Source organism: Acinetobacter sp. YH12156 (assembly GCF_013418235.1).
GTDB classification, from domain to species: Bacteria; Pseudomonadota; Gammaproteobacteria; order Pseudomonadales; family Moraxellaceae; genus Acinetobacter; species Acinetobacter pseudolwoffii.
The window spans coordinates 115344-173014 of record NZ_VPCL01000011.1 but is presented as its reverse complement, the minus strand read 5'-3'; the positions used below and the strand labels follow the sequence as shown (position 1 = coordinate 173014).

The window sequence follows — 57671 nt, the reverse complement described above, 5'->3', positions numbered from 1 at the left end:
GATCCGCTGCAACAGCTGCTGCTGAACCACCTGAAGAACCGCCAGGAACATGGTTTAAATTCCAAGGGTTAGCCGTTGCGCCGTAATATGAGTTTTCAGAGGTCGAACCCATGGCGAATTCGTCCATGTTCACTTTACCCAAAGTCACCAGGCCCGCAGCTTTGCCTTTCGCGACAACGGTGGCGTCATAAGGGGAGATAAAATTGTCCAGTATTTTAGAACCGGCAGTGGTTTTGATGCCTTGAGTACAGAAAATGTCTTTATGCGCGATTGGTACGCCTGTTAACACATTTGCACCACCTGCCTTACGCAGTGTGTCAGCCGCATCAGCTTCTGCCAATGCCAATTCAGGCGTAACGGTTACATATGATTTTACTTGAGCATCAATTTTTGCAATACGCTTTAAGTAATGTTCAGTCAATTCGCGAGATGAAAACTGGGCATTTGCCAGACCTTCACTGAGTTCACGAATGGATAAGCGATGTAAATCTGTCATGAGAAATAATTCTTTACGTTTAATTTAATAAAAAGAATGAACTGGGTAGTAATTACTCAATCACGCGCGGTACGAGGTATAAACCATCCTGAACAGCAGGTGCAACTGCTTGGTATTGCTCGCGATGATTGCTTTCTGAGACCACATCTTCACGTAGTGGCTGAGGATGGTCGAAAGGGCTCTTCAGCGGTTCAATTCCGTCGGTATTGATGCCTTTCAATGTGTCCATCATGCCTAAAATCTTATTTAAACTTTGAGCATATTCAGCAGATTGCGTATCATTGAGAGATAACCTTGCAAGGTGGGCAATGGCTGAAACTGTTTCTGCACTTAAATCTGCAGAATGCTGTGCATCCGATGTAGACATAATATTACCTAATCAGTATTAAAAAAATTCAAATTATCATGCGTTATGATAAGCGATTGACTTGTCCAAATCATCACATTTAGTTAAAGTTGCCACCTTGCGTCCATATAAAGTTTAATTGAGAACGTCCCCGTGATTCTAAAACGACTAATAGGCTTGTTTTCGCCAGATCTTGCCATTGATTTAGGTACTGCAAATACACTTATTTATGCGCCAGGACGAGGCATTATATTAAATGAACCCACGGTTGTAGCTATCCGTCATAGTGGTTCACATAAAATTGTTGCCGCTGTAGGTCTTGAAGCGAAACAAATGCTAGGTCGTACCCCAGCCAATATCTCAGCAATCCGCCCCATGAAAGATGGGGTGATTGCGGATTTTGAAGTCACTGAAACCATGCTGAATCAGTTCATTCGCAAAGTACATGAAAACCGTCTGTTTACTCCGGCACCGCGTGTGGTGGTGTGTGTACCATGTAAATCGACGCTGGTTGAACGTCGTGCTATTCGTGAAGCGGTATTTAATGCTGGTGCACGTGATGTCCGTTTAATCGAAGAACCGATGGCAGCGGCCATTGGTGCAGGTATGCCAGTTGAGCAGGCCTGTGGTTCAATGGTGGTCGATGTCGGTGGTGGTACCACTGAAATTGCGATCATTTCCCTGCAGGGTTGTGTCTATGCAGATTCTTTACGGATTGGCGGTGATGTCTTTGATGAGCAGATCATTAACTATGTGCGTAAGGCGCATGGCTGTGTGATTGGTGAAACCACGGCAGAAGTGATCAAAAAAGAAGTGGGCATGGCCTTGCCAGATGAAGGTGCTAAACCGCTTGAAATTGAAGTTCGTGGCCGTAATCTTGCAGAAGGTGTACCACGTGCGATTGTGGTTAACTCAGACGAAGTGACTCAAGCCATTTCAGATCCTTTGCAAAACATTGTGTCTGCGGTGAAATCAGCACTAGAACACACACCTCCTGAGCTTTCTTCGGATATTGCTGAACGCGGTATCGTGTTAACCGGTGGTGGTGCATTGCTGCGTAATCTAGACAAGCTGCTGGCCAAAGAAACCGGCCTGCCGGTTGTGGTGGCAGAAGATCCACTCTCATGTGTAACCCGTGGTGGTGGCAAGGTACTCGAATTTTTCGACAATCCAAATCATGACATGTTATTCGTAGGCTAAGAAAAGGATTCGGCGGGTGCAAGCACATCTGTTTTCTCGACAACCGCCATCTTTTCGCTCTTTTATCATTGCATTGGTAACATGCTTGGTGGTGCTTTTCTTTGATTGGCGCATGCCACATGTTGTACAACCTGCAAGGGATGTCCTGTACGCGGCCTATAATCCTATTTATGCTGTGGCCAGTTATCCGGTATTGTCGCGAGAGTGGTTGAATCAACAAACCAAGTCTGAAGTTCAGTTGCGTCGGGAAAATACCGCGATGCAGGCTGAGTTGTTGCAGGCGCAAGTTCGCTTACAAAAAATCTCTGAACTTTCTGCTGAAAATACCCGTTTGCGCGGTCTGCTCGATACACCACTGATCATTGACGGGCGTATTGAAATTGCGGAAGTGATTGGCACCGATGCCGATCCTTTAAGACATATCATTGTGATCAACCGGGGTTCAAATAACGAGCTGAAAGTCGGGCAAACGGTACTGGATGACAAGGGGATTATGGGACAGATTATTAATGTCTATCCGCATAGTAGCCGGGTCATGCTGTTGTCTGATAAAGAACATTCATTGTCAGTGCGTCTGGAACATACCGGAATGCGTGCCATTGTCTCGGGGACGGGTGATCTGGGACGTTTGAAAATGGAATATGTACCGACCAGTGCCAATATCAAGGTCGGGGAAAAAGTCTATAGTTCCGGCTTGGGCCAACATTTTCCGGCAGGTTATCTGGTGGGGCAGGTGTCCAAAGTACAACGACATAATTCAGGTGAATTTGCCCAGATTGATGTAACGCCAGCCGCGCAGCTGGCCGGTGGTCATCATGTGGTGGTGTTATTTTCCGATTCATTGGCGATGGAGCAACCGCATGTCAATCGCTAAGATGAAATCCAGAAAGCATCGTGATCCCTTATTTGCCATCGTTATTTCGGTGATCGTGGCTTCGATTTTGATGGTCTATCCACTTTCTTATACCCTCTCGGGCTGGCGTCCGCTGTTCATGCTGATGGTGATGCTGTTCTGGGTGTTGTGTCAGCCGACCTGGTGCGGGATCTGGTTTGCCTTTGGTACCGGTATTTTTATTGATTTGCTGCTGGACGCACCTTTAGGTCTGAATGCCCTCAGCTTTATTATTATTGCCTTTTTAGCCCGTTTTCTGACGCGTGAACGCCGTATCCTGACCTTTAATAATCTCTGGGTGATTACGGGGCTGGCAATTGTTGCACATTTGCTGATGATCTTTTTTGCCCAGATTGTGGCAGGCGTGCAATTTTCTTTTGCCAGGCACTGGATTCCAATGCTGACCAGTATTCTGGTTTGGCCTGTCCTCTATTATATGTTGAAAAAATGGCGCATATAATTCTCGCTTCCAGCTCACCTCGGCGTCGTGAGTTATTACAGCAGCTCGGACTGAGCTTTGATATCTACAGTCCGGATATCGATGAATCTGTGCGTGAAGGTGAATCCGTCGCGGCTTATGTTGAACGTCTGGCACGAGCCAAGGCTGATGCAGTGGCCGAGCGTTATCCAGATGCAATCATCATTGCTGCGGATACCAGTCTGGGGGTCGATAGTGAGATTTTGGGTAAACCAGAATCCAAGCAACATGCCATTGAAATGTGGACAAAAATCTCCGGTCGGTGGCATGATGTCTATAGCGGTGTCTGTGTTCGTACAAAAGATGAAAAATACAGTATAGTGGTACGTACGCAGGTCGAATTTCAAATCCTGAGTGCCGCAGACATGGAAAGTTACTGGGACACAGGTGAGCCGCTGGGGAAAGCCGGGGCTTATGCGATTCAAGGAATTGCAGCACGTTATATTCCAAAAATACAAGGCAGCTATTCCAATGTGGTCGGCTTGCCGCTCTATGAAACCGTACAGTTATTACAGACAGTTAAGGCACTAAATTAACTGCTGATAAAAAGAATTTTTATAATGTTTTGAGTGTAATTATGTCTGACGAGTTATTGATTAACGTCACGCCGATGGAATGTCGGGTCGCGTTGATTGAAAACGGCACGGTCAATGAACTGTTTGTCGAGCGTACGGCCAAGCGTGGCTTGGTCGGTAATGTCTATAAAGGCAAAGTGGTACGGGTCTTGCCGGGTATGCAGGCTGCGTTTGTGGATATTGGTCTGTCCAGAACGGCATTTTTGCATATCAATGATATGGTCTGGCCGCGCCAGCAGCCCACCCCAAATGTCTTTGAACTGCTTCAGCCCGGTCAAATCCTCACGGTTCAGGTGATGAAAGATATGCTGGGTACCAAAGGTGCCCGTCTTTCCACGGATTTGTCTATTCCTTCGCGTTATCTGGTGCTGATGCCTTATGGCAATCATATTGGGGTGTCGCAGCGAATTGAATCTGAGGAAGAGCGCAATCGTTTGCGTTCGATTATTGAGCGGATTCAGGCCGAGCATAAGCTGCCAGGCTCAGTGATTGTACGTACCGCTGCTGAAGGTATTGAAGAAGCAGCCATTGCCCAAGATATGGCTTATCTGGCCAAGCTTTGGGAATATATCCAGCGTAAGCAGAAGATTATTGCAGTTCCCTCGCTGATCTTTGAAGAATTGCCTTTACCACAACGGATCATTCGTGATCTGGCCAATGAAGAAACTGCAAAAATCTACGTCGATTCACGTGAAATTCATGCCAAGCTGCAAGAGTTTGTCGAAGAATTCGTGCCGAATATGCGAGACCGCTTACTGCACTACCCGGGCGAGCGTCCAATTTTTGACTTATATAATGTTGAAGAAGATCTGCAAAAGGCGCTGCAAACTCGTGTTGCGTTGAAGTCGGGCGGTTATCTGATGATTGATCAGACCGAAGCGATGGCCACCATTGACGTCAATACCGGCTCTTATGTGGGTGGTCGCTCACTGGAAGACACTGTTTTTAAAACCAATATGGAAGCGACTCAGGTCATTGCACGTCAGTTGCGTCTGCGTAATCTGGGTGGAATTATCATCATTGATTTCATTGATATGCAGGAAGCGCAGCATCGTGAAGAAGTGATGAAACAGTTTGAGCGCATGTTGGAACGTGACCATGCTAAAACCAAGATTACTCAGGTATCTGAACTGGGTCTGGTGGAAATGACCCGGAAACGCACCCGTGAGTCACTGGAACATTTACTCTGTGAATCCTGTCCGACTTGTCAGGGACGTGGTTATGTCAAAACAGCCGAGTCAGTATGTTACGAAATATTCAGAGAAATTCTGCGTTATGCACGTGCTTATGAGTCGCAGAGTGGCTTTACTGTTGTCGCGCATCCCGCTGTAATTGATCGTTTACTAACAGTAGAGGCCCCAGCAGTCGCTGATCTAGAGCATTTCATTAATCGCGTGATTAAGTTCCAAGTAGAAAATCTGTATACGCAAGAGCAATACGATATCATTCTCAGCTGAAATTGTAACAGAATATCGTTAAACACTTGTTACATCTGAAATTTTACATTGGTGCTGTTATTTACAATACTAGATGCATGAATTAGCCAAAGCCGTTTCTCCCAGTTTCAGGCTTAGCAAAAGGAGTGTGTTATGAATATGAGTAAAGCAGTAATTAATAAAGGCCTAAAACACGTATTAGAACCAAAGACTGTACATGCAGGATATATCGTCGATGAGCGCGGTAATGAAGTCCAGATTACCGCCAGCATGATTCGTAATGCCTGCCATCAATTATTACAACAGTGTCGTACCATCAAAAGCTAATGCTACCGATACAGAATCTTGTGCAGATTGAAATAAATTCTAGGCAATCAAAAATGGATGCATCATCCCAAAAATATAAAATAAATTTAAAACGATGTTAAAAAATAAAACCAAGGGGCTCTATGAGCCCCTTAATTATGTGCGCTAGGACTGGCAAAAATGATCAACACTTTTTTCAGTTTATATATTCTATTTATTGATCCGCGGCTAGCTCACCGCCTGTAACTTTGGGACAGGTTCACCATCTACAATTCGTTCAAAACGCTGGATTTCTTCTTCAAGATGCGTCAGCAAGTTCTGCATTTTCGGCAGGGCATTACGGCATGCGGTTAAGCCGACTTCCAGTTTGTCCAGATAGCTGGTCATGGTAATGTTCAAAGCCTGCCCATCTAGTACAATTGAGGCTGGATAAAGCGCTTCGAGACGTGCACCATTCCAATATAGCGGTTCCTGAGGGCCGGGTACATTGGAAATAATCACATTAAATGCCTGGCGCGTTGGCATTAAACCGGATGCAATGTTCAGACCGGCTGCACCATAGACAAAGGCACTATAATTTAAAATCTGATTGGCATTCATGCGTTTAAAACGTTCCTTGGCACTCAGTACACTGCCACGTACAATTTTGAGACGTTCCAGAGGATCTTCTTTATGGGTGCCCAGATTGGCCAGAATCATGGTAATGCGATTGGAAACATCCGAATCATCACTTCGAACCGAGGCCGGAACCATAGCAATTAATGGTTTTTTCGGTAAAGCGTTTTGTGATAGTAAATATTCACGTAGTGCACCTGAACAGATGGCCAGTACCATGTCATTAATCGTGACGCCCAATGCTTTAGAAATATGCCGTAAACGTGAAAATTCAAAGGATTGTGCCGCAAAACGACGCGAAGCACTGACACGTTGGTTCAGAATACAACTTGGTGCCTGAAAACTGGACACATAATCCGGATTGCGCCCCATATCCTTCATGACGGTCTGAGACAGCTCATAAGCGACGCGTGGTGCGCATTCCAGTTGGCCTTTAATGGTTTGCAGGACATTTTTAAAAGCATTGACCTTAGGTGCTTTAAGGCGTTTGGCGCGTGGCCCTTCAACACACCACGGTGGCACAATACTTTTGGCATTCGGATCATGCGACAGCGATTTTTCGACCAGACGCATGCCGGCGATTCCGTCCACCATCGCATGATGGATCTTGAAATACATGGCAAAACGATTACCTTCAATTCCTTCAATAATATGACAGGTCCATAAAGGCTTGGCACGATCAATCAGCGCACTATGTTCTTGTGAAATATAAGTGAGCAATTCACGGATACGACCCGGTTTCGGCAGGGCAATATGACGAAAATGATGATCTAAATCAAATTCTTGGTCTTCATCCCAAAACAGGCCATTTAAATAATTATTAAAAGGTGGAATCGGCGATGATTTGGAGTTTTGAATATCAGTGACGAGATCCTGAATAAAGGAAGCGGGTGCATTTTCGGGAATTTGGAATAAAAATAGTCCACCTACATGCATAGGCTGCTGCCGTTTCTCTAAAGTTAAGAAAATAAAATCAATTGGATGTAATGGACGCATAGCGTGGATTGCCTCACTGCATTCTCTATGGCTTTTTTGCTAAAAAGCCTTGTTAGAATTATTACTTTAGTTTTTAAAGTATATCTTTTTTAGCATATAAATGAACTGCTTTATCTTGCCTCAACTGTGAAAAAGTGGCTATTGACAAGAACAAAATATCTTCCTAAGTTTATGAAATGTGAAAATTTTAGTTTTAAAATAGTTTGCTAAAAATAGTATTTACTAGGCGAAGTGGAATGTAACTTAATAATTATGTGTTATTAAAAGAATAGCATTGTGTTCAATTTCACATTTTATGCTAATAAATCAATGAGCTAGAATTTTATAAACTCTTTAATTAAAATAATATTATCCCGATAAAAGGTCATTTATATCTTGTCACTAAATGTAAAATTATCAATTAAAAAGACTATCTTTATTAAAAAATAGTCTTTCAATCAATAGGAACGATAAAACTTAACTTTATTTTTTTAGATTGCCAGCATGTAAGCCACATTCTTTATGGGTAGCTTCTTCCCACCACCAGCGGCCTTCGCGTTCATGCTGATTTGGCAGCACAGGGCGAGTACAAGGTTCACAGCCGATAGAAACAAAACCTTTCTCATGCAGGGCATTATAAGGGACTTCCATCATACGGATATAGCTCCAGACATCCGCACTGGACCAGTTGGCTAGAGGATTGTACTTGATCAACTGTTTTCCCGGACCGGAGAAACCTGGATCTGCCTGAACCACAGGAATTTCATTACGGGTACCCGGGCTTTGGTCTTTACGCTGACCGGTAATCCAGCCATCCAGCGTGGCCAGTTTTTTACGCAGCGGTTGAACCTTGCGTATACCGCAACATTCCTGATGGCCATCTTCAAAGAAACTGAATAAACCTTTTGTCGTCACTAGATTTTGCACGTCTGCAGTTTCGGGGAAGCAGATTTCAATCTCGATATTATAATGCTTACGCACCCGCTCAATAAACTGATAGGTCTCTGCATGTAAACGTCCAGTATCCAGACTGAATACCCGGAATGGTTTACCCAGATGAGAGGCCATATCAATCAATACAACATCTTCGGCCCCAGAAAATGAAATCGCAATTTCACCTTGCTGGCTCAGTGCAAGTGCCAAGATTTCATTAGGCGATTTATCTGCATATTCAGATGCAAGTGCATCAATACGATCAATAGTAGGAATGATGGTCATGAGAGTCCTGGCGATATAGGCTTGGAAAGGACATGGCCTATATTAATTAATTTCACATCTATTTTAATAGAATTGATTTAGTTGACTTATCACTAAAAAATAAATACTTATGAAAAAAATAGATTTAAAAAAGTACAGTGCAAAATCTATTTCTTCAGCTATGATAGTGCAAAATTTTTTCAATACAACTCAGAGGGAATGTTCATGGAAGTCGTATGTCTAGATTTAGAAGGCGTGTTGGTTCCAGAAATCTGGATTAACTTTGCCAAAAAAACCGGGATTAAAGAGCTTGAAGCGACGACTCGTGACATTCCTGACTATGATGTGCTGATGACCCAACGCCTGAATATTTTAAAACAGCATGGTTTAGGCTTAAATGATATTCAGGATGTGATTGCAGAAATGGGACCTTTCCCAGGAGCAAAAGAATTTGTAAAATGGGTCAGTACGCATTTTCAATTGATTATTCTTTCAGATACTTTCTATGAATTTGCACATCCATTGATGAAGCAACTGGATTGGCCAACGATTTTCTGTCATAAGTTAGAGACAGATGAAAAGGGCATGATTTCAGCGTATAAGCTTCGTCAACCTGATCAAAAACGTAAAGCGGTGCAAGCTTTACATGGCTTGAATTTCCGTGTCATTGCAGCAGGGGATTCGTATAATGATACCACCATGCTTGGTGAAGCGGACGCAGGCTTCTTGTTTGATGCGCCTGAAAATGTGATTGCAGAGTTCCCACAGTTCCCACCGATTCATGGCTATGCGGCACTCAAAGAAGCTATTCGTAATGCCTCAGTTCGAGATATTCCAGCTTAATATTTTTATTTTAAAATAATAAAAAAATGGCGCAATTAGCGCCATTTTTTATTGAATTTCAATGTTAGTTAACATTGATTAATTAAAAACGATAGCCAATTTTCATACCATATGCAAGAGCACTGTTATCTTCAAAGCTACCAACAACATTCCCACCTGTTTGTGCATCTGCATCACCTAACCATAGGTAACGTACGCCAGCAGCAATGAAATAGCTTTGTGCAGGGCTATATTGCGCGCCTAATCCAATACTCCAGTTTCCATTTACTGGGCCAAGAGTCGTAACAGGGTTGCCTGCACCAGAGTCATAACCAACAGAAGCTGAACCAGCCCATTTATCATTAAACTTATGAGAGATACCTGTTGTAATAGACCACTGATCATCTGAATAGTCGATTAGGTTTTGTGCTTTGCCTCTTGCAGCCTGTGTTGCAGCAGCTAAATATGTAGGTTTAACTGCAAATTGATCCCAATGTACCCAACGAATATTTGCAAAAGCTAAGGTGTCTTTAGCAACACCTGATTGTAAATCAATGTTTACAGACTGAGGTGTAACAACTTCTGTGTTTGAGTTAGGACGAACAACAGCACCTAGGGCAAATGTTTCTGAAGTATCAAGTTCATGCTTGATTTCAGAGCGATAAGTGACAGCAGCTCTAAGTGCAATTTCAGGAATAGAGTATGCGGCACCTGCAATCCAACCGAAAGCATCATTTTCTTTAAGATCTATGTCGTAGCCACCTAATAGATGAGTACCACCGTATGCGGCACCACGTAATGAAACTTTTCCTTCAACTGTTTGATATACGGGACCTGCATAAAAATTCCAGTTTTGGTTGGGTTGGTAACCAATCAGCGCTGTTAGATTATTAGTATCAACTTCAACAGAAGTTCCTTCCATACCATTACCAAATGTACCTGCTGTTGATGAGTAGGTTGCATCAGCACCAAAAGGTTGATCGTAAATCAAACCAAGTGAAATTTTATCAGTTGCTTGAACTTTGATTGCTGCGGAAGGGAAGTAATAGTCTTCACCCATATCACTGATTTTTTCGCCCCTGAGATCAGCAATTGGATTATTAACAGTCGACTTACCTTTTACATCAGGATCAAGAACCGAAATACCAGCTTCCGCATAGTTACCCGGCTGTAAAAAAGCAGAAATGGACTGACCAGAACGATCTAGGCCTGCTGCCTGAACAGCAGAAAGAGGTAAAGTGCTAAGTAAAATAGCTAAATAAACTTTATTAAGCTTCATGGTACGTTCCCTGATGCCATCTGTAACAAAAATGTGCTGGAAAAGTAACATAATTTTAAAAAGAGTAAATACTCAGCTCTGTTGAAGAAATGAACTAAGGCGGTTAAATAAAAGGGTTGCTTAGAGTATTTGTACTATATTTTTGAATTTAAGTTTTTGAAAAATATGGATTTTAAAATATTTAAAATAGTGTAAAAGAACTAAAAAATTATTAATTTTAATTGATGGTAAAATAATCGAATAATATGCAAGTGTATAAAAATAGAATGAGACAATAAAAAACCACCCGAAGGTGGTTTTTATATGAAGTTATAACTTAGAAGCGGTAACCCATTTTTAGACCATAACCAATAGCGTGGTTATCTTCAAATTCACCAACATTTGGATTAGCTACTGTCAAAGCTGTTGCATCACCTAACCAGAAGTATTTCACACCGCCAGCAATAAAGTAATTTGGAGCTGGAGAGAATTGAAGACCTAAACCAACGTTCCAGTAACCTTCAGTTGGGCCAAGAGTAGTTACAGGGTTGTCGACACCAGAGTCCCAACCTACAGAGACATTACCTGCCCATTTATCGTTCAGTTTACGGCCAACACCAACAGTAGCCGACCATTGCTCTTCGTTATATTCAACAAGGTTGCCACCTTTTAAGCTTGCTAGCGTAGGTTTTAATGGAGCAGGTACGAGTGGTGAAGCAGATGCCGTTGCTAAACCATCTAGAGTTTTACCAAAAGCAGGTGGGCGAATACTGAAGTCAGACCAATCGACCCAACGGACATTTGCGAAAGCAACGGTATCTGCCATAATACCTGTTTGAAAATCTAAATTAACAGACTGTGGAGTTGTTACTTTGGTATTTCCTGTTGGTGTAAGAGGCATTGCTGGAGCCAGCACCGTTGTACCAATGCCAATTTGAGGTGTTGCTTCTGTAGTTGCTAACTCATGCTTAACTTCAGAGCGATAGGTCAAAGAAGCTTTAAGTGCAATTTCTGGAATTTGGAAAGCTAGACCTCCTAACCAACCAATTTCGCTGTCTTTTTTCATGGTTACATCGTAACCATGTAATAGACTATATGCTGCACCACGTAATGCAGCATTACCTTTAGCTGTTTGATAAACTGGACCCGCATAAATATTCCAGTTTTCAGTTGGTTGGAAACCAAATAAGAAGCTTAGATTTTCAGTTGTTACTTCAGCACGGGTACCGTCACTTCCTGTCGGATTAAATGCTGCTGATTGAGCGGTATATTCAGCTTCTGCACCGAATGGTTGATCGTAAATTACACCGAAAGAAAATTGATCGGTTACTTGTAGTTTTAAGGCAGCGTGAGGGAAGTAATAATCACTTGCCATATCACCTGTTGCGTGTGATGGAATTTGCTGCCCCGTAAGAGTGGTCATAGCTGTAGTTTTACCAGATACATCTGGGTCTAATACAGAAATACCTGCTTCAAAGTAGTTACCCGGTTGTAAGAACGCAGCGATGGATTGACCAGAACGATCCATACCTGCAGCAAAAGCACCTGTCATTGGTACAGTTGCTAAAATCATTGCTGTGCTTAGTGCTTTTAATTTCATTATACATTTCCCTTGGGCTATAAAGTCTTTTATGACAGTTTTTGTTGATGCTTTAAGCTTTCATCTAGGATGATTTCGGCTTGTATTCACCGAGACCATTTGTTACTCCATGTGACAAAAATATCACAATTAAAATAAGAGTAAATGCTCTAGAAAAAACTAATTAGTCTAAAAAAGCATCAAAATAGAGTTTTTACACCAAAAAATAGCCTCATTTTGAAATAAGTATTTGAAAGTAAAAGAAATAAAATAATGAAGAAAAAATGATTTTTTGTATAAAAAATATTCTAAAAATATGAAGATTAACGCTAATTTTTTGAAGTATAGATCACATTTTGAAAGGATGGTGCGCCCTGCGGGACTCGAACCCACGTCGGTCGCTTAGGAGGCAACTGCTCTATCCAGTTAAGCTAAGGGCGCGAAAAGAAGGCTATTGTACTGTAAAAAATACAAAAAAAAGTTATTGCCGCAGCAATAACTTTTTAAGAATATATACTTATATAAACCGATTAAGTATTTTTAGGCTTAAGCAACTTAAACAGAACGAACATGACCACAATCCAAACCGGAATCATTAAAATAGATTCCTGAAAACCCTGAGTCCACATGATGTAGAGAATCGTAATAATGAAACCTAAGACCAGAATATTGCCTGCTGGAGACCATAGTGCTGGGAATGAGGTCTTTTGGCCGAGCTTCTTCATGCTCTGAATGAATTTGAGATGGGTCAGCGTAATCATCGCCCAGTTCAACACTAACGCACCGACCACAATATAAATCAAGTGGCTTAATGCATCTTCAGGAACAAAGTAGTTAAGTAATACACAACCGAAAATCAGCGCGGCAGAAAACAATACCGCAGGAATCGGAGTACCTTGTTTATTCACTTGCATGAAGACTTTAGGTGCATTTCCTTGCTGAGCCAGACCATAGAGCATGCGGCTATTGGCATACATACCGCTGTTATAGACAGACAGTGCAGCCGTTAAAATAATAAAGTTCAGTAAGTGTGCTGCCCAGCCAATGCCCAGTTGACTGAAAATCATTACAAATGGACTTTTATCCAGACCACCTAGCTCAAGCTGATTCCAGGGCACCAGTGATAACAGAATCGTCAATGCACCCACATAGAAAATCAGGATACGGAACACCACCTGATTAATCGCTTTCGGAATGGTCTTCTCTGGATTTTCAGCTTCTGCTGCTGCCATACCGATCAGTTCAATCCCACCGAAGGCAAACATCAGGAAGGCCAGCATGAAGAACAGACCTTCAAAGCCATTCGGGAAGAAACCACCTGCAGTCCATAAATTACTGAAAGACGCAGTCGAGGAAGCATCTGCAGTCAAGATCAGATATAAACCGAAGACAATCATCGAGATAACTGCAGTCACTTTAATGATTGAAAGCCAAAATTCTGATTCACCGTAGAATTTCACATTGCCGAGGTTGACCAGGGTAATCACGATAAAGAAAAACAGTACCGATGCCCAAGCTGGAATAAAAGGCCACCAATAGTTAATATATTTCGCAACGGCAGTAAGTTCGGTCATGGCCACCAGGATATATAAAATCCAGTAGTTCCAGCCCGCAAGGAAACCGGGGAACTTGCCCCAGTATTTATAAGCAAAATGGCTGAATGAACCTGCGACAGGTTCATGAACAATCATCTCACCCAATTGACGCATGATTAAAAATGCAATCAAGCCACCAATGGCATAGCCCAAAATAATAGAAGGACCCGCAGATTGGATCACCTGTGCGGAACCTAAGAATAAGCCTGTGCCAATTGCACCGCCCATGGCGATCAACTGAATATGACGGTTCTTTAAGCCACGCTGAAGTTGTGAAGACTCGTTATTCAAAGTGTTCAGCCCGACAATGGAAAAAATAAGTATAAAGATTGTAATGGAACAAAGTTCAGAAACCTAGTGCAAGACTTTGAATGAAATATTATTATCAGATTTATAATAAAAAATTATAAAAATAAATTAAATAAAAGATAACTGAATCAATATATTAATTTTATTGACATTGTAACTGATGAGTTTCCTGTTTTTTTGCTCTGATACGAATGCTGATTTTTTATACTTAGGTCGGAGCACTGAACTTCCTTGGCTTTAAAGCGATTATACTCTTCTCATAAGTATTCCATAACTTTTACCAAAACAAAGACAAGCCAAAGGATGAAACAATTCATGAGTTTTGCAGCCCAAATCAAGATTCCTGCAACCTATATGCGTGGAGGCACCAGTAAAGGCGTTTTTTTTAAGCTGGATGATTTGCCCGCAGAAGCACAACAGGCCGGCCGGATTCGTGATCAGCTTCTGCTGCGCGTGATTGGTAGCCCAGATCCTTATGCTAAACAGATCGATGGTATGGGCGGCGCCAGTTCAAGTACCAGCAAGACCGTGATTCTGTCAAAAAGCCAGCAGGCCGATCATGATGTTGATTATTTATTTGGTCAGGTGGCAATTGACCGTCCTTTTGTGGACTGGAGTGGTAATTGCGGTAATCTCACCGCAGCAGTGGGAGCTTTTGCCATTTCTAATGATCTGATTGATAGATCACGTATTCCGGAAAATGGGCTGTGTACAGTCCGCATCTGGCAGGCCAATATTCAAAAAACCATTATTGCGCATGTACCAATGCGAAATGGTCAAGTTCAGGAGTTGGGCGATTTTGAACTGGATGGTGTGACTTTTCCGGCAGCCGAAGTACAGATCGAGTTTTTAGATCCTGCCGATGATGATGGCGAAGGCGGTTCGATGTTTCCGACAGGCAATCTGGTCGATACGCTGGAAGTTCCCAATATTGGCAGTTTTGAAGTCACCATGATTAATGCCGGCATTCCCACCGTGTTTTTGAATGCGGGAGATTTGGGTTATAACGGCACCGAGCTTCAGGATCATATGAATAATGATGCGGCAGCGCTGGCAAAGTTTGAAACCATTCGTGCTTATGCTGCGAAGCAGATGGGATTGATTCAGGACATTAGCGAAGCAGCTAACCGTCAGCACACCCCAAAAATCGCTTTTGTAGCGCCATCCAAAACTTATACCTCATCAAGTGGCAAGGTGGTTGCCGAAGCAGATGCCGATATTCTGGTTCGTGCCTTGTCTATGGGGAAACTGCATCATGCCATGATGGGCACAGCTGCGGTGGCAATTGGTACGGCGGCAGCCATTCCGGGGACTCTGGTGAATCGGGTGGCAGGCGGTGTAGAGCGTGAAGCCGTGCGTTTTGGCCATCCTTCGGGGACTTTAAGAGTCGGCGCACAAGCAAGCCAGGAAAATGGAGAGTGGAAAGTGAAGAAAGCCATCATGAGTCGCAGTGCACGTGTGTTGATGGAAGGTTGGGTACGCGTTCCTGAAGATGTTTTGCTCTAGTTTGATTTGCCGACCCATTATTTAGCCTGAGAAAATTACTGTTGTGACCATTACTGGCCAAAATTTTGACTCAGCTATCGTTGGCATGGTAGGAAGTAATAAAAGCTATCAGAGAATACGTTTAAATATCTAAACTTGTTTATATTTAGAGGTAGATATTGTCCAGCCTCATCTTTCCTTTAAAAGTTTAAATGGATTTGTGCAGGTGAAATCCTACTTTGGAAAGACCCAAGGTAGGCAAAGGTCTCTTATTGCCCATACACGACGTCCTGTGGTGATGGGTAATGTGTGGCATCCCTGCCACAGGCACTTGATAAATCCAAGCACTTCCACTCTGGGACAGTAGCGCTGTCGCGGCAGTGGTTTTATCGGCGGAACATATTTTGATATCTATTGCTGCTTTAAATCAATCCACAGATAAAGCTGAAAATTCAAGGCGATTGTAGGTACAATAGTGCTTATCAGAACAAGTGGCTCAAACTTGTTATTTTCATCCTTCCGGACTATGTATTCGAGGCAAATGTGTCATCTATTACTGACGTATCAATCCATGCATTGACTCAAGCACAACATCGTATTCAACAAGATTTACTGACAGCCCTAGATGCCTTTGCCATTCCTGAACCTTTAAAGTCGGCGGTGCATCATGCCGTGATGCTGGGAGGGAAGCGTGTTCGTCCAGCATTATGCTATGCCACAGCAGCACTGAAACCGAATCAGAATACCGCGGCGGTACGCCGTGCGGCGGTTGCGATTGAATTTATCCATTGTTATTCACTGGCACATGATGATCTGCCGTGTATGGACAATGATTTGCTGCGCCGTGGTCAGCCGACCTGCCATGTGGCTTATGGTGAAGATACCGCGCTTTTGGCAGGTGATATTCTACAGTCGATGGCCTTTGAAATTTTAGGCAGTCGTCTGTTTGATCAAGGCCCTGCGGTAGATGCTTCGATTGTGCTAAAACAAATGCAGATTCTGGCCACAGCCTCTTCGAAAATGGTCAATGGTCAGGTGTTGGATTTGCAGTCCGAAGGCAAAAAAATTGATCAGGAAGTATTAGAAACCATTCATCGTAATAAAACCGGTGCCTTGATGAGTGCTGCGATCATGATGGCGGCGGTCACAATCTTTGAAGGTACAGATCTGGCGATTCCAAAGCTGCGTGAGTTTGGACAGGCGATTGGTCTGGCCTTCCAGGTGCAGGATGATATTCTGGATATTATTTCTGATACCGAAGTGTTGGGTAAAACAGCTGGCAAGGATGAGCAGGTAGAAAAATCGACATATCCTGCCTTGATGGGGCTGGAACAGGCCAAAGCCTATGCACAGCAATTGCATGATCAGGCCTTAGCCGCACTTGCTCATTTTGATGATCAGGCGGCAGAGCTGATCTCTATCACCCAGTTTTTACTCCAGCGTAAAAATTAAAATGGCTTGAATCTGTTCATTGTTTTTATTTTGAGTAATTGTTCAGGTATTAAAAAAGCGGACTTAAAGTCCGCTTTTTTTGATCGTTAATTTTTACTTGGTTTCGTTATACAGACGTTCAGCCTGTTCAAAACGATCGGTAATTTCAGCCGTAGGTACTTTACCCATCAAGCTCACTACAATGATGGCAATGAATGAGCAGATAAAGCCCGGGATAATTTCATAGACACCTGTTGCTGCGAACAGGTTTTTCCATAAAATCACCATCACTGCACCCATAATCATACCTGCCAAGGCACCATTCAAAGTCATGCGTTTCCAGAACAGGGACAGAATGATCAGCGGGCCAAATGCAGCACCAAAACCGGCCCAGGCATAAGCGACCAGACCCAGCACTTTCGATTCAGGATTACCCGCCATCCAGATTGCCAGCAGGGCAATCAGCAGCACCATAAAACGGCCAACCCAAACCAGTTCTTTTTGAGATGCATTTTTGCGCAGGAAGGATTTATAAAAATCCTCTGTCAGCGTACTTGAGCAGACCAGAAGCTGACAGCTTAAAGTACTCATTACCGCAGCCAAAATCGCAGCCAGGACAATACCGGCAATCCATGGGTTGAACAGAATTTTGGTCAATTCCATAAATACAGTTTCAGGATTGGCATTCACCACACTGGCCAGTTCCGGATGTTGCTGGAAATAGGCAATGCCAAAGAAACCGGCAGCCACGGCACCAGCTAAGCACAGGATCATCCAGGTCATACCAATACGGCGTGCATTTGGAATTGACTTGACTGAATCTGCCGCCATAAAGCGCACCAGAATATGTGGCTGACCAAAATAACCCAAGCCCCATGCCAGTAGCGACAGGATAGCCACCGTACTTAAGTCACCGACCAGATTCATGGCCTGTGGACGTGCCGTTTCAAGCGCCAGAGTGACCTGAGACATATCAGAGAAGGTCAATAGGGTCACAATTGGCGTGAGCAACAGCGCAAAGATCATCAGGCCGGCCTGAATGGTATCGGTCCAGCTGACTGCCAGAAAACCGCCAATAAATACATAACTGATGGTGGCAATGGCACTGATCCAGAGCGCCGTCGTGTAGGACATTTCAAACATGCTTTCGAACAGGCGCGCACCTGCTACCATGCCTGAGGCACAGTAAATCGCAAAGAAAATCAGAATCACAAAAGCCGATACAATACGTAAAATTTTCTTCTGGTCGTTAAAACGATTGGAAAAATAATCTGGAAGGGTCAGGGCATTGTGCTGAACTTCCGTATGTACCCGTAAACGGCCAGCCACCAGCAACCAGTTTAACCAGGCACCAATAATCAGGCCAATGGCAATCCACATTTCCGACAAACCAGAAAGATAAATTGCACCGGGCAGGCCCATCAGCAGCCAGCCACTCATATCGGAAGCTCCAGCGGAAAGTGCAGTAACAAAACTACCTAAACGACGGCCCCCTAAAATGTAATCGGAAAAGTTTGTGGTCGCACGATAAGCCATCAGGCCGATCACCACCATGGCGACAATATAAAAAAGAAAGGTAATTAACGTTGGATTTAGGGAGCTCATACGGTATCCATTTTCGAGTTGGACAGTAATCGAATAAGGACTTATGTTGATGATAAATGCTGTGGCGAAACACAGATCTGGCATCAAAGCCCAAAGGATTTCAAAAAATAACGCGAAATTTAAGCATAAATTCCAAATCTTTGCTGAGATTTTCGTGTTTAAACGAAAAATAGGCAGCGAATACGCTGCCTATGGATTTGAAAATGAAAATTTTTACTGAGGCGGACGACCCATCACGCCTCGAATCGTGTTCAGCACGTCTGCAGGCAAGACCACCGTTTTGGCATTTGGTGATTTGGCCATATCTTGCATGGCCTTGATATATTGCTCACCGAGTAAATAGGCAACCGGAATCTCATTACTACCAATTGCCGAAGTCACCATATCAATCGCACGTTGTGAAGATTCAGCCAGAACCACCTGTGCTTCTGCATCACGGCGCGATGCTTCCAGACGACCATCCGCTTCCAGAATGGCAGCCTGTTTTTCACCATCCGCTTTGGTCACGGTTGCACGACGTTGACGTTCAGCAGCGGCCTGTTCTTCCATCGCGGTTTGCATGGTGACTGACGGTTTAATGTCTTGAATTTCAACGGTTTTAAGCGTGATACCCCAGTCCGAGATATCATCGGAAATACTGGATTTTAAACGTGCTTTAATATGATCACGTGATGATAGTGCATCATCCAGATCCATTTCACCGACAATCGAACGTAATGAGGTTTGTACCAGGTTTTGAATTGCCCAAGAATAGTTTTCAATGCCGTAGACCGCTTTTTCAGGTGTGGTCAGGTTGATATAGGCCACCGCATTCATGAGTAACACGGCATTATCACGGGTAATCACTTCCTGTGAAGGAATATCCAGCACAATATCTTTGGTGGTGACTTTATAAGCCACTTCATCAATATACGGAATGACAAAATTCAGACCCGGATTCAGCGTCGTATGGTATTTGCCCAAGCGTTGTGCGATCCATTTATAACCTTGCGGGACAATACGTACCCCTTTAAAAATTGTAATCGCCACAAAGGCCAAAAATGCGATAACAATTATAGTTCCACCAGACATATCTTATTCACCTTTTTCATTTTGATAATGTGTGCTGTGGGGTTGAACCACCAGATCATTCCCCAGAATATCCACGACGCGAACACGGTCACCGACCTGAACCTGATCCAGAGTACGACATTCCCATTCATCCGAACCTAAAACTGGCATCGGAAAGCGCACCCGGATTTGCCCATGATCCAGATTAGTCTGAATCACCATGCCCACCTGACCAATGGTCGCTTCACGCGATAGACCGGCTTTGGTCTTGTCAATGGAAAGTGGCTTGATAAACTTGAACCAGAGCAGCGTACACAGAACAGAAAGAACGATCCAGGTCAGGAGCTGGGTCGTCAGTCCCATCATCGGGAACATCCAGTACAGGACGCCAACCATGATGGCACCGATCCCGAACCACAGGGCAGCAAATGCGGGCAGCAGTAATTCCGACAGAATCAGAAGGATGCCTAATACAAACCAGTGCCAAGGTTCAAGAACTAATTCCATATCGTGACCTATATCGCTAAGTATTTAATTAATCATCATCTTTATATGATTGATCTTCAATGTAGCAGATGCGGCAGCAGATGAATATAAAAAATTCATGCATCAAAATTTTGCCTGACGGGGCGGTTTAAATGCCGCTGGCGACTGCTTAAAGTTGCTAATAGCTTTTTCAATAGTACGGATTTTCAGCTGAGCCGCCTTTTCACCTTCCAGAATGGTGGCATTGCTGGCTTTCAGGTCCAAAGTACCGATATGGCCGACTTTGGGCTGAATCACCACAGTGGCCTGACTCAACTCTTCATGAATGCTTTGCTGTCCCATAATATTTAGGGTCTGATCCAGTACGCCCCACATATTCAAGGCTTTATTACCATCCGGACGGGCAGAAATATCCACGGCAATGACAATGTCTGCTCCCATATCTTTGGCGGTCTTGACCGGAATTGGGCTAATCAGACCGCCATCGACATATTTGATGCCGCCAATCACGGCAGGCACAAATACATTCGGAATACTACAGGAAGCACGAACCGCCTGTCCGGCATTGCCTTTAATAAAGTCAGCTTTACGCCCATTGTCCAGGCGAGTGGCAACTGCAGCAAAACGAATTGGGAATTGTTCAATCGGTTTGTTCGCCACATTTTTATTGACGAAATTCTGCAATTTTTGTCCGGCAATAATCCCTTGTCGATTTAAGGTTAAATCACGGATGTCCGATTCCTTAAAGTTCAAGGCAATTTGCTGCAACTGATACGGTGATTTGCCGCTGGCATATAGACTGCCGACAAAACTGCCGGCACTTGTGCCTGTGACAATTTTCGGTTTAATGCCGTGTGACTCCAGTACCTTAATCACGCCAATATGGGCGAAGCCTTTCGCACCGCCGCCGCCAAGTGCAATTGCAATCACGGGTTCGCGGGCCTGAAGTGGTGTAGGAGTCGGTGTGGTTTTACTGGCTTTATCACATGCAGCCAGACTGAGGCCAAGACAGCCAATCAGAGCATAAGACGCTAATTTCATTGTAGGAAATGATCACTAAATCATCAAAATATAGGCTATCAGAGCAAAAAAACAGGATTTTGCCTAGTCTTTTTTCAACAGCTTTTGTAAAGGCCGGGCAATCCAGTCCGGATTTTTTGCCGAAATCTTGCCTTGATAATGTGCATAAATCTGCACCAGATCATGTTCATAATCGCCCGTCGGCTGATAGACACCCAGAATATGAATGGTTTTAATATCATAATCAAAAGCCAGCATGACAATAGGCAGGCCGGCCTGATCGGCAATATGATAAAAACCACTGCGGATTTTTTCTGGCGCTTTACGTGAACCTTCGGGTGCCATACCGACCCAAATCTGGGGTTTTCGCTTGATGATTTCCACGATCTGCTGAGTATGACCTTGTGGACTATCCCGAACCACCGGAATCACCCCAATCCATTCAAGTAAGGGCTTTAATGGGGTATGGAACAAGCTGTTTTTACCAAAAATAGTGACCTTTAACCCGATAGCTAAGAGTGCAATAAAACCATGCCAGGCATCAATATTGGACGTATGTGGAGAAATAATCGCAACGGCTTTTGGTAAATTGGGAAACTCACCTTCAAGCTGCCAGCCCTGCACTAAAAAGATCCGTTTAAAAAAATAACGGCTGAGTCGATTGCCTCGACTGGGCACCAAGGGAGGTAATTCTGGAAAGTGCTTTTTGGTCATGCTTAAAGTCTCTTCCTGACACATATTTTTCTTTATTTTTAATGATATTAGGCTTTTACTTTGGTTTTTTCATTGGCAAAATGTCCAGCTTGTTGAATGATTTCTGCTTCTTTTGCCTATTAAGGACCCAGCATGCCGAATATGCGGAATACTTACATTGTGTTGTTTTCCCTGTATTGGGCGCAAGGATTGCCAGTCGGATTTATGACCCATGCTTTGCCGGTGATCTTACGGGCAGAAGGAGTGTCGCTGGCACAGATCGGTGGTTTTGGCCTGCTCATGCTGCCTTGGTCAATCAAGGTGTTTTGGGCGCCATTGGTCGATCGTTATGGCTCTCAAGCCACAGGGCATTATCGAAGCTGGATTATTCCGCTGCAATTGCTCTCGGTGGCAGTGCTGATCGCCTTGTCCTTTTTGCCCATTCAGGCTTTAGATCAGCCGGTTTATCTATTGGCCTTTTTTATTGCGTTATTATTTATGAATGGGGTGGGGGCGACACAGGATATTGCCACCGATGCACTGGCAGTCAATATTCTGAAAAATGAACAGCAGCACTGGGGCAATACCTTTCAGGTGATTGGATCACGTTTGGGTTTCATTGTCGGTGGTGGTGCGATTTTACTGTTTTTAGATCTGTTGCAGTGGCAAAGCACTTTTTTGCTTTTGGCTGCACTGGTTTTTATAAACACACTGCCTGTTTTAAAATTTAAAGAGCCACAGCATCGCTCGATCGCATCTGAGCAAATTACCGCTTCCAGTAAAATAAAAATCAAAGCCTATTTTCAGTATTTTTATACACATCCAGGCTTGCGTTGCTGGTTGCTGGTCTTGCTGACATTTAAAGTCGCGGATGGGCTGTCTGGCCCTTTGCTGAAGCCTTTAATGGTCGATCTCGGTCTGAGTTTCAGCCAGATCGGCGTATATGTGACCATGCTGGGTGCAGGTGCCGCCTTGATCGGGGCCGGTTTGGCAGGTTATTGCCTGAAGTTTTTTTCGCGTCGCTCTTGTTTGATGTCTTTTTCGATTCTCAAAATACTGAGCTTAATGGCCTATGCCTGGCTGGCAGCACAATATGAAGCCCAGCTTAAAGTCGAAAACTGGCTGATTTATACTATTAATGCAGCAGAAGATCTGGTTTCGGCAATGCTCTTGGTGGTAATGCTGACGCTCATTATGCAATACAGCCGTAAGCGTCTGGCCGGGACTGATTTTACTTTTCAAGTCTCAATTATGGCGACGGTAAGTGGTGGCTTATATATGTTGAGTGGGATATTGGGGGATTATTTAGGCTATCAAAATTATCTGAATCTGATCGTGATCGTGGCAATTATCTGTTTAATTCCAATTTTCCGATGGATGAAAGTTGCAGAAAAAGTATAAAATTTCTAAATAATCAATTATTTGGTTAAATGTTAGCCTAAAGTACTAAATAGAATATATAAATATTAATTTAATAATTTTGTAATATAAGCGCCGTGTGTATTATTTGTTACAAAATAAATTAAGGAAATTTTTGATGAAAACTAAGTTAGCAACAGCAATTGCATTCAGCCTTTTGGCGGGGACAACTTTTGCAGCACCAACTTTTTATGGTGAGATTGATGCGTCAGTAGATTATTTACCTGAAGATAATGCTTCACCAGTATCTGACAAAGATGTAATTGAACTAAGTTCAAATAGCTCATTCGTTGGTTTAAAAGGGGATGAAAAGTTAACAGATCGCCTAAGCGCAATTTATGCAATTGAATGGGCTTTTAACTCTGATGGTGAGGGTGATGACTGGTCTAAACGTAACCGTTTTGTTGGTTTGAAAGATGCAAAACTTGGTACTTTAAAAATTGGTGCACATGACACTCCATTAAAACAATTGTCTAGCCCGGTAGATACCTTCAATAACTATGTAGGTAACCGTGCTGATGTAAGTGGTATTTTCACTGGTGAAAGCCGAGTATCGAATGCTGTAGTGTATGAAGCTCCAGCTATTGCCTTGCCTCAAGGTGCTATTAAAGTGAATGCTTTATTGGCAACAGGTGAGTCTTCAGCCATCAAAAGCGACAAAGGTGTAGTGAAAACTGCGGGTCGTGGTTTAGGTGATGCGTGGTCGGCTTCTGTAGTATATGACAGTCCGGTCGTTGTAGCAGGTGTTGCTTATGATAAAGCAATTCCAACAAATTTCTTAGGACGTGGTTTTGATAATGCTTCTGCACCAGAGGTACTGCCTGCGGTAAATACTGAGGGTAAACCTACGACATTATTTGCTGCAGCAAATACAATTCGCGCAATTGGTCGTGTAAATCTAGATGGTGGTTTAGCGCTAAAAGCTTTATATCAGACTTCAGAAGTGGCGGATGTAGATGCAGCTTCTAAAGCAGTTGATTTGCTTATCGATGATGCTCAAGGTTGGTTAATTGGCGCTGAATATAATCTTCCAAATGCAAAAGCTTGGACTGTTAAAGGTCAATACAGCCAAAACTCTACAAGTTTTAAGGCAAATGGCGTATCTGACTATGATGCAGAACAAATTTTTGTAGGTGCAGATTACGCATTCTCTAAACAAGTGAAAGCTTATGGTTATGCAGGTTACTTAACGCTTGAACAAGGTTCTAATGAAACTAAACAACCAGTTGTAGGTACAGGTTTCGAATACAAATTCTAATTTAGACTTTGTAATCTGAAAAAGGCGATGTTTTGACATCGCCTTTTTTATTGGCGATTGCTCTTCATCCATAAGCTCGCAAAGCATAGAAGAAATGAGTACAAGGATTGAGGTAAAATTTAATTAAAATAGACAGCTTATTTTCTTAAAACCTAGATATGAAAATTCGCGCCGTACTTTTTGATTTAGATAATACCTTAACTCATCGTGACCTGACAGCACAGGCCTATAGCCGTTATCTGGCAGAATATTATGCCCCAGCATTGGCACAGGTCGAGCCTGAAAAAATTATCGAGATTGTACGGCGTATCGATAATGGCGGTTATCCTAAAAAGGAATTGCTGACCCATGGCAGTATCGGGGCTTCGGTTGCTTATGCACTCTTGCAGGAGCTTTGCTGGTTGAATCCTCCTAGCATAGATGAGCTGGCCCAGTTCTGGTTTAGCCAGTTTGGTCGATTCGCCGTAGAAATGCCGGCAGCAGAACAAGTATTAAAGCAGTTAAAAGAAGAAGGTTATCGGCTAGCGATCGTGTCCAATGGCGGACATGACACGCGTTTAAATACCATTCGGGGCTTGGGTATTGAAACTTATTTTGATGAAATTATCAGTTCGGGTTTAGTGGGTTTTAACAAACCACAGCCAGAAATTTTCCAGATTACTGCACAACGTTTAGGCGTCTTGCCTGAACATTGTTTATATCTTGGCGATCATCCGGTGAATGATATACAGGGAGCTAAGAGTGCCGGCATGCATGCCTTGTGGATGCAGGGTTTTCATCCTGATGCCGAAGAAATTCAATATAAAATTCAGCAGCTACCTGAAATTTTTACGCATTTACAACGGCTGAATCAGCTTTAATTCAAGTGATGCGTAAACAATTAATCGCTTCAGCCCACTGTGCTGATTTGCAGCGAGGACATTGTTGTGCAGCTGTAGAGAGGTTTTGAACCTGACCGCAATAAATACAGGCATATAAACGGTCTGCTTTCACCTGCTCCACGATCGAACAGGTTTTAGGAAATAGTGGCAAGCCGTATTTCACCTGATCATCGCTAAAATATAACACACTGAATTTACCGTCTGTTTCCAGTAAACCGGTACGCACCTGACCCAGATGTTCTACGCCTTGCTGGCGCATTTCGGCAAAGAATTCATCATGTGACATTTTGCCTTTTTTAATTTCCTCAATGACCAGCAGGCCATCTTCCACAATATAAATCGGTTTGCCTTCCAGTAGGTCTTCAAACCATTGGTATTTCATCATCAGCCAAGTGGTCAGGCGATACATCAGGATAATCACCGACATTACCAGAACTGCCTGAATCAGGGGAATATCTTCGGTAAACATCGGGTCACCGGCAATTGAGCCCAGGGCGAGAATGATCGCGACTTCAAAGATGGAAAGCTGTCGTACACCACGTTTTCCGGTCAGCCGTAAAAACAGTATAATCATGATATACATGACTATACAACGCAGCAAAATCTCTGATGCAAAGCTCCAAGTCGTATCATGAATAAAGATCGAGACCCAATCCATTAAGCTGTTCCTATAACGCGTTGAGCTGAGTCTAGCAATGTGGCAGGTTTATTTACTGCTGTTTTTATGTAAGCTTTTGAATATAAAATATATTATTGAAAAATAGAGCGAATTTATAATCAGATTTATTTATGAAGTAGCTAGAAGTTTCATGTAAATATTGCATAAATATTCATCACTTTAATTGTGATTCAGCTCACACTTTATTCCAAGTTGGTTTAGGACACTAAAATGATTATCTTATTGAAATTTAAATAATAATTTATAAATACTATATCTTTTCATAGACTTAAGTGTTTGGAAATTTGTAAATGAATTACCCAAATTGAGTAAAAATCTGTAGTTTGTGCCCTGAAAAATAGTCAGTGATAAAGCTAAAAAATTGTTTTCTAAATGAAAAATTCTTGATGACGGTTCTAAGAGGGACAATATTGTGAAAAAAATATTCACGCTTTTAACGGTTATGGGTTTAAGTACAGCGGTCTGGGCAGATGCGGATTGGGATTATACTCAGCCTGAGCAATGGTCGACTTTGAGCCAGAAATATTCGGCCTGTAATGGTCTGAACCAGTCACCAATCAATATTGAGCGGACGGTAAAAGCACAATTGGAACCGCTGAAATTTAGTTATAACAACATGATTCACGCCATTGAAAATAAAGGTCATACCATTCAGGTGGACTTTGCCGAAGGTGGTGAGCTGGAGCTGGATGGGGAGCGTTTTGAACTGAAACAGTTCCATTTGCATAGTCCGAGTGAGAACCTGATTCAAGGTAAAAGTTATCCTTTAGAGATTCATTTTGTCCATGCCAATGCTGATGGTGAGCTGGCAGTGGTTGGCATGATGTTTGAGCAGGGGCAGGACAGCCAGATGCTAAAACAGATGTGGAAACGTTTGCCGAAAAAGCAGGGTGAAAAAGTCGTGTTAAAGACACCACAGCCTGTCAATCAGTTGCTGCCTAAAAATCTGGATTATTATCGCTTTAGTGGCTCGCTGACCACCCCACCTTGTTCAGAGGGTGTGCGCTGGCTCATTTTAAAAGAGATCCAACAGGCTTCAGCCAAACAGATTGCTGAATTTTCCAAATTAATGGGGCATCCGAATAATCGTCCGGTACAGCCATTAAATGGTCGTGTCATTGTTGAATAATCATTTTGTTTGCGCCATTTGCCTACACATTGATGGCCTGAAAAGGCAATTTAAGGTTGTAGGTGATGGCTCTTTTCAATCTGTTTAATTAACTGATGGCTCGCATCATGAATATACTGGCTATGTTGGGTCAGTAAAGCTTGATGCTTGAGCTGTTTCTGGTTTTTAGGCTGTAATAAATGTTGTTGCAGAATTTCCTCGGAATGAAACAGTTCAAATGCCAATTGATTCAGGTTTGGGTCATAAATTTGACTATGTACAAATATATGCAGTTCTTTAGAAAAGACCGGAATCAATTCCAGATATTCAGTTTCTAACGTATGTAAGATATTTTGAGTACTTTGCTGATGTAACTGCATTTGTTTAATGAAGTCAGCACTATAACGGCGAATACGATAAAGTGTCGGCAGCATCGTGACAAAGAATTTTTGTTTTTGCATGTCTTGTAAGGCATTATCACGATTTTGTGCCAAATGATTTAAATATAGGGGCACACTAATGGCGACAAAAATTGCAAACACAGATCCTAGCGCTTGTACCCATGCAGCGAGTTCCTGATTAAAGATTAAATCTGCCTGAGTTGCCATCTGAATCTCCTTTCAGCACAGTGACAAATTAAGTTATTGTTATATTGTTTGATATTAAACAAAATTTATTTGCATAAGGTATATATTTGTGTCGATAACTGGCATACACCTGTCTCATAAAACCGTTAAACTTAATAATCTGTCCTGCTTATTTTGAATATCATGTCTTTCAATTTAAAAACCATGATTCAGCCATTCACAGCGCTTTCGACACAGCAGAAAAAGCTGGATCGCCTGATTGATAGAATTGAACAGCAGAAGCTTGAGCTGGCACAGTGGCAGCAGGCTGAAGAAGAGATTCGACAATATACACAGCAAAATTTCATACCGGTCTATCATGAATTGCATGGTGTTTTGTTCGAGCAGCTTGAACAATTGTGGCAGCATCTGCATGAGGCAGAATTTTCCAAGGCCGAGATCGTCGTACTGGATGAAAAAATTCAATCCCTGGCGGCTTACTTAAAAGATTCACAGGCAATGTCGGTGCAGGAAGCGCATAAGGTCAATGAAATTGATAGTTACTATCAGCAGCTCAATGAACATGTCCAACACAGAAAAAATCAGAAAAAGACCAATGCATCAGAAGGTTTTTCCGAAGATCAAAATGATATAGATCAGGCCGACACAGATGTATTTGAAGAATGGGATAGTGAACATTTTCAACAAGTACGTGAGCAAGCCAGATTAAAACGCCAGCAGGAAAAACAGGCGCAGGCAGCAGCGATGGCAGAGCAGTCATTGAAAACCGTGTATTTAAAAATTGCGGCGGCCATTCATCCTGACCGTGAAGCGAATGATGTCAAGAAAATAAAAAAGACAGAGTTGTTGCAACATGCCAATCAGGCTTATGAAAAGCAGGATTTATTTGCTTTATTGAAAATGCAGCTTCAGATTGAACAAGACCGAGATCCTTCACAAAAGAGTTTAACTGCAGAACAAATCAAGCTTTATCAACTGGCGTTAGATGCGCAAAGTCAGACATTACAAGGTCAAATTGATACATTGATCAATAGGTTAGTTTGGTCATCGAAAACCAGAATTGCAGTAAAAAAGGCGAAAGGGAAAGTTCAAATTGCTGACCTGTATAAGCAGATTGATGAAGATACTTTGGCCATAAAGCAGCAGATTAAAGTAGAAAAAGAACGCTTGAGATATATCAAGAAGGTGAGTGGCTTAGAGATGTTTTTAAGGCATGGGATGCTTTAAGATTTTTTCCCTTTGGGAGATGAGCATCCTCAGAATATATTCTGAGTGCGCAAGGGAGTGAGGGCTATTTGCTATAATCATCAAAAATAAAAATTAAATTCCACATGAACAAAAAACCTGATCTCCAACTACTCATATTCGCCAAATCCATGCGCCACACCGCCACCGATGCTGAAAATATGATGTGGCAAATACTCCGTGCCAAGCGTTTTATGAATCTGAAGTTCCGTCGTCAGCACGTGATTGTGCCGTATATTGTAGATTTTTACTGTCATGAAATTGGTTTAGTGATTGAGTTGGATGGTAGTCAGCATGGAGCGGATGATGCTGTGGAATATGATGATGAACGGACGAAGTTTTTAGAGGCATTGGGTTTAACCGTTGTAAGGTATTGGAATCATGATGTGTTGGGGCGGACGGATGTGGTTTTAGAACACTTATGGCAAGTGTGCATTGAATTGCAAGTGAATAAAGGATGAAAGCTCCTTCTCCCTTTGGGAGAAGGCGGGGGAAGAGGGTTTTTTAATTGGATAAAAGCACCTCTCCCTAACCCTCTCCTGAGAGGAGAGGGAATTCCATTGTGAAATCCATGCAGACACTAAATCAAATGGCGCTCCCTCTCCCTGTGGGAGAGGGCTGGGGTGAGGGTTAAATACAAATTGACATAGCTCTAACTCTCATTGCTGGCCCTTCAATAAAAATATCCAATAAGGCATTAATAATAGAATAAGTACGATCTTTAAAGGCTAAGATTTCCGAAATTTTCGATTCTGAAATTTCGTAATCTTCTTTACTACTATTAATTGCTTCAATTAATAAAGAAATACGCTCAACAAGGGATAAGAGTGGTGTTATTACATTACGTTGTAATAAATTAATAGTTTGATCTTCATTAATTATTTTGGTGATTTTACCAATAATTATAAAATTCCCATCATTTAGCTGAGATTTAATTTTATTCGGTTGATGATTCTCCAAATCTAGATCAATGACACCGATACACTTACCATCAATACTCATTAGCATCTCTAATAAGTTGGATTCCAAATAATTTGTTTCCAGTTCGGAGATTAAGTTTTTAATAATTTCTATTAGATCATTATTAAGTTGATTTTGTGCAGGAGACTGTTTTTTTGTTTGTTGACTAGAGCTATTTTTATTAAGAAAAGGTGTTAGATATTTCAATTGTGGAGTTAGCATTTTTAAAATTTGCAACAATTCAAAGAAGTCCACTGGTTGCAAATCGGCTTTAATTCCAATGTAAGGGCTTTGTTTTAAGTCATCATTAAAATCATCAAAGTTTAAAATTAATTTTTCTTCTTGTAATTTTTTCAGTACTTTCATATGTAAAGCACCAAGAGTTAAATATTTACTCGTACTCTTTGAATAACTATTAGTATTTTGTAGATCTAATTTACCTTCTAAACTGCCTTCGGCTTTAGCTAACCATTCAAGAATTCCACTAGCTCCTATGCCACCAGAGCCTGATACAGTTTTAGTGGATTGATCATTGTTGGATTCAGAAATATTTGTAGATGTTTCGACTCCATCAAACAAGTATCCAGCACAGTTAAGTAGCATTTTTTCATTGAGATAAATAGGTTCTAATAGTTCTTTCATTTGAAATAATAAAGGGCTGAATAATCAGCCCTTTATACATAAATTAGATCAAACTAACAACACATTACAGCGCTGCAATTTGCTCCATATTCGCTTTAATCTTCGCTAATTGGTCAGCAAACTCAGCAAGTTTAACTTTCTCGCCTTCAACCACAGCCGCAGGCGCTTTCGCCACAAAACCTTCATTGCCAAGTTTAGTTGCAATTTGGTCATGCTGTTTTTGAACCTTGTCTAAGTCTTTTTGTAGACGACCCAATTCCGCTTTCGGGTCAATTAAACCCTTCATTGGAACGAATACAGACACATGACCTACAACACTTGATGAAGATAATGGTGGTTGTTCGCTGTCGCCTAAGAAGGTAATGCTTTCAACTTTCGCCAATGCTTTAAACAACGGTTCAATACGTGCGATCTGTGCTTTTTCAGCATCAGTGGTGTTTTGAAGCAGAACAGGCAACAAGCGAGCATTACCTAGACCCATCTCACCACGGATATTACGTACAGCACCAATCAAACCTTGAAGCCATTGCATATCCGCTTCAGCTTGATCATTGATGAGCGCTTGGTCAGCAACAGGGTACTGCGCCAACATAATCGTTTCGCCAGAAATTTTCAGCTTCGGCGCAAGGGTTTGCCAGATTTCTTCTGTTAAGTAAGGCATTAACGGATGAGCCAAACGTAAAGACGCTTCCATCACAGCAAGAAGAACACGGCGGATTTCAGCTTTACGTTCTACCGAGATATTTTCATCATTCAGAACAGGCTTAGTCAGCTCGACATACCAGTCACAGTATTCATTCCAAATGAACTCGTAAATCGCTTGTGCAGCCAAGTCTAAACGATACGTTGCAAATGCTGTTTGCACTGCTTGTTCTGCTTTTTGTAGACGGCTTACAATCCACTGTTCAGGCAATTCCCAAAGGTCTTGACGAACTTCTTGACCAATCACTTGTTCTTCGCAGTTCATCATCACGAAACGGGTTGCGTTCCAGATTTTGTTGGCAAAGTTACGGTAGCCTTCAACACGCTTCATGTCGAACTTGATGTCACGACCGGTGTTCGCAAGCGCACAGAATGTGAAACGAACCGCATCTGTACCGTAAGATTGAATCCCTTCAGGGAATTCTTTACGAGTCGATTTTTCAATCTTCGCTGCTTGTTTCGGGTTCATCAAACCTGTGGTACGTTTTTGTACTAAAGTTTCTAAATCCACACCGTCAATTAAGTCTAATGGGTCAAGCACGTTGCCCTTAGATTTAGACATTTTCTGACCTTCGCCATCACGTACCAGACCGTGTACATATACCGTTTTGAACGGAACTTGTGGCGTACCATCTTCATTTTTCATGAAGTGCATGGTCATCATGATCATGCGGGCAACCCAGAAGAAGATGATGTCGAAACCAGTGACCAGTACATCAGTCGGATGGAAGGTATTTAAGAAATAGTTTTCTTTATCTTTGGCTTCATCGCCAGTCCAACCTAAAGTTGAGAATGTCCAAAGACCCGATGAGAACCATGTATCGAGTACGTCTTCGTCTTGGTCTAATTGAACATCGGCAGGGATATTGTTTTTCGCACGAACTTCAGCTTCGTCACGACCTACATAAACATTACCATCTACATCGTACCAAGCAGGAATACGGTGACCCCACCACAATTGACGCGAGATACACCAGTCTTGGATGTTGTTCATCCACGCCATGTACATGTTGCTGTATTGCTCAGGAACGAATTTAATCTCGCCATCTTTAACCGCTTTAATTGCAGGCTCAGCAAGCGGTGCAATTTTCACATACCATTGATCCGTCAGTAACGGCTCAACGATGACCCCTGAACGGTCACCGCGAGGTGGTTTAAGCGTATACGGTTGGATTTGCTCTAACCAGCCTTCAGCTTCAGCTTGTTCAACTAATTTTTTACGTGCTTCAAAACGATCTAAGCCCACATATTCCGCAGGTGCAGGGATGGTTTTAGAAATTTGCTCGCCGGCTTTTGCGATGTATTCAAACTCAGCCAACACTTCAGCATTTTTATTGAAGATGTTGATGATTGGCAATTCGCAGCGTTTACCCACTTCATAGTCATTGAAGTCGTGTGCAGGGGTGATTTTTACACAGCCGGTACCGAATTCTTTGTCAACATATTCATCTTTAACAATTGCCACGCTACGACCGGTAATCGGCAGGATGATGTTTTTGCCGACAAGATGCGCATAACGCTCATCATCCAGGGCAACTGCAATGGCAGTATCACCGAGCAGGGTTTCAGGACGGGTGGTTGCGACCACGATATAATCTTTGCCATCGTGTGTGCGCAATGATTTATCTTCAAAGAAATATTTCAGATGCCACAATGAACCTGCTTCTTCTTTATCAGACTCAACTTCTAAGTCAGAAAGCGCCGTTTGTAATTTTGGATCCCAGTTAACAAGGCGTTTACCACGGTAGATCAAACCTTGTTCATGCAGTTTTACAAATACCTCTTTGACCGCATTGGATAGACCATCATCCATAGTGAAGCGTTCACGTGACCAGTCTACAGAAGAACCCAAACGACGGATTTGACGGGTAATGTTACCGCCAGACTGTTCTTTCCATTCCCAGACTTTTTCGATGAACTTTTCACGGCCCAAGTCATGACGGCTAATACCTTCTGCACCGAGCTGACGTTCTACCACCATTTGGGTGGCAATACCGGCGTGGTCAGTACCCGGTTGCCAAAGCGTATTTTTACCTGACATACGGTTATAACGGGTCAATGCATCCATGATGGCATTGTTAAAACCATGACCCATGTGCAAGTTACCAGTGACGTTTGGCGGCGGAATCATGATACAGAATGATTCGCCTTTTTCAGAGGGCTTGAAGTAGCCGCGCTCTTCCCAAGTTTGGTACCATTTTTTCTCGATCTCGGTCGGATCGTAGGTTGTCGCGATATTTTGCGCTGAATCAGTCATAGTCTAAACAGATCAAAAGTAGATGAAAAATTGGATCTATTGTAGCAAAAAAAATAGTGGATGCGGCAGCTTAACCAAATGCAAACTTTAGACAATTGGCATGCAGAGCAACTCGTCGTATGATGCAAAGATAAAAAACGCGACTCATCGCAGAAGATTAAAAAGGATAACAAGATGAGCTATAGCATTTCCCTGAAGATCCAGCCTGAAACCCATCAGCGCTTTATCGACCTTCATTCCAGATTAAATGCCGGTGATCCAGATAGTCTGGCTAAACCGCTCGGTGAAAATCTGGCCGATATGGCCTGTGAAATTATTGACCAGATTTTTGGTCAGATGGTGCAGATCGCGAAATCTCCCGACAGTGAATCTGAAAAAGTGATTCAGCACATTATTGAGACGACACGTAAATATATGCCTTGGTCGGTTTCCTTATTTGGCAATGAACGGCTCATGCCCATGGTGAATTATCTGCATCGCATGACCTATACGCATGACGGCGATATTTTTGTGCGTTATCCGGTGGAAAAGATGCTGGTGATGGAGTTACTGGGTTGTGTGGATCAGATGAAAACCGGCAATCATCAATATGTCTCGCCGGCACTCAAAGCCTTTACCCAGGTCGTTGATCAGGGCGTGACCTGTCTGATCCGTGAACCGAAAAACCTGTTGAAGTTTAATGTTGTGGTCGATAAAACCTTAAATGGGGTGATTCACCTAACCACCCAGCTCGGCTATAAACGTTTTGATAAACTCGGTAATATCTATGATGCTGATACGATGCGTTATTATTTCGAGCATTTACTGGCATTTCTGGAAGATGAAAGGCCGCACCATATTTATTAAAACAAAGGAAACAGGATTTCATGGCGAAAGTTGAAAGTTTAAATGGAAAAGTGGTCTGGATTACTGGCGCATCTTCAGGGATAGGCAAGGCGATTGCACAGCAATGTGCCGCACAGGGAGCGCAGGTGATATTGACTGCGCGCCGTCATGAAGAACTGGAAAATGTGCGCCAAAGCCTGATCAATCCGGATCAACATATTTCCATCACGGCTGATATCACCGATGAAAGTCAGGTTCGCCATGCCTATGAGCAGGTTGTGCAACAAAAAGGCCGGATTGACTGGCTGATCAATAATGCCGGACTCAGTCAGCGTGCCCTGATTGCAGAAACCACCATGCAGACTGAACGCGCCATTATGGAAGTCGATTATTTCTCGCAGGTATTTTTGACCAAAACCGTACTGCCAACTTTTCTGGCACAAAAATCCGGCCGTATTGTGTTTATTTCCAGTGTTGCAGGTTTGCTCGGTACACAATATCGCGCGTCTTATTCCGCAGCCAAAGCAGCAATTCATATGTGGGCCAACAGCCTGCGTGCTGAAGTGGCAGATCAGGGGATTGGCGTATCGGTGATTTTCCCCGGTTTTGTTAAAACCAATGTGTCCCTGAACGCTTTAAATGGTCAAGGGAAGCCACAAGGGCATGCAGATGAAGCGATTGAAAATGGTCTGTCCGCAGAAGATTTTGCCCGCCAAACTGTACAAGCTTTGCAGAGTGGCGAAGAATATATCGTGATTGGCGGCAAGAAAGAAAAACTCGGGGTACTGGTGTCGCGTATTTCGCCAAAAGTCCTGTACAAGATGATTCGCAGAACCAAGGTGAAATAGATCATCCAGACTCAATAAAAAGGGCAGTATTGCCCTTTTTTGATCGCTCTGAAAAATAAAATTAGAACAAACCTACAATTTAATTTCTGGAGGAGCTGACGCAAAGCGTGCACAACCCATCACACAGATATGCAGAAAATTACCTTTTCACTCTGGTACTTAAGTCAAAAACCGCTATGTTAGTTAAAAATAATAGTGAATTGGAATACGCTCATTCGATGAAAACACCGGTGCCAGACTATCTCAAGCATGTTTTAAGCTCCTGCCAAGACAATGATAAAGGGGCCTTGGCCGACTATATTCCTGAGCTGGCAGCAGTCGATCCAGAGAAGTTTGCTTTGGCACTCTCCACCGTAGATGGCACGATCTATTCCACCGGTGATGACGAGGCTGAGTTCACCATGCAGTCCATGTCCAAGCCTTTTGCCTATGCCTTGGCCTTGCAGAAAGTCGGCCTGACCAAGGTCATGGAAAAAGTGGGCGTGGAACCTTCGGGCGAGGCCTTTAACCAGATTTCACTGGAGAAAGACACCAATATTCCGAAAAATCCGATGATCAATTCGGGTGCCATTACTGCCCATTCCCTGATTCCCTATAAACGCACAGTATCCCGGGCGGAACAGTTGCGCCGTTTTTTAAGCGGTTTGGCTGGACGTGAACTGAGTTTTGATACCGATGTATATACCTCTGAACTGAAAACAGCGTTTCGTAACAGATCCTTGGGTTATATGCTGCGTACAGTAGGAGTATTGGAAGAAGATCCAGAAGCGATTGTCAATGGTTATATCAAGCAATGTTCAATCAAGGTGACGGTCAAAGACCTGGCGATGATTGCCGGAGTACTTGCCAACGGTGGGATTCAGCCGCAGACCGGTAAAAAATTATTGGATCGTTCTGTGGTGCGGCAAGTCCTGAGCGTGATGCTCACTTGCGGGATGTATGATGCTGCCGGTGACTGGCTGACCACGGTGGGCATTCCGGCAAAAAGTGGGGTCGCAGGCGGCATTATTGGCGTATTGCCTGGACAGGTGGGCATCGCCGTATTTTCTCCACGAATTGATGAACATGGGCATAGCGCGCGTGGGGTCGATATCTTTGAACGTATATCCCGGGAAATGGGGCTACATTTAATGGAAGGAACGCCGTCGGCACAAACCATTTTACAAAACCGTTATCTCACTGGAAAACGCGATCATGTGGTGGTGTATGAACTGCGTGGCGTATTGCAGTTTACTGAATCGGAAATGCTGCTGCGTATTTTGGAAGATGAACCGGAAGGCAAAAAACGAATTGTACTGGATCTGACCAATTTGACCCTAATTCATAATGTCGGCGCCCGCATGTTATTTGAAGGCGTGGCGCGTTTGAAAAAGGATGGTCATCCTGTTGTGGTGGTTGACTCGGAAGGAATTTTGAGTGAAGCACAGATGAAGGGTAATAAAAGAGTCGTGGTCAAAGAAAACCTGAACAAGTATCTAGAAAAATTTCAATAGACGTTCTTTCTGCTGTCTTGCTTGAGCACCGGCTGTATCCTGGAAATAAAAAAAGCCCCGATGATTCGAGGCTTTTTTAATAAATGATTTATTTAATATGTGCTGCAATGTCGCTAAAGATCACACCTAAACCATGTGCACCGGCATCCGGATAGCCCAAGCTACGGTCACCGACCGTACCGGCACGCCCCATACGTGCTACAATCTCTTGAGTCGATTCTGCACCTTTTACCGCAGCCGCTGCACCCAAGACAAAGTTTTCTTTAAAAGTCTTGCCGGTATTGGCAGACCATGAATCTGCACATGGTACTAGAGCATCAATCAGGGTTTTATCCCCCACCACGGCACCACGACCAAATGAACGCTCACCGGTCACTTGAATGCCTTTGACTGCCGCCTGCAACATTTCAGCAAAGTCAGTGACAGTTAAACTGGTTTTATCTTGAATGGCCTTACTCGCGGCACGGAAGGCTGAACCCCAGATTGGACCTGATGCACCGCCACAGTGTTCCATAATGATCATTGAGCAGTTCAGCATGAATTCATCCATATGCTGCGCTTGAATCAGACTTTGCCATTCACGTTTCAGCTGTTTAAAGCCTTTGGCCACGCTCATGCCAAAGTCACCATCGCCGGCATGGGCATCTAGCTCGCAGAAAGGCACTTCATTTTTAATAATGCAAGCCGCCATGACATCGACGACATAACGCATATTCTCAATCGTGAATTGCTCATTGCTGATTATTGCATGTTCAGGTTGGGTTTCAACTTCGGTATTGGCGCTGCGTTCAGCTGCTGCATTTTTTGCTGCAAATTCAAAAGGTAGTGCAGGTGAACCATCCGTTTTAAATGCAGGGGTATTGGCTTCTGCATCTAAATAGGTTTTCAGTTCAGCATCCAGAGCAAGTAAAGATACCGATGCACCGTTCATGTCGATACTGGTCATGTAGTTACCGACAAAAGTACGATAAATTTTGATGCCTTTACGTGCCAAATGTTCGCAAACATCGTTGTTAAAGACATACAGCTCCTGCATTGGCGTTGAACCAAAACCATTGACCAATACCGCTACTTCAGTCAGGTCAGGACGGTCAAGAAACAGGTCATCAACAATACGTTGAGCCAGTTCTTTTGATGGCAATATTTTTTCACGACGAATTCCCGGTTCACCGTGGATGCCTACGCCGTATTCCATTTCATCATCGGCAAGAGTAAAGGTTGGAGTGCCCTTGGCAGGAACGGTACATGAGCTATAAGCAAAACCAAGACTAATGACATTGTCCGCAGCTTTTTGAGCCACAGCTTTGACTTCAGGAAGTTCTAAGCCTTTTGATGCTGCAGCACCGGCAATTTTATGTACCAATACTGTACCGGCAACACCACGACGACCGACAGTATATAAGCTGTCTTTGACTGCAATGTCATCTGCTACTTTGACGTAATCCACGTTAATGCCGTCATCTGTTGCAAGCGCTGCACCATTCTGGAAATTCATCATATCGCCAGAATAGTTTTTGATGATCATCAACACGCCTTTGTCAGTCGCCACTTGCTGCAAGGCTTTATAAACCTGAATCTGTGAAGGTGAGGCAAACACGTCACCACATACGGCAGCGTCCAGCATGCCTTGACCGACAAAACCGGCATGAGCAGGTTCATGACCGCTACCCCCACCACTGATCAGCGCGACATTTTGGTGTTTTTCTTTTCGGGAAATGATTTTATAAGATTCATTAAATGCCAGTTCTGGATGTGCCAGGACAAAGCCTTTGCACATTTCGACAACGATGTTTTCAGCACCGTTCATGAGTTTCTTCATTGGAACACCAATAGTCATTGATTTGGGAGATAAATTTATTAGTCTATTATTCATGAAAGTGATGATTTTTGCTGACTTAAAAGTGTAAAAACGATCAATTAGGGAGTGATGGGTTAGAAAAGGGGCGATTTTTGATGTATACCTGTCATTATAAAGAATCCCCCTAAATCCCCCTTTGCTAAAGGGGGACTTGTCATGTAATTAAATGAATTACGTGACAATTCCTCCCTTTTTAAAAGGAGGTTAAGAGGGATTAAAAAGAGAATAAAAATGAAATAATTCAATAAAAAATAATTAACTCTAAGGTTAGTCTGGTTAAGAAAAGTAGATAATTTTTTTTATTAAATATAAGATAATATTAGTTTTATTTAATAATTTTAGAATTATGTCAAACAGTAATTTAGCATTGGATACTATAGGTCAATTTGTTAGCGTCATTCAGAGTTTTCAAAAAAAATATGTTGATAAAAAAGAAATTAATATTAATTTAATTGAAGTTTCTGAAAAGATAAAAGAGGACGGGAATCATATCTTAAAAGAGCTCAAGGATGACCAAGATCAAAGTGAATCTAAACTGAAAGTTATTTTGGATAGTTTGGAAGAAATTCAATTTTATAAAAAAAATATGAATGATCTTAATTATAAGGTGGAGACGGAAGAGCTAGATGAAGATGAATATATAAAAATCGATAAGGAAATACAAATATTAAAAGAAAACATAAAAAAATTAAATGAGGCCGGTCTAATTGTCGAAAGAGAGAAATTAAATAAAAATTTTTTTGACTGTAAAGAAATTTATACTTTCTTTGAAAATATCCTTTTATTTACTAATCTCTTAAAATCTTTGGTAAAGATTTATGAGGAAAATATAATTGAGAAAGATTTTGATTTTATTAATCAGGGACTAATAGAATCTGATAGTGTTGCATTAAAAAATATGATGGAGCTAATTAGATATAATAAATACAAAAATATGCCTTATGAATATAATTTTATTAACGATTTTTTCACTCTTGAACAGTTTTATACATTGTTAGCACTTTCTAATAATTCTTTAAAGTTTAATGGATATGAAATAAGCCAAAAAGATAAATATGATATTGAGAAATATTTTAATTTACTTAAGATTCAGAATCTTGTTTTTCTAATCCTATCTAGACTTTGTGTTATGCGAAATGATCAAGAACGCAAAGTAGCACATTATACTACTGTAGATGTCGGTGTTAAATTAGCCACAAATATCTCACATGTTAGGCTTAATTCCGTTGATTTCATGAATGATCCAACTGAAGGGAAAATATTAAAAGATTTTTTAAATTTAAAATATATAAATGATGATAATATTCATATCAACACCTTTTTAACTTGTTTTACTTTTAACCATAACTCTTTGAATCAATTTAGATTATATGGTAACACAGATGATATAGAGTGTTCAGGGTTGAGTCTTGTTTTTAAGAATTATTTTTTTGCACAAGGATTTGAAAAAGCTACAACAAGCAGGATTTATTATAAATTACCACTATTTCGTTGTATATATTTAGATTTTTTTTCAGGATATTTTGAGATTGCTAGACGAAATAAATTTACATTTTATCAGGAATATAAAGATAAAAATGTTGCTGAAAAAGCATGGAATAAATATATAAATAAAATTAATAAAGTTGAGACTATAGTAAAACAATATTTTGATGAAATGAAAAAATGTGTTGAAATATTGTATAGTGATAATGATTTAAAAGTGATTTCTTTTATTAATAATACTGTCAACCCTTTAAGATTTTTAATTAAACATTTTGCTTTTCAAGAAGAGCAGGAATGTAGAATGATGAGAATTGAAAGTATAGAGCATTCTGATGTTGTATTTGATATGGTTAATAATAAAAGTTATATAGATTATAAATTAGATGTAAATGAATATTTGACGAATATTTATATCGGAGAGAAAAGTAAGTTGAATCACACTTACTTAATTAAAGAAATTTCTAAAAAAAGTGAAAAAATCCCTAAAATAAGAATATCAGATAACCCATTTAGATCAGCTAAAAAAGATTTTATTTATAAGAAATAAAATATTAAAAATCCCCTCACTTGAGGGGATTTTTCTTCTCTAGATTAGAGGATTCTTATACCACTGAATCATCCAAATTCGGAGCTAACCAACGTTTCGCTTCATCCAGTGTCCAGCCTTTACGCTTCGCATAATCTTCCAACTGATCGCCAGAGATTTTGCCTACGTTAAAGTATTCAGTTTCAGGGTTTGCATAATAGAAACCGCTCACTGATGAAGGTGGCCACATTGCAAAACTAGAGGTTAAGTAAGTTCCAATCTTGTCAGTTGTACCTAACCAGTCAAAGAGTGGCGCTTTTTCAGAATGTTCAGGACACGCAGGGTAGCCCGGTGCAGGACGAATACCGACATACTTCTCTTTAATCAAATCTTCATTCGACAATTGTTCATCTGCTTGGTAGCCCCAGAATTCTTTACGGATACGCTGGTGCAAATGTTCAGCAAATGCTTCAGCAAATCGGTCACCTAAAGCCTGTGCCATAATTGCAGAATAATCATCGCCTTTGGCTTTGTATTCTTGCGACAGCTCTTCCGCACCAAAGATTGAAACTGTAAAACCACCCAAATAATCCTGAGCCACATCTTTCTGTGCAATAAAGTCCGCCAAAGAATAGTTGGCTTTGCCTGTTACTTTATCCGACTGCTGACGTAGATGTTCAAAAGTATGGGTCACATTGCCATTTTCATCTGCCACAGCAACAGTGTCGCTTGCCACACGGTTGGCAGGATAAATGCTGAAGGTGGCACGCGCATCGAAACGTTTATTCTCGATGATATCTTTCAGCATAATTTGTGCTTGTTCAAACAAGTCACGTGCTGCTTCGCCCACTACGTCATCTTCCAGGATTTTCGGGAATTTACCCGCCAGACTCCAAGAAATAAAGAACGGTGTCCAGTCAAAATATTCCACCAAGGTTTCAAGTGGATAATTGGTGAAAGTTTCCGAACCAATGAAGTTTGGTTTTACTGGAGTGTGTGCACCAAAATCAATTTTAAAGCCATTTTCAATTGATTTTGCATAAGACAATTTGGCAGCTTTCGGCTGCTTATTAGCTAAACGTGTACGGATTTTTTCATAATCCGCCGCATAGTCCGTTGCCAGTTTTGGTTTCATCTCGGCAGAAAGCAATTGTGTTGCCACACCGACTGCACGTGAAGCATCAGCTGTGTAGTACACACCATCATTTTGATATTGCGGTGAAATCTTCACAGCCGTATGCGCTTTAGAGGTAGTCGCACCCCCAATCATTAGTGGAATGTTAAAGCCTTTACGCTGCATTTCTTTGGCAACAAAGACCATCTCGTCCAGAGACGGCGTAATCAAACCAGACAAACCGATAATATCGACTTTTTCATCAATTGCGGTTTGCAGGATTTTCTCGCACGGCACCATCACGCCCAGATCCACGATGTCATAACCGTTACAGCCCAGCACCACGCCGACAATGTTCTTACCAATATCGTGTACATCGCCTTTTACCGTCGCGAGCAGGATTTTACCTTTGGCTTCAGCTTGGGTTTTCTCAGCTTCAATAAACGGATTCAGCCAAGCCACTGCCTGCTTCATCACACGCGCAGATTTTACCACCTGCGGCAAGAACATTTTACCGGCACCAAACAGGTCGCCAACCACGTTCATACCTGCCATCAATGGGCCTTCAATCACATCCAGTGGACGGGTTGATTTTAAACGGGCCTCTTCAGTATCCTGATCGATATACGTTGTGATACCTTTGACCAGTGCATATTCAAGACGTTTTTCAACAGATTCATTACGCCACTCAAGATTTTCTTCGGCTTTTTGCGTACCACTTTGACCACGATATTTTTCAGCGACAGCCAGCAGCCGTTCTGTTGCATCCTGACCACTTTCGCCTTGATTCTGGTTTTGAACCACATCTTCAACGGCAGCTTTTAATTCTTTATCAATGTCATCATAAATCGCCATTTGACCGGCATTCACAATCCCCATGGTCATGCCTTTTTGAATGGCATGGTACAAGAACACTGAATGAATCGCTTCGCGTACTGGCTCATTACCACGGAATGAGAACGAGACGTTAGAAACACCACCTGAAATCATGGCATGGGGTAGATTTTCTTTAATCCAGCCAGTTGCTTCAATGAAATCAACCGCATAGTTATTATGTTCTACAATCCCGGTCGCAATCGCAAACACGTTCGGGTCAAAGATAATATCTTCAGCAGGGAAGCCCACTTCATTAACCAGCACATCATAAGAGCGCTTACAGATCTCTTTTTTACGTGCTGCTGTATCGGCCTGACCATCTTCATCAAATGCCATCACAATCACTGCGGCACCATATTGACGGCACAGGCGGGCACGTTCGACAAATTCGTCATAACCTTCTTTTAAGGAAATCGAGTTCACCACGGCTTTACCTTGCACGCATTTCAAACCTGCTTCGATAATCTCCCATTTAGAAGAATCGAGCATGATCGGCACACGTGAAATATCAGGCTCAGACGCAATCAGATTCAGGAAGTGCACCATGGCGCCTTGTGAATCCAGCATGCCTTCATCCATGTTGATATCGATAATTTGCGCACCGGCTTCAACCTGCTGACGGGCAACATCGAGTGCTTCGGCGAAGTTTTCTTCACGAATCAGACGCAGGAATTTTTTCGAACCAGTGACGTTGGTACGTTCACCGACGTTCACGAACAGTGAATCCTGGGTGATGTTAAATGGTTCTAAACCGCTTAAACGACAGGCAGGCGCAATCTCAGGAATTTGACGCGGGCTAATGCCTTCCACTGCTTGTGCAATTGCGCGGATGTGATCCGGTGTGGTACCACAGCAACCACCGGTAATATTGATCAGGCCGCTTTCCGCAAATTCTTTAATGAAAGCTGCAGTTTCTTCCGGTGTTTCATCATATCCACCGAAGGCATTTGGCAAGCCAGCGTTAGGATGTGCTGAAACAAAAGTATCCGCTACATCCGACACGGTTTTGACGTGTGGACGCATCGCATCTGCACCAAGCGCACAGTTAAAACCAATCGAGATCGGTTCTGCATGACGCATCGAGTTCCAGAACGCTTCTGCGGTTTGACCGGTTAAGGTACGGCCAGATGCATCGGTAATGGTGCCTGAGATCATGATTGGCAGTTCATAGCCCAGTTCTTTAAAGACTTCTTTCACCGCAAAGATCGCAGCTTTGGCATTTAAAGTATCAAATACGGTTTCAATCAGGATGATGTCGACACCACCTTCAATCAGCGCTTTGGTTGATTCAATATAATCCACTTTTAAGGCATCAAAAGTGATGTTGCGGAAGGCTGGATCGTTGACGTTTGGAGAAATAGACGTGGTACGTGATGTCGGACCAATCACACCTGCCACAAAACGTGGTTTTTCTGGGGTTGAATATTTGGCACAGGCTTCTTTGGCCAGACGCGCGGCTTCACGGTTAATCTCGGGAACCAGATCTTGCATATGATAGTCAGACATCGAAACCCGCGTACCGTTAAAGGTATTGGTTTCAATAATGTCGGCGCCAGCTTCCAAGTAAGCTTCATGAATACCTTGAATGATTTGTGGTTGTGTCAAAACGAGCAGGTCGTTATTGCCTTTCAGATCATAAGCCCAATCAGCAAAACGCTCGCCACGGTAATCGGCTTCTTCCAGTTTATGGCGCTGGATCATGGTACCCATCGCACCATCGATAATTAAAATTTTCTTGGCAAGAAGTTCTTTTAAGGTGGCAAGTGTCGACATTCAAACTTTCTCAGTAGAAATCAAAAAACATCGTCCATATTAGCAGAATTAATGCTTGAATTCTGCGCCTCCTTTCTCAGAATGATGGATATGCATGATATGAAAACTTGATAAGTCAGTTAGAACAAGACAGGTTTTTGTTATCCGGTCTATGCAGTATTCAGCTTTAAAATGGGATCTGGCTAAAACTGGCAAAAATATATTTGAAAAATTAAGCTGATGCTTTTATTCATGAAATTGTCATATTTATTGACTATGCTCTGTACATAGAAATTATGGTCATCTTAAGCGTAGATGGAATTTCAAAGCTTTAAGCGCAAAAACAGGACACGTTTTTGAGTTCTGAAAAGCTGGAATTTTATCTTAAGTTGATGATTTATTGAATCAAACAGCAGTGTTTTACTCGGGATTAAACAGGACGAACAGCAGCAAGAAAATCTAAATTATTGCTTCATATGACAGCAGTTTGTCATATAATTGTCACAATTTAACTGAACAATAGGGGAATTCTTGAATCCTCTATTCCTGCTTGCATGAATCCTAATCAAACTCCCATAGATTCAGCACACGAGTCGGCTTCGCACAAGTCGACCAATGTTCACGTGCCGACACCAAAATTCTTTATGCTAGTTTTTCTAACTGTCATTATCTCTACTCTTATTTATATCGGTTTTCAATTGTCTGCCGATTTAGCGCATGTTCCTGCACTGGGTTTATATTCAATTATTCTCTTGGCGACGGCATTGTTTATTGCGCTGGGCTTTGAATTCGTCAATGGCTTCCACGATACTGCCAATGCGGTTGCCACGGTCATTTATACCAATGCACTTTCTGCGCCTGTCGCTGTAATGTGGGCCGGTTTCTGTAACTTCCTTGGGGTTATGGTGGCCAGTGGTGCGGTGGCTTACGGTATTATTGCACTGTTACCTGTTGAGCTGATCATGAATGTCGGCTCCGGAGCAGGTTTTGCCATGGTGTTTGCCATGCTGATCGCTGCGATTGTCTGGAACCTGGGAACATGGTTTCTTGGTATTCCTGCATCCAGCTCACATACCCTGATCGGTTCGATTCTGGGTGTGGGTATCATGAACTACATTCTGCACGCGAGTAGCGGTGCATCGGGTATAGACATGGAGCAGGTGATGAAAGTCGGTAAGGCGCTGTTATTTTCGCCTTTAATCGGTTTTGCATTTGCCGCTGTGCTGTTCTTGCTGGTGAAAAAAATCTTCAAGAAACAGGTGGAACTGTTCCAGCCACCTGAAGGTAATAAACCGCCACCCCCTTTAATTCGTGCCATTTTGATCTTTACCTGTACCGGTGTCAGCTTTGCGCACGGTTCAAATGATGGTCAAAAAGGCATGGGGCTGATCATGTTGATTTTGATTGGCTGTGTACCAATGGCGTACTCACTCAACAAAAACCTAGATCAACAGCATATCCAGACTTTTGGGCAATTGTCTGCGCAAACGGCCAATGCGATTTATCCAGACCATGCGGATATTGAAGATGAAAAAGCGCGTCAGATCATCACGACTTATATCCAAACCAAAGAAATCACCCCTGAAGTGGTGCCTGCATTGGCGAGCCTCACAGATCATTTAGGTGAAAAAGTCGGTAGCTATAGCAGCATTAGGGAAGTGCCTGAAGCACAGGTTTCAGAATTCCGGAATGACATGTACCTAAGTACCACGGCTTTCAAGCGTTTGGACAAAGCAGAAGCTTTACCTGCAATGACGGCTGAACAGGACAAAACGGTAGATCAATACCGTGACAGTCTGGATTCATTCTTGCAATACATCCCGACCTGGGTGAAAGTGGCCGTTGCTCTGGCGCTGGGTCTGGGTACTATGGTTGGCTGGAAGCGTATTGTGGTGACAGTCGGTGAGCGTATTGGTAAGCAGCATATGACCTATGGTCAGGGGATGTCTGCTGAACTGGTGGCGATGTCGACCATTGCGGCTGCGGATGGTTTCGGGATGCCGGTATCGACCACTCATGTATTGAACTCTGCGGTTGCAGGTACCATGGTGGCGAATAAGTCAGGTCTGAACTTCCAGATGGTGAAAACCATTCTGTCTGCCTGGGTTTTCACTTTACCCGCCACAATTTGTTTATCAGGTACTTTGTACTGGTTGTTACTTAAAGTTTTCTAATATTATTAGATAAGTAAAAAACGCTGCTTTTGCAGCGTTTTTTTATGAAGTTTTTTAAAATCCTCTCCCTTGGAGAGGGTTGGGGAGAGGGGGAGAATTTTGAATAAAAATAATATTGACTCTAGGAGAAGGGTAGAGTCAAGGAAATCAATTACTTCTTAAGCTTACTCAATAATCCCTTGGGTAACTTCTCTGTCGCAAAACCATACAGGGCAGCAAAAGGTAATGCAGTTCGCGCCAGATAAGCCACTCGCCACAAACCACCATGATTCGCACCCTGCATCATCAATTCCAGTGGATGATTCAGCTTCACTTCAGGATTGGCCACAGAGGTAGCATTACGCAGATCATGAATCCACAGGGCTGCCATCAGTGCATTTGTGGTTTCAGGTGCAAAAGCTTCGACATCAAACAGACTGGCACCGTTGAACGCGGCTTTTAATAGCGGATTCTTGGTGACTGAATACGTGGTTGTAGATGGAGCGATATTGATGCTGACACGTTGACCCTGAGCGCGAGCTAAAGTAGCACGCCATTGTTGAATGCGTTTGGCCAGTGCATAGTTTGGACCTTGTTCTACCACCAGACAGTCACAAATCCCATAAGACTGGTCACCAGATTGAATCAGCTCATGCGCATTTTTCTGAAAAAAGTGTTTGCGGCTTACAGTCGATACACCTTTGGAAATCAGTGTCTGTGCTTTCGAGCGCTCCGCATATTTCACTTTTGATGCTTCAATCACTTCACTTGGAACCGCATAGACATCGGTCGGGGTACACATATACATCAGGCTGGTATTGGCTTTTTGTTCGCTGACATATTTCATGATGGCATCCATCGCCATCGAAACACGGACATGCTTCTCGCCATCCAGATAGGCAATTGCGGCCAGATCCAGATCCGGCTCAAACTGTAATAGCCATTTAGCAATCTCGGGAATCTGAGTCAAAAGATTGGCACCGAGTTTTTCTTTTAGAACATCGTCAGGCGTATCTTCTGCAAGTGCTTCAGTACAGGGCGCATACAGCGTGGCATTGCCTTGGCTGATGGTATCGACAATCTTGCCCCAGACCCGGGTGCTGGGCAGGTCAATCGCCACAATATTGGCTTTCCATTTTGCCAGCCAGGTCAAAGGGCCAGCTTCAGATGCAGCACCAAACAGCACCATGGTTCGATCTGACAAATCAAACCATTCTGGGCGCGCCACACATTCACGCAGGGCATTGGCATGGCTGCTTTCCATAATACCTTGGTTTTCCCAACGTTCAATCTGCTCCAATAAGGCATAGCCTTGCAGCTTCTGGCCGTGGTAGGGCACATACCATTCTGGTGCAGCCTGACTGCTTCCCGTCAATTTAAAGCTATGTAGTTGATCGGCGGGCAAGGTGAGGGCATCTTTCAGTAAATGCTTCTGGCCATCACGGTAAAATTCAAAGGTCTGATGCGCCTGTGCCAGACCATCTTCAGCAATTTTCAGGCTGGCTTCAGGCGAGCTTAGCCCTTGCTCGACCAGTTGCTTAAAATGCACGGTATATTGTTTGCGCCAGTTTTTTTCTGATTGTGCCTGTGCAGCACTGTGCTGATTCACATTGGCCAAAGCTGCTGCGATGATCGCGCGTCCTGTTTTTGAGCTACTTGGTTTTTGTTGATTGGACTGAAGCGGAAATTGAAGACCGTCTGGTGTAGTGGACATGCAAAATATCTCGTAAATGACAGTAATTAATATACAGATGTATACATTATCGCTGCAAAATTCACTCCAAGATTGGCAATAAGTGACATCATGACTTTTTAATATATTACGAGATGTTTCAAATAAATAAGAGAGCCATGGCGCTCTCATTTATTTTTAGCGGAAATATCAAGCTTATCTTATATGTAGCCTTATTTCTCTAGCCTTCAATAACCCTGATTAAAACGGAACCTGCATCAGTTTATTCAGGAAATGCGGAATCAGGCGTGGCTCCAGAATAATGGTCATGATCACGCCGTAGGCTGCTCCCCACAAATGCGCGCTATGATTAATGTTGCTATTGCCTTTTTTGCCTGACCAGATGCTATAGGCCACATAGAGCACGGCAAAAATAATCGCAGGAACCGGTATAAAGAACACAAAAATCAGCTTCCACGGCTCAAACAGAATATAGGCAAACAGCACTGCAGAGACTGCACCTGATGCACCAAGGCTCGCCCAACGCGGATTATTTTTATGGGTCAGATAACTTGGAATAATAGCTGCAATCAGACCGCCCAGATAGAACAGAATAAAACCCAGATCATATAAATACTGACGATAAAAGCTCTCGATCACACTGCCAAAAAAGAACAGGGTAATCATATTGAATAGCAGGTGAGTTCCATCGGCGTGAATAAAACCATGGCTAATAAAGCGGTCATATTGTCCACGTTGCAGTGCCGGTGGCCAGAAAATCAGGCGATTCATCACCGTCTCTTTAGAGAAGGCAATAAAGGACACAATACAGGTGATCAGAATAATGGTAACGGTGTGATTAAAAGGTAAATCAAGCATATAAAGTAATTCTAATGGTGCCTATTTGCCAATTATGATGCCATTAAAATTGCACTAAAGTTGTACTTTTATAATAAATCCGACAATTTTAGTTGATTTTTAAAAATTCCCCCCGATCTTCAGTTAAAATAGCCGTCTGAGCTTGAGGAAATTATTGTTATGTCGACTGAGAACAGCAGCACTCCAGTTGTTGGTGAAATTCCCAACTTATTGATTACACCAACAGCACAAGAGTATTTAAAGGATTTACTGGATAAACAGAACACCCCGGGTATTGGTGTGCGTGTTTTTGTAGAACATCCGGGTACTCCTCGCGCTGAATGTTGCATGGCCTATAGTGCACCTGATGAAGTTGTACCGACAGATTATAAGCAGGAATATCCTGAGTTCCCTGCTTTTATCGACTCGCCATCTATTCCGTATTTACTTGATGCCGTGATTGACTACAACAAAGACCGTTTTGGTGGTCAGCTGACCTTCCGTGCGCCGAACTCTAAAGTGCCACGTGTGGGGCCAGATGCATCGGTAGAAGAGCGTATTACCTATGTATTGCAGTCTGAAATTAACCCGGGTCTGGCAGGCCATGGCGGTAACTGTGCACTGGTTGAAGTCAAAGAAGACCCAGAGCATGGCTTAACAGCGGTGCTTAAATTTGGTGGTGGTTGCCAGGGTTGTTCAGCGATTGATATCACCTTGAAACAAGGGGTGGAAACCACGCTAAAGCAGCATATTCCTGAATTGATGCATGTCGTTGATGAAACGGATCATAGCCAATCTGAAGGTGCATATATGAAATAAGCTGTTCTATAGAACAGTTCATTTATCGCATTCTAAAAAACCTCGAACTTTCGAGGTTTTTTTATATCTGGCTTTAAGTTTAACGAATGTTAATGATAATAATTATCAATAGTAATTGCATTTGTGGAAATCCCTGTTACACTTCGCAACCGAATAAACATGATCTCTTCATAACTCTTAGGACGTGCAAGGTATGAATAAGCCCTTCTTAAAAACAACTTTAGCTTTCGCAGTATTTACAGCAATGACTGTTTCAGTCCAAGCGCAAGACCAAGTTACTGAAGAAAAAGAGGGAATCGTACAGGCTGATGCGACCAAATTACAAACGATTGTGGTGACTGCGAGTGGACAGGCAGTTGATGTTAAATCTGCGCCAGCTTCAATTAGTGTCATTACGGCAGAAGACATACAGAAACAGCCTGTTTCAAGTCTGGCCGATATCTTGAAACGCGTGCCCGGCGTAACAGGGGGCCTAAGTTCAAATGGGGCAGGTTCAAAAATACAATTACGCGGGATGCCTGACAATTACACGCTGATCTTAATTGATGGTAAACGTGTGGGCTCTTCTCGAGATACCAATTATCGTGCAAACCTAGGACATCAAGATCTAAACTGGGTGAGACCAGAAATGATTGAACGCATTGAGGTCGTACGTGGACCCATGTCTTCTTTATATGGCTCTGATGCGATGGGTGGAGTGATCAACATCATTACCAAAAAAATCCCTTCAGAATGGGGTGGCTCATTGACCTTAAACCATACCATGCCAACGACATCTTCGGATTTAGGGCGAACCATTCAATCAGGACTCGTGGGATATGGCCCTTTAACCGATACATTAGGTATGCGTGCGACAGTCGGGATCACTGAACAGGAAGCGGATCAAGGTTATCAAATCTCTGACCGTAATCTTCCCGGAATGGCAGGAAGTAAAGCAACCGGACAATCGGGTAGTCGTGATCAGAATGCGAACTTAAAGTTTGACTATACGCCGAATGATATTCATAGCTTATCTTTAGAGCTGGGTTATGGCTTGCAAGAGAATAATGCCTCGACCACGCCTCAGGTGGTGGATGGTAAAGAACAGGCTTTATTAGCATGGGGTCCATCTGAGTTAGAACATCGTTCAGTGTCTCTATCACATGATGCTCAATGGGGTTTTGGTGATTCAAAAATTACGGCTTACTACAATGATTATGATCAAAGTCAGGTGACAGAGACTGGGCCGACCACACAAAAATCCAAGGAAAGCATTGTAGAAGCTAATCTCAATATTCCGTTTAAATTAGGTGTGGAGCATGTTGCGACAGTGGGAGGTCAATGGAAATCAGAAGAACTGGTTAATACCCGTAATATTGGGCTGGCTATTCCAAGTTATGACGGCAAAGAATATGGTTCAGAGCTAGAAGGAGATACTTGGGCATTGTTCGTTGAAGATAAAATTGTTTTTAATGATCAAGTCAATTTGACCCTTGGTAATCGTTTTGATCATCACGATAAATTTGGCACACATAATAGTCCACGTGCTTATTTGGTGGTGCAACCAAATGATGCATTGACCATTAAAGGTGGTGTTGCTCAGGGCTTTAGAGCTCCTTCACTCAAAGAGAATACTGCAGGTGCAGCGACGCGTTCAGGGGGGAATGGATGTACATCCTTGAAACCTTTAGGCTATGTATCGGGCGGATGTTATATGGCGGGTAATGCAGACCTGCAGCCTGAAGAAAGTACCAACTATGAACTTGGATTTAATTTTGCTCAAAATGATTTTGATCTCGGTTTAACTTATTTCCACACAGATTTTAAAAATAAAATTGAATATCGTGCTTTAGGAGAAATTAATGGGGTGTGGTGGACACAATATCAAAATGCTGAAAAAGCGCGTGTACGGGGCTTGGAAGCAAGTGTGGCATTACCACTTTTAGAGAATTTAAGCTGGAAGACCAATGCAACCTATTATTTTGAATCAAAAAACTTAGTGACTGGCAGAAATCTTTCAACGATTCCCGAGTTATCCGTTTATAGTGCACTCAACTGGACTCCCACTGATCCACTTTCATTGGAACTTGCAGCGCAATATACCGGTGAACAATATACGGCAAGTATTGAAGATACGGTGGTGATGCAAAAACCACATACGGTATTTAACTTATCTGCGAATTATGAAGTGAACGATCAAGTGACTGTTAGAGGTGGTCTCAATAATTTATTTGATAAAAAATTAGTAAATGCTTCAAATGATTATTATCTGGATCGTCAGGAAGTCTTTGTCGGACTGACCTATAACTTCTAAACAATTTAAAAAGCCGCTCTCGAGCGGCTTTTTAAGCTTTATACTTTAAGAATCTTCAAAGTATCTTCTGAATAATAAAACTGTTCCAGATATCTGCGTGTACGTTCACGTAAATGACCTTGTGAAACCATCTGTTGAATGATCGGGTTCAACAATTGCTGTAACTCATGCTGGATTAAGGCTTCATCAATATTCAGATCACGCAGCAAGCTGTCAAAAGTATGTTCCTGATTGCGTACATACCAGGTATGAACTCCATCATGAACTTGCTGTTTTAGATAATCCGTCTGACGCAAATGATCCCAGATCTCATGTCCTAAACCGACTGTCTGATTTAAATCCTGAAGCTCAATATAATTTTTCAATACCGATACCGGCATATCTTTAATTTTATGCCAGAGATTGGCCTGAAAATGATAGAGTTTTTCATCATCAAAGTGCTGGTTCAGCACATGTTCACTCATCTGGCTCAGTTTTAAAATATTCTTTTGCAGATAACGCGCAATAGTACTGTCCAGGTCCGTATCGGTGACATTTTCCAGTACCGACTTGCCCATTTTCATAAAACGGGAAACCCCGGGCACGTTTTTAGCGATGACAGAATTATCCAGATAATCCTGAATGGAATGCTGGATCAGTTGCGTGATCATGGCCGAAAATGCCGGATTATTCACGACGGTCTTAATCAGACGCTGACGATGGCCACTTTTACTGGCAACATATTGTGCGATTTTATCCACGGTCAGGACTGGAATCACATCGGCAATTTTGGTCGTATCGTTGGCCGGATGTACCAGTGCAAAACGGATATGCTCAGCAATCTGCTCAATCAGAAAGCTGCTGGCAGCAGTATCCAGAATCTGTTTTTGTAAAAGCTGATGAATCAGATCACAGCTCCATAGATCTTTCAGGTTCTGTTTACGCAACCACAGATAAAACGCATGAAACTCAGTTTGAATCGTTTCAGATTGAGAAAATGCCTGATCGAGAAAATCAAGTTGAGCATCGATCAACTGCTCAATCATCGGGTGTTTCTGCATAACGGCTCTGAAACTTAATTTAAAGGAATGAGTTTATCAGCAAGCGGGTTTTTTAGGGTCTGGGTCTTGGCCAGAAAAGGCAAATAATGTTGTGCCACCTGTTTTTCTGCTTCCAGAATCGGCATATGCCCGACATTGTTCAGAATCACCGGCGTTTCGGCACGTTTCAACAGGGCATGCAGTTCTTTAACCACTTCGACATTGATGATCCGGTCCTGTCTGCCCCATAAAATCAAGGTCGGTGCTTCAACTGTGCGGGTCAGGCGGGCAAAGGTTTCTGGTGTATAAATCCGGTTCAGCATCACGACCTGATCAATCGATTTACTGGTCTGCTCAGAACGTGAAATCAGCAGTTTTTCCTGTGCATACTGGAGCTGATAAGGAATCACCGGCGGGTTCTGCATCAGCTGTCTGGAGACATCTTGCAGATCACCGGGCTTGCTGACGATTAGGTCTTTTAGGGCTTGCGGGTCTTTGGTATAGGGCGTATTGCCCATTTTATACAGGCCGGCACTATTGATTAAAAACAGGCTTTGCGTATCGAAGGGATATTGTGAGGCATAGACCGTGGCAATCGATCCCCCCAGGGAATGTCCGGCAATATGTAAATTCTCGTCTACATTTAAGGTTTCAATGAATAAACGCATCTGAAAAGTCACATTGGGCACAGAAACATCGAAATTCTCCGGAACCTTGGTATCGCCGTTGCTCGGCAAGTCAGGAATAATCACATGATAATGTGGAGTCAGAAACTGTGCGACCCGATTCCAGTTATCTCGCGTTCCTGCCAGACCATGAATCAGCAGAATTGAAGGCTTGTTCTTTGCACCACCTTCACTGTAGCTCCAGGTCACATCACCGATTTTAAGTGTCTTGGATTGAAGTCCAGCCTGTGTTCGTTCCTGCAGCAGATGTTGTTGTAATATTTTGGCAGGCTTTTCATTCGGCTGGCTAAACATATATTGACTATGTGCAAAGCTCGGCAATGCCATCGTAAACGCGACTAAGGTCGAGCAGATTATTTTCGAGCGCAACTTTATTATTTTCTTCATTGGCACATTCCCCAAAAAATACACAGCGAGCAAATTGCTCAAATACTTCCATGTTGTAAATTTGCTATTTCAGTCAAATAAAAACATTATTCTTCATTCTATTTTAAATCAATCCTGGCGCTTGTCACCCATTAGTTTTTTGCTGAACAGCATTGAATGATTTGAAAATGTGATGTGCTGCACATAAAACCCCTGCTGAAATGAAATTAGATAAATGTTAAAAATTTAAGCAGCTAAGATTTTTTGCAAGTGACATTCAAAAAAACTGGCAGTAAAATATTGCAACTAAAACATCGGTGATAGAAAAGAATGCTCACAGCTCAAGAAGCTTTAGAACGTCTTAAACAAGGGAACCAACGTTTTGTCAGCGGTGATACCTCGCATCCAAAACAACTGAGCCACCAACAGCGCGCAGAAATGGCAGAGGATCAGAACCCATTTGCAATTGTACTGGGCTGTTCAGATTCGCGTGTCCCGGCTGAAATGGTTTTTGATCAGGGTCTCGGTGATCTTTTTGTGATTCGTGTTGCAGGCAATATTGTCGCTCCATCACAGGTCGGGAGTGTTGAATTTGCGGCGGAACGCTATGACTGCGCTATTGTTGTAGTCTTAGGTCATAGTCATTGTGGCGCGATCCAGGCCACCATTGATACCTTAATGTGCCCAGATTGCCCGCCGTCGGCAAACCTGATGTCGATTGTGAATCGAGTACGTCCTTCAGTTGAAACCTTAATGCAAACTGAACTGAAAAATGACTTGGCAAAATTGTCCAAGCATGCCGTGCGTTCTAACGTATTTGCATCGGTTAACCAACTACGTCATGGTTCAGCAGTATTAGAAAATCTGATTGGTCAAGGACAACTCAAAGTGGTCGGTGCTGAATATTCACTGGAAACAGGTGAAGTATTGTTCTTTGATTTTTAGGCAAAATTTATTTAAATACAATCTAAAATAACTTAAAGGCGCTTTATAAAGCGCCTTTAATGTATGGATAGGCATTATTTAGCAGGATGGTTTGTGCCTTGGCATTTGGATGAATCAGATCCTTTTGCATCAGGGTTTTATTGCCGGCCACACCCTGCATAAAGAACGGTAACAATTTCACCTTATATTGCTGGCTCACTACCTTATAATTATTTTCAAAGGCCTTGCTATAGGCCTGTCCATAATTAGGCGGCATCTTCATACCAAATACCACGACTTTGGCCTTGGCTTTCTGGCTTTGCTGAATCAGGCTGGCTAAATTTTTTTGAATCATTTGCGGCGGCTGTCCGCGTAAGCCGTCATTACCCCCCAACTCAATCACCACAAGGTCTGGACGATGCGTCTGCAACAGTTTCGGCATTCTGGCCAGCGCTCCACTGGTGGTTTCTCCACTGACACTTGCATTGACCACTTTATGCTGTTTCGGATACTGTTGCTCTAAACGCTTTTGTAATAAATGTACCCAGCCTTGTTGTGGCTGAATACCGTAACCAGCACTTAAACTATCACCTAAAATCATAATCGTCTTTGCTGATACTCCGAGCGGTAACAGGCACAGACTGAGCAAAAACAAGTAAGACAATACCCGAGTTTTCTGATTAAGATCTTTCATATAGGACACGTATGATTCAAAGTAGCAACGATTCGAACATCATGCCACAGGCGATTATTTCTGCCCAGAAATTGACACAAAAGATACAACTTTCACAAAAACAGCTGACTATTTTTGAGGATCTTGATCTGGAGATTATGGCAGGCGAGCAGGTGGCAATTACCGGTCGTTCCGGCTCGGGAAAATCCACATTGCTAGGCATTCTGGCAACGCTGGATCAGGCCAGTTCAGGCCAGCTCATCGTCAGTGGCGAGTCGGTTTCTACCTTGAATGAAGAACAACGTGCGTTGGTGCGCCTGAAAAATATCGGGTTTGTGTTTCAGTCTTTTCAGCTCTTGCCACATCTGACTGCCCTTGAAAATGTCATGTTGCCACTGCGTTTACAGCCCAGTTTCAAATATGCAGAAGCTGAACAAAAAGCCTTGGCGCTACTGCATAAAGTTGGTCTGGATCGGCAGGCACAACAAACCCCGAAAGTCCTGTCTGGCGGGGAGCAGCAGCGTGTCGCGATTGCCCGGGCATTGGTCAGTGAACCGAAAATTATTTTTGCCGATGAACCCACAGGCAATCTCGACGGTGAAACTGCCAAGGAAATTGAACAGCTTTTGTTTCAGTTGAATCGGGAACTGGGTACGACCTTGGTGCTGGTGACGCATGACCGCAAACTGGCACAGCAATGCCAGCGACATTTTGAACTGCTGAATGGCCAGCTGATTGAACATCCGAGTGGAGGATGAGATGAACCCTTTATTTCGTCCTCTACTCACACAAAGTTTTAAAAGTACCGGAATTTATCTGTTAATTATTGCCTTAACGCTGGCGATCAGTGCAACAACAGCACTCAAGTTTAGCAATGAACAGATTCAAAATGCAGTGGCCTTGCAGGCCGCAGAAATGCTGGCCGGTGATCTGGTACTTTCGGACAATGAGCCTCTACCAAAAGAATGGCGTGATCAGGCCAAACAGCTGGATTTACAGCAGTCAGAAGTCACTTTCTTTAGCACCATGGCCTATACCGATGAACAGTTTGTCATGGTCAATGTCAAAGCCATTGATCAGGCTTTTCCCTTGCGTGGCGAGCTGCAGCCTGCAAAAACGAAGATTCAATCGGGTGAAATCTGGCTCAGTCCACGGGCTATGGACCTGCTCAAAGTCAAACTGGGCGATCAGCTGAATATTGCCGATGCGGCGTTTAAAGTCACAGCCAAGATTGAACAGGATTCTAATCAGGAGCTCGGATTTTCTGGCTTTTCGCCAACGGTGATTATCTCCCAGGCGGATGTGGCGCGAACCAATGCGATTCAGGTGGGTAGCCGGATTGAATATCGCTTGCTCATGGCGGGTTCTCCAGACAGTACGCAAGAATATGAAGCTTTATTTAAGCAGCAGCTCAAATCCGAAAACGGCTCGGCTGAAACGCCAGCAGAAGTGCAGGGACAGGAATTTGAAGAGCAAAGCAGTCTCCGGTTACGCAATGCCAGTGAGGGCAATACCCGCTTAATGAAGCCGATTGCCAACCTGGATACCTTCCTGCAACTGGCCAATATTCTGACCATTCTATTATGTGGTATCGCGATTGCTCTCACTGCGCAGCGTTATGTCCAGCAGAATCAAGATCATATTGCCTTGATGCGTTGTATCGGTGCGACCAAACAGCAGATTTTATCGGCTTATCTGGCCTTGCTCGGTACAGTACTGCTGATTGCCATGTCGATTGGTACGGTGGTCGGCATTGGTCTGGGTTATGGGTTATTACAGTTAATGCTGCAACTGATTCCCAACTTAGAAATTGAATTCTCTGCTATGGCGATGCTGCTCGGGCC

General features: G+C 42.7%; 48 protein-coding genes and 1 tRNA gene (2 of these 49 cut by a window edge). 25 read left to right on the top strand and 24 right to left on the bottom strand.

All coding sequences use genetic code 11. The annotated features are described in order from the left end of the window. Positions 1–496 carry the beginning of an Asp-tRNA(Asn)/Glu-tRNA(Gln) amidotransferase subunit GatA gene (gene gatA / locus FTU87_RS10705; protein WP_180097283.1) on the bottom strand. It extends 983 nt beyond the left edge of the window, so the window shows 496 of its 1479 coding nt (coding positions 1–496); the start codon lies at positions 494–496; its stop codon lies beyond the left edge, outside the window. A gap of 52 nt (positions 497–548) precedes the next feature. Further along, positions 549–863 (bottom strand): Asp-tRNA(Asn)/Glu-tRNA(Gln) amidotransferase subunit GatC, encoded by a 315-nt coding sequence (gatC, locus tag FTU87_RS10700; protein WP_005096170.1) that lies wholly within the window; start codon positions 861–863, stop codon positions 549–551. A 132-nt stretch (positions 864–995) separates the two neighbouring features. Here gatC and FTU87_RS10695 point away from each other — a divergent pair, with 132 nt between their 5' ends. The 6 genes from FTU87_RS10695 to FTU87_RS10670 all read left to right on the top strand — a co-directional run bounded on the left by FTU87_RS10695 (position 996) and on the right by FTU87_RS10670 (position 5750). Then, the gene (locus FTU87_RS10695) at positions 996–2042 is read left to right on the top strand and encodes a rod shape-determining protein (RefSeq protein ID WP_004279360.1); all 1047 of its coding nucleotides are present in this window, start codon (positions 996–998) and stop codon (positions 2040–2042) included. A 16-nt stretch (positions 2043–2058) separates the two neighbouring features. Next, positions 2059–2916 carry a rod shape-determining protein MreC gene (gene mreC / locus FTU87_RS10690; protein WP_005096172.1) on the top strand — a complete coding sequence of 286 codons (858 nt, stop codon included), beginning with the start codon at positions 2059–2061 and terminating at the stop codon, positions 2914–2916. Further along, positions 2903–3394 carry a rod shape-determining protein MreD gene (mreD, locus tag FTU87_RS10685; RefSeq protein ID WP_005096176.1) on the top strand — a complete coding sequence of 164 codons (492 nt, stop codon included), beginning with the start codon at positions 2903–2905 and terminating at the stop codon, positions 3392–3394. The genes mreC and mreD overlap by 14 nt, the downstream gene beginning before the upstream one ends. Then, positions 3382–3948 (top strand): Maf-like protein, encoded by a 567-nt coding sequence (locus FTU87_RS10680; RefSeq protein WP_005172102.1) that lies wholly within the window; start codon positions 3382–3384, stop codon positions 3946–3948. The genes mreD and FTU87_RS10680 overlap by 13 nt, the downstream gene beginning before the upstream one ends. A gap of 41 nt (positions 3949–3989) precedes the next feature. Beyond that, positions 3990–5444, top strand: a complete 1455-nt coding sequence (rng, locus tag FTU87_RS10675) for a ribonuclease G (RefSeq protein WP_005096179.1) — start codon at positions 3990–3992, stop codon at positions 5442–5444. A gap of 132 nt (positions 5445–5576) precedes the next feature. After that, a complete protein-coding gene (locus FTU87_RS10670) occupies positions 5577–5750 on the top strand; it encodes a PA1571 family protein (RefSeq protein ID WP_005096185.1) in 174 nt (57 codons plus the stop codon). A gap of 207 nt (positions 5751–5957) precedes the next feature. Here FTU87_RS10670 and FTU87_RS10665 read toward each other — a convergent pair whose 3' ends face one another. Both FTU87_RS10665 and FTU87_RS10660 read right to left on the bottom strand, forming a co-directional pair. After that, a complete protein-coding gene (locus FTU87_RS10665; RefSeq protein WP_005096186.1) occupies positions 5958–7340 on the bottom strand; it encodes a wax ester/triacylglycerol synthase family O-acyltransferase in 1383 nt (460 codons plus the stop codon). Between the two features lie 462 nt (positions 7341–7802). Then, positions 7803–8537 carry a phosphoadenylyl-sulfate reductase gene (locus tag FTU87_RS10660; RefSeq protein WP_004646224.1) on the bottom strand — a complete coding sequence of 245 codons (735 nt, stop codon included), beginning with the start codon at positions 8535–8537 and terminating at the stop codon, positions 7803–7805. Positions 8538–8741: 204 nt separating this feature from the next. On the opposite strand from FTU87_RS10660, the gene thrH reads away from it, so the two are divergent. Beyond that, positions 8742–9359 carry a bifunctional phosphoserine phosphatase/homoserine phosphotransferase ThrH gene (gene thrH / locus FTU87_RS10655; RefSeq protein ID WP_180097281.1) on the top strand — a complete coding sequence of 206 codons (618 nt, stop codon included), beginning with the start codon at positions 8742–8744 and terminating at the stop codon, positions 9357–9359. Between the two features lie 82 nt (positions 9360–9441). On the opposite strand, the gene FTU87_RS10650 is transcribed toward thrH, so the two are convergent. From FTU87_RS10650 to FTU87_RS10635, 4 genes are all read right to left on the bottom strand, one after another. Then, the gene (locus FTU87_RS10650) at positions 9442–10617 is read right to left on the bottom strand and encodes an OmpP1/FadL family transporter (protein ID WP_180041183.1); all 1176 of its coding nucleotides are present in this window, start codon (positions 10615–10617) and stop codon (positions 9442–9444) included. A gap of 316 nt (positions 10618–10933) precedes the next feature. Beyond that, positions 10934–12169, bottom strand: a complete 1236-nt coding sequence (locus FTU87_RS10645; protein ID WP_373684775.1) for an OmpP1/FadL family transporter — start codon at positions 12167–12169, stop codon at positions 10934–10936. A gap of 371 nt (positions 12170–12540) precedes the next feature. Beyond that, positions 12541–12616 (bottom strand) — tRNA-Arg (locus FTU87_RS10640). Between the two features lie 89 nt (positions 12617–12705). Further along, positions 12706–14061 carry an amino acid permease gene (locus FTU87_RS10635; RefSeq protein WP_005172091.1) on the bottom strand — a complete coding sequence of 452 codons (1356 nt, stop codon included), beginning with the start codon at positions 14059–14061 and terminating at the stop codon, positions 12706–12708. A gap of 333 nt (positions 14062–14394) precedes the next feature. On the opposite strand from FTU87_RS10635, the gene prpF reads away from it, so the two are divergent. Together prpF and FTU87_RS10625 are read left to right on the top strand one after the other, a co-directional pair. Continuing rightward, positions 14395–15585: a 2-methylaconitate cis-trans isomerase PrpF gene (gene prpF / locus FTU87_RS10630; RefSeq protein ID WP_180041179.1), complete on the top strand. Its 1191-nt coding sequence runs from the start codon at positions 14395–14397 to the stop codon at positions 15583–15585. A 522-nt stretch (positions 15586–16107) separates the two neighbouring features. Further along, positions 16108–17016 carry a polyprenyl synthetase family protein gene (locus tag FTU87_RS10625; protein ID WP_074383117.1) on the top strand — a complete coding sequence of 303 codons (909 nt, stop codon included), beginning with the start codon at positions 16108–16110 and terminating at the stop codon, positions 17014–17016. Between the two features lie 93 nt (positions 17017–17109). Here the strand turns inward: FTU87_RS10625 and putP are convergent, their stop codons facing one another. The 5 genes from putP to FTU87_RS10600 all read right to left on the bottom strand — a co-directional run bounded on the left by putP (position 17110) and on the right by FTU87_RS10600 (position 21870). Beyond that, the gene (gene putP, locus FTU87_RS10620; RefSeq protein WP_005096195.1) at positions 17110–18600 is read right to left on the bottom strand and encodes a sodium/proline symporter PutP; all 1491 of its coding nucleotides are present in this window, start codon (positions 18598–18600) and stop codon (positions 17110–17112) included. A gap of 213 nt (positions 18601–18813) precedes the next feature. Continuing rightward, the gene (locus FTU87_RS10615) at positions 18814–19671 is read right to left on the bottom strand and encodes an SPFH domain-containing protein (protein ID WP_005096199.1); all 858 of its coding nucleotides are present in this window, start codon (positions 19669–19671) and stop codon (positions 18814–18816) included. A 3-nt stretch (positions 19672–19674) separates the two neighbouring features. Then, on the bottom strand, positions 19675–20157 hold the full coding sequence (locus FTU87_RS10610) for an NfeD family protein (protein ID WP_100355312.1): 483 nt from the start codon (positions 20155–20157) through the stop codon (positions 19675–19677). A gap of 102 nt (positions 20158–20259) precedes the next feature. Continuing rightward, complete coding sequence (locus FTU87_RS10605) at positions 20260–21177, bottom strand: patatin-like phospholipase family protein (RefSeq protein ID WP_180097279.1); 918 nt, start codon at positions 21175–21177, stop codon at positions 20260–20262. Between the two features lie 63 nt (positions 21178–21240). After that, positions 21241–21870, bottom strand: a complete 630-nt coding sequence (locus FTU87_RS10600; protein ID WP_180097277.1) for a 1-acyl-sn-glycerol-3-phosphate acyltransferase — start codon at positions 21868–21870, stop codon at positions 21241–21243. A 141-nt stretch (positions 21871–22011) separates the two neighbouring features. Here FTU87_RS10600 and FTU87_RS10595 point away from each other — a divergent pair, with 141 nt between their 5' ends. The 3 genes from FTU87_RS10595 (at position 22012) to FTU87_RS10585 (ending at position 25386) form a co-directional block, all read left to right on the top strand. Continuing rightward, a complete protein-coding gene (locus FTU87_RS10595) occupies positions 22012–23250 on the top strand; it encodes an MFS transporter (protein WP_180097297.1) in 1239 nt (412 codons plus the stop codon). 136 nt (positions 23251–23386) lie between these two features. Then, positions 23387–24526 carry a porin gene (locus FTU87_RS10590; RefSeq protein ID WP_180097275.1) on the top strand — a complete coding sequence of 380 codons (1140 nt, stop codon included), beginning with the start codon at positions 23387–23389 and terminating at the stop codon, positions 24524–24526. Positions 24527–24684: 158 nt separating this feature from the next. Further along, positions 24685–25386, top strand: a complete 702-nt coding sequence (locus FTU87_RS10585; RefSeq protein WP_180097273.1) for an HAD family hydrolase — start codon at positions 24685–24687, stop codon at positions 25384–25386. A 1-nt stretch (position 25387) separates the two neighbouring features. On the opposite strand, the gene FTU87_RS10580 is transcribed toward FTU87_RS10585, so the two are convergent. Further along, the gene (locus FTU87_RS10580; RefSeq protein ID WP_180097271.1) at positions 25388–26065 is read right to left on the bottom strand and encodes a DUF421 domain-containing protein; all 678 of its coding nucleotides are present in this window, start codon (positions 26063–26065) and stop codon (positions 25388–25390) included. 463 nt (positions 26066–26528) lie between these two features. Between FTU87_RS10580 and FTU87_RS10575 the strand changes: the two genes are divergently transcribed. Next, entirely contained in the window at positions 26529–27215 is a 687-nt protein-coding gene (locus FTU87_RS10575; protein ID WP_180097295.1) for a carbonic anhydrase, read from the top strand. A gap of 50 nt (positions 27216–27265) precedes the next feature. On the opposite strand, the gene FTU87_RS10570 is transcribed toward FTU87_RS10575, so the two are convergent. Then, positions 27266–27802, bottom strand: a complete 537-nt coding sequence (locus tag FTU87_RS10570) for a hypothetical protein (protein ID WP_005172068.1) — start codon at positions 27800–27802, stop codon at positions 27266–27268. A gap of 162 nt (positions 27803–27964) precedes the next feature. Between FTU87_RS10570 and FTU87_RS10565 the strand changes: the two genes are divergently transcribed. Then, positions 27965–29008, top strand: a complete 1044-nt coding sequence (locus FTU87_RS10565; protein WP_180097269.1) for a molecular chaperone DnaJ — start codon at positions 27965–27967, stop codon at positions 29006–29008. 104 nt (positions 29009–29112) lie between these two features. Then, positions 29113–29487, top strand: coding sequence for an endonuclease domain-containing protein (locus FTU87_RS10560; protein WP_180076010.1), 375 nt, complete (start codon positions 29113–29115; stop codon positions 29485–29487). 169 nt (positions 29488–29656) lie between these two features. Here FTU87_RS10560 and FTU87_RS10555 read toward each other — a convergent pair whose 3' ends face one another. Continuing rightward, positions 29657–30628, bottom strand: coding sequence for a hypothetical protein (locus FTU87_RS10555; protein WP_074383107.1), 972 nt, complete (start codon positions 30626–30628; stop codon positions 29657–29659). A 64-nt stretch (positions 30629–30692) separates the two neighbouring features. Continuing rightward, entirely contained in the window at positions 30693–33587 is a 2895-nt protein-coding gene (locus FTU87_RS10550) for a valine--tRNA ligase (protein WP_180097268.1), read from the bottom strand. Positions 33588–33761: 174 nt separating this feature from the next. Between FTU87_RS10550 and FTU87_RS10545 the strand changes: the two genes are divergently transcribed. The 3 genes from FTU87_RS10545 (at position 33762) to FTU87_RS10535 (ending at position 36753) form a co-directional block, all read left to right on the top strand. Further along, positions 33762–34433: a hypothetical protein gene (locus FTU87_RS10545; protein ID WP_180097266.1), complete on the top strand. Its 672-nt coding sequence runs from the start codon at positions 33762–33764 to the stop codon at positions 34431–34433. A 20-nt stretch (positions 34434–34453) separates the two neighbouring features. Continuing rightward, the gene (locus FTU87_RS10540) at positions 34454–35260 is read left to right on the top strand and encodes an SDR family oxidoreductase (RefSeq protein ID WP_074383104.1); all 807 of its coding nucleotides are present in this window, start codon (positions 34454–34456) and stop codon (positions 35258–35260) included. A 218-nt stretch (positions 35261–35478) separates the two neighbouring features. After that, positions 35479–36753: a glutaminase gene (locus FTU87_RS10535; protein WP_180097264.1), complete on the top strand. Its 1275-nt coding sequence runs from the start codon at positions 35479–35481 to the stop codon at positions 36751–36753. Positions 36754–36841: 88 nt separating this feature from the next. On the opposite strand, the gene dhaK is transcribed toward FTU87_RS10535, so the two are convergent. Further along, positions 36842–38572, bottom strand: coding sequence for a dihydroxyacetone kinase subunit DhaK (gene dhaK, locus FTU87_RS10530; protein ID WP_180097262.1), 1731 nt, complete (start codon positions 38570–38572; stop codon positions 36842–36844). A 385-nt stretch (positions 38573–38957) separates the two neighbouring features. Between dhaK and FTU87_RS10525 the strand changes: the two genes are divergently transcribed. After that, positions 38958–40643: a DUF2971 domain-containing protein gene (locus tag FTU87_RS10525; RefSeq protein ID WP_180097260.1), complete on the top strand. Its 1686-nt coding sequence runs from the start codon at positions 38958–38960 to the stop codon at positions 40641–40643. A gap of 55 nt (positions 40644–40698) precedes the next feature. Here the strand turns inward: FTU87_RS10525 and metH are convergent, their stop codons facing one another. Then, a complete protein-coding gene (metH, locus tag FTU87_RS10520; protein ID WP_005172040.1) occupies positions 40699–44385 on the bottom strand; it encodes a methionine synthase in 3687 nt (1228 codons plus the stop codon). A 533-nt stretch (positions 44386–44918) separates the two neighbouring features. On the opposite strand from metH, the gene FTU87_RS10515 reads away from it, so the two are divergent. Next, positions 44919–46538, top strand: a complete 1620-nt coding sequence (locus FTU87_RS10515; protein ID WP_180097258.1) for an inorganic phosphate transporter — start codon at positions 44919–44921, stop codon at positions 46536–46538. Between the two features lie 151 nt (positions 46539–46689). On the opposite strand, the gene FTU87_RS10510 is transcribed toward FTU87_RS10515, so the two are convergent. Together FTU87_RS10510 and FTU87_RS10505 are read right to left on the bottom strand one after the other, a co-directional pair. Next, entirely contained in the window at positions 46690–48231 is a 1542-nt protein-coding gene (locus FTU87_RS10510) for a hypothetical protein (protein ID WP_180076019.1), read from the bottom strand. Positions 48232–48450: 219 nt separating this feature from the next. Then, the gene (locus tag FTU87_RS10505) at positions 48451–49068 is read right to left on the bottom strand and encodes a rhomboid family intramembrane serine protease (RefSeq protein ID WP_005096237.1); all 618 of its coding nucleotides are present in this window, start codon (positions 49066–49068) and stop codon (positions 48451–48453) included. A gap of 159 nt (positions 49069–49227) precedes the next feature. Here FTU87_RS10505 and nfuA point away from each other — a divergent pair, with 159 nt between their 5' ends. Together nfuA and FTU87_RS10495 are read left to right on the top strand one after the other, a co-directional pair. Continuing rightward, on the top strand, positions 49228–49866 hold the full coding sequence (nfuA, locus tag FTU87_RS10500) for a Fe-S biogenesis protein NfuA (RefSeq protein ID WP_005096238.1): 639 nt from the start codon (positions 49228–49230) through the stop codon (positions 49864–49866). A gap of 193 nt (positions 49867–50059) precedes the next feature. After that, positions 50060–52159 carry a TonB-dependent receptor domain-containing protein gene (locus FTU87_RS10495; protein WP_074383098.1) on the top strand — a complete coding sequence of 700 codons (2100 nt, stop codon included), beginning with the start codon at positions 50060–50062 and terminating at the stop codon, positions 52157–52159. A gap of 38 nt (positions 52160–52197) precedes the next feature. Here FTU87_RS10495 and FTU87_RS10490 read toward each other — a convergent pair whose 3' ends face one another. After that, a complete protein-coding gene (locus FTU87_RS10490; RefSeq protein WP_100355289.1) occupies positions 52198–53199 on the bottom strand; it encodes a hypothetical protein in 1002 nt (333 codons plus the stop codon). A 14-nt stretch (positions 53200–53213) separates the two neighbouring features. Further along, the gene (locus tag FTU87_RS10485) at positions 53214–54251 is read right to left on the bottom strand and encodes an alpha/beta fold hydrolase (RefSeq protein ID WP_074383096.1); all 1038 of its coding nucleotides are present in this window, start codon (positions 54249–54251) and stop codon (positions 53214–53216) included. Between the two features lie 309 nt (positions 54252–54560). Here FTU87_RS10485 and FTU87_RS10480 point away from each other — a divergent pair, with 309 nt between their 5' ends. After that, positions 54561–55175: a carbonic anhydrase gene (locus FTU87_RS10480; RefSeq protein ID WP_005096244.1), complete on the top strand. Its 615-nt coding sequence runs from the start codon at positions 54561–54563 to the stop codon at positions 55173–55175. 43 nt (positions 55176–55218) lie between these two features. Here FTU87_RS10480 and FTU87_RS10475 read toward each other — a convergent pair whose 3' ends face one another. After that, a complete protein-coding gene (locus FTU87_RS10475; protein WP_005172025.1) occupies positions 55219–55848 on the bottom strand; it encodes an arylesterase in 630 nt (209 codons plus the stop codon). A gap of 11 nt (positions 55849–55859) precedes the next feature. Here FTU87_RS10475 and FTU87_RS10470 point away from each other — a divergent pair, with 11 nt between their 5' ends. Together FTU87_RS10470 and FTU87_RS10465 are read left to right on the top strand one after the other, a co-directional pair. Further along, the gene (locus FTU87_RS10470) at positions 55860–56585 is read left to right on the top strand and encodes an ABC transporter ATP-binding protein (RefSeq protein ID WP_005096248.1); all 726 of its coding nucleotides are present in this window, start codon (positions 55860–55862) and stop codon (positions 56583–56585) included. A gap of 1 nt (position 56586) precedes the next feature. Beyond that, positions 56587–57671, top strand: partial view of an ABC transporter permease gene (locus tag FTU87_RS10465; protein WP_180097256.1) — the start only. The gene runs 1402 nt beyond the window's last position; 1085 of the gene's 2487 nt are visible here — the first part of the coding sequence; it begins with the start codon at positions 56587–56589; the stop codon falls past the right edge of the window.

Bases quoted from the DNA above. Each gene is read 5' to 3' on its own strand.
- thrH (WP_180097281.1), top strand. From the start codon at position 8,742: ATGGAAGTCGTATGTCTAGATTTAGAAGGCGTGTTGGTTCCAGAAATC.
- FTU87_RS10680 (WP_005172102.1), top strand. From the start codon at position 3,382: ATGGCGCATATAATTCTCGCTTCCAGCTCACCTCGGCGTCGTGAGTTA.
- dhaK (WP_180097262.1), bottom strand. From the start codon at position 38,572: ATGAAGAAACTCATGAACGGTGCTGAAAACATCGTTGTCGAAATGTGC.
- prpF (WP_180041179.1), top strand. From the start codon at position 14,395: ATGAGTTTTGCAGCCCAAATCAAGATTCCTGCAACCTATATGCGTGGA.
- FTU87_RS10555 (WP_074383107.1), bottom strand. From the start codon at position 30,628: ATGAAAGAACTATTAGAACCTATTTATCTCAATGAAAAAATGCTACTT.
- FTU87_RS10480 (WP_005096244.1), top strand. From the start codon at position 54,561: ATGCTCACAGCTCAAGAAGCTTTAGAACGTCTTAAACAAGGGAACCAA.
- FTU87_RS10525 (WP_180097260.1), top strand. From the start codon at position 38,958: ATGTCAAACAGTAATTTAGCATTGGATACTATAGGTCAATTTGTTAGC.
- FTU87_RS10645 (WP_373684775.1), bottom strand. From the start codon at position 12,169: ATGATTTTAGCAACTGTACCAATGACAGGTGCTTTTGCTGCAGGTATG.
- FTU87_RS10535 (WP_180097264.1), top strand. From the start codon at position 35,479: ATGAAAACACCGGTGCCAGACTATCTCAAGCATGTTTTAAGCTCCTGC.
- FTU87_RS10550 (WP_180097268.1), bottom strand. From the start codon at position 33,587: ATGACTGATTCAGCGCAAAATATCGCGACAACCTACGATCCGACCGAG.
- gatC (WP_005096170.1), bottom strand. From the start codon at position 863: ATGTCTACATCGGATGCACAGCATTCTGCAGATTTAAGTGCAGAAACA.
- FTU87_RS10470 (WP_005096248.1), top strand. From the start codon at position 55,860: ATGATTCAAAGTAGCAACGATTCGAACATCATGCCACAGGCGATTATT.
- FTU87_RS10605 (WP_180097279.1), bottom strand. From the start codon at position 21,177: ATGAAATTAGCGTCTTATGCTCTGATTGGCTGTCTTGGCCTCAGTCTG.
- nfuA (WP_005096238.1), top strand. From the start codon at position 49,228: ATGTCGACTGAGAACAGCAGCACTCCAGTTGTTGGTGAAATTCCCAAC.
- FTU87_RS10650 (WP_180041183.1), bottom strand. From the start codon at position 10,617: ATGAAGCTTAATAAAGTTTATTTAGCTATTTTACTTAGCACTTTACCT.
- FTU87_RS10505 (WP_005096237.1), bottom strand. From the start codon at position 49,068: ATGCTTGATTTACCTTTTAATCACACCGTTACCATTATTCTGATCACC.
- FTU87_RS10575 (WP_180097295.1), top strand. From the start codon at position 26,529: ATGGGTTTAAGTACAGCGGTCTGGGCAGATGCGGATTGGGATTATACT.
- FTU87_RS10600 (WP_180097277.1), bottom strand. From the start codon at position 21,870: ATGACCAAAAAGCACTTTCCAGAATTACCTCCCTTGGTGCCCAGTCGA.
- FTU87_RS10515 (WP_180097258.1), top strand. From the start codon at position 44,919: ATGAATCCTAATCAAACTCCCATAGATTCAGCACACGAGTCGGCTTCG.
- FTU87_RS10510 (WP_180076019.1), bottom strand. From the start codon at position 48,231: ATGTCCACTACACCAGACGGTCTTCAATTTCCGCTTCAGTCCAATCAA.
- FTU87_RS10540 (WP_074383104.1), top strand. From the start codon at position 34,454: ATGGCGAAAGTTGAAAGTTTAAATGGAAAAGTGGTCTGGATTACTGGC.
- FTU87_RS10485 (WP_074383096.1), bottom strand. From the start codon at position 54,251: ATGAAGAAAATAATAAAGTTGCGCTCGAAAATAATCTGCTCGACCTTA.
- mreD (WP_005096176.1), top strand. From the start codon at position 2,903: ATGTCAATCGCTAAGATGAAATCCAGAAAGCATCGTGATCCCTTATTT.
- FTU87_RS10590 (WP_180097275.1), top strand. From the start codon at position 23,387: ATGAAAACTAAGTTAGCAACAGCAATTGCATTCAGCCTTTTGGCGGGG.
- FTU87_RS10670 (WP_005096185.1), top strand. From the start codon at position 5,577: ATGAATATGAGTAAAGCAGTAATTAATAAAGGCCTAAAACACGTATTA.
- FTU87_RS10615 (WP_005096199.1), bottom strand. From the start codon at position 19,671: ATGTCTGGTGGAACTATAATTGTTATCGCATTTTTGGCCTTTGTGGCG.
- FTU87_RS10585 (WP_180097273.1), top strand. From the start codon at position 24,685: ATGAAAATTCGCGCCGTACTTTTTGATTTAGATAATACCTTAACTCAT.
- metH (WP_005172040.1), bottom strand. From the start codon at position 44,385: ATGTCGACACTTGCCACCTTAAAAGAACTTCTTGCCAAGAAAATTTTA.
- FTU87_RS10660 (WP_004646224.1), bottom strand. From the start codon at position 8,537: ATGACCATCATTCCTACTATTGATCGTATTGATGCACTTGCATCTGAA.
- FTU87_RS10565 (WP_180097269.1), top strand. From the start codon at position 27,965: ATGTCTTTCAATTTAAAAACCATGATTCAGCCATTCACAGCGCTTTCG.
- FTU87_RS10580 (WP_180097271.1), bottom strand. From the start codon at position 26,065: ATGGATTGGGTCTCGATCTTTATTCATGATACGACTTGGAGCTTTGCA.
- FTU87_RS10560 (WP_180076010.1), top strand. From the start codon at position 29,113: ATGAACAAAAAACCTGATCTCCAACTACTCATATTCGCCAAATCCATG.
- FTU87_RS10595 (WP_180097297.1), top strand. From the start codon at position 22,012: ATGCGGAATACTTACATTGTGTTGTTTTCCCTGTATTGGGCGCAAGGA.
- FTU87_RS10490 (WP_100355289.1), bottom strand. From the start codon at position 53,199: ATGCAGAAACACCCGATGATTGAGCAGTTGATCGATGCTCAACTTGAT.
- FTU87_RS10495 (WP_074383098.1), top strand. From the start codon at position 50,060: ATGAATAAGCCCTTCTTAAAAACAACTTTAGCTTTCGCAGTATTTACA.
- rng (WP_005096179.1), top strand. From the start codon at position 3,990: ATGTCTGACGAGTTATTGATTAACGTCACGCCGATGGAATGTCGGGTC.
- FTU87_RS10665 (WP_005096186.1), bottom strand. From the start codon at position 7,340: ATGCGTCCATTACATCCAATTGATTTTATTTTCTTAACTTTAGAGAAA.
- putP (WP_005096195.1), bottom strand. From the start codon at position 18,600: ATGAGCTCCCTAAATCCAACGTTAATTACCTTTCTTTTTTATATTGTC.
- FTU87_RS10545 (WP_180097266.1), top strand. From the start codon at position 33,762: ATGAGCTATAGCATTTCCCTGAAGATCCAGCCTGAAACCCATCAGCGC.
- FTU87_RS10475 (WP_005172025.1), bottom strand. From the start codon at position 55,848: ATGAAAGATCTTAATCAGAAAACTCGGGTATTGTCTTACTTGTTTTTG.
- FTU87_RS10570 (WP_005172068.1), bottom strand. From the start codon at position 27,802: ATGGCAACTCAGGCAGATTTAATCTTTAATCAGGAACTCGCTGCATGG.
- FTU87_RS10610 (WP_100355312.1), bottom strand. From the start codon at position 20,157: ATGGAATTAGTTCTTGAACCTTGGCACTGGTTTGTATTAGGCATCCTT.